Annotated in this window: 48 protein-coding genes and 1 riboswitch (2 of these 49 only partly in view); of the genes, 11 read left to right on the forward strand and 37 right to left on the reverse strand. The window is 44.4% G+C overall.

Translation table 11 applies throughout. From position 1 onward, the window contains the following. The 9 genes from BW716_RS02670 to BW716_RS02710 all read right to left on the reverse strand — a co-directional run. Positions 1 to 740 carry the 5' portion of a cytochrome-c peroxidase gene (locus BW716_RS02670; RefSeq protein ID WP_083720684.1) on the reverse strand. Its footprint begins 307 nt before the window's first position, so 740 of the gene's 1,047 nt are visible here — the first part of the coding sequence; the start codon lies at positions 738 to 740; the stop codon falls past the left edge of the window. Next, entirely contained in the window at positions 740 to 1,447 is a 708-nt protein-coding gene (locus tag BW716_RS02675) for an MbnP family protein (RefSeq protein WP_083720686.1), read from the reverse strand. Before BW716_RS02675 ends, BW716_RS02670 begins: the two co-directional genes overlap by 1 nt. A gap of 70 nt (positions 1,448 to 1,517) precedes the next feature. Continuing rightward, a complete protein-coding gene (gene fucP, locus BW716_RS02680) occupies positions 1,518 to 2,765 on the reverse strand; it encodes an L-fucose:H+ symporter permease (protein WP_083720689.1) in 1,248 nt (415 codons plus the stop codon). A 30-nt stretch (positions 2,766 to 2,795) separates the two neighbouring features. Continuing rightward, positions 2,796 to 3,578: an SDR family oxidoreductase gene (locus BW716_RS02685; protein ID WP_083720690.1), complete on the reverse strand. Its 783-nt coding sequence runs from the start codon at positions 3,576 to 3,578 to the stop codon at positions 2,796 to 2,798. A 121-nt stretch (positions 3,579 to 3,699) separates the two neighbouring features. Next, a complete protein-coding gene (locus BW716_RS02690) occupies positions 3,700 to 4,527 on the reverse strand; it encodes an amidohydrolase (protein WP_083720692.1) in 828 nt (275 codons plus the stop codon). A 53-nt stretch (positions 4,528 to 4,580) separates the two neighbouring features. Next, the gene (locus tag BW716_RS02695; RefSeq protein ID WP_083720694.1) at positions 4,581 to 4,910 is read right to left on the reverse strand and encodes an L-rhamnose mutarotase; all 330 of its coding nucleotides are present in this window, start codon (positions 4,908 to 4,910) and stop codon (positions 4,581 to 4,583) included. 114 nt (positions 4,911 to 5,024) lie between these two features. Then, complete coding sequence (locus BW716_RS02700) at positions 5,025 to 5,876, reverse strand: fumarylacetoacetate hydrolase family protein (protein ID WP_083720696.1); 852 nt, start codon at positions 5,874 to 5,876, stop codon at positions 5,025 to 5,027. A 33-nt stretch (positions 5,877 to 5,909) separates the two neighbouring features. Continuing rightward, positions 5,910 to 6,653: a hypothetical protein gene (locus tag BW716_RS02705; RefSeq protein ID WP_083720698.1), complete on the reverse strand. Its 744-nt coding sequence runs from the start codon at positions 6,651 to 6,653 to the stop codon at positions 5,910 to 5,912. Between the two features lie 89 nt (positions 6,654 to 6,742). Then, positions 6,743 to 7,525: an SDR family NAD(P)-dependent oxidoreductase gene (locus BW716_RS02710; RefSeq protein WP_220388705.1), complete on the reverse strand. Its 783-nt coding sequence runs from the start codon at positions 7,523 to 7,525 to the stop codon at positions 6,743 to 6,745. 115 nt (positions 7,526 to 7,640) lie between these two features. On the opposite strand from BW716_RS02710, the gene BW716_RS02715 reads away from it, so the two are divergent. Beyond that, on the forward strand, positions 7,641 to 8,267 hold the full coding sequence (locus tag BW716_RS02715) for a M15 family metallopeptidase (protein WP_083720699.1): 627 nt from the start codon (positions 7,641 to 7,643) through the stop codon (positions 8,265 to 8,267). Positions 8,268 to 8,364: 97 nt separating this feature from the next. Here BW716_RS02715 and BW716_RS02720 read toward each other — a convergent pair whose 3' ends face one another. The 5 genes from BW716_RS02720 to leuC are packed head-to-tail and all read right to left on the reverse strand — an operon-like array spanning position 8,365 to position 13,832. After that, positions 8,365 to 9,876, reverse strand: a complete 1,512-nt coding sequence (locus BW716_RS02720) for a 2-isopropylmalate synthase (protein ID WP_083720701.1) — start codon at positions 9,874 to 9,876, stop codon at positions 8,365 to 8,367. A 32-nt stretch (positions 9,877 to 9,908) separates the two neighbouring features. Beyond that, on the reverse strand, positions 9,909 to 10,988 hold the full coding sequence (gene leuB / locus BW716_RS02725; RefSeq protein WP_083720703.1) for a 3-isopropylmalate dehydrogenase: 1,080 nt from the start codon (positions 10,986 to 10,988) through the stop codon (positions 9,909 to 9,911). 29 nt (positions 10,989 to 11,017) lie between these two features. Further along, complete coding sequence (gene leuD / locus BW716_RS02730) at positions 11,018 to 11,617, reverse strand: 3-isopropylmalate dehydratase small subunit (protein WP_083720705.1); 600 nt, start codon at positions 11,615 to 11,617, stop codon at positions 11,018 to 11,020. Positions 11,618 to 11,665: 48 nt separating this feature from the next. After that, positions 11,666 to 12,424, reverse strand: coding sequence for a methyltransferase domain-containing protein (locus BW716_RS02735; RefSeq protein WP_083720707.1), 759 nt, complete (start codon positions 12,422 to 12,424; stop codon positions 11,666 to 11,668). A 10-nt stretch (positions 12,425 to 12,434) separates the two neighbouring features. Continuing rightward, positions 12,435 to 13,832 (reverse strand): 3-isopropylmalate dehydratase large subunit, encoded by a 1,398-nt coding sequence (gene leuC, locus BW716_RS02740; RefSeq protein ID WP_083720709.1) that lies wholly within the window; start codon positions 13,830 to 13,832, stop codon positions 12,435 to 12,437. 231 nt (positions 13,833 to 14,063) lie between these two features. Between leuC and BW716_RS02745 the strand changes: the two genes are divergently transcribed. After that, entirely contained in the window at positions 14,064 to 15,617 is a 1,554-nt protein-coding gene (locus tag BW716_RS02745) for a hypothetical protein (protein ID WP_083720711.1), read from the forward strand. Here BW716_RS02745 and BW716_RS02750 read toward each other — a convergent pair. From BW716_RS02750 to BW716_RS02800, 11 genes are all read right to left on the reverse strand, one after another. Further along, positions 15,614 to 16,237 carry a hypothetical protein gene (locus tag BW716_RS02750; RefSeq protein ID WP_083720713.1) on the reverse strand — a complete coding sequence of 208 codons (624 nt, stop codon included), beginning with the start codon at positions 16,235 to 16,237 and terminating at the stop codon, positions 15,614 to 15,616. The genes BW716_RS02745 and BW716_RS02750 overlap by 4 nt on opposite strands. After that, positions 16,234 to 16,920 carry a hypothetical protein gene (locus BW716_RS02755; protein WP_083720715.1) on the reverse strand — a complete coding sequence of 229 codons (687 nt, stop codon included), beginning with the start codon at positions 16,918 to 16,920 and terminating at the stop codon, positions 16,234 to 16,236. The genes BW716_RS02750 and BW716_RS02755 overlap by 4 nt, the downstream gene beginning before the upstream one ends. Before the next feature lie 24 nt (positions 16,921 to 16,944). Beyond that, complete coding sequence (locus tag BW716_RS02760; protein ID WP_083720717.1) at positions 16,945 to 18,189, reverse strand: hypothetical protein; 1,245 nt, start codon at positions 18,187 to 18,189, stop codon at positions 16,945 to 16,947. Positions 18,190 to 18,214: 25 nt separating this feature from the next. Beyond that, positions 18,215 to 18,967 carry an N-acetylmuramoyl-L-alanine amidase gene (locus BW716_RS02765; RefSeq protein WP_083720719.1) on the reverse strand — a complete coding sequence of 251 codons (753 nt, stop codon included), beginning with the start codon at positions 18,965 to 18,967 and terminating at the stop codon, positions 18,215 to 18,217. After that, complete coding sequence (locus BW716_RS02770; RefSeq protein WP_083720721.1) at positions 18,964 to 19,443, reverse strand: hypothetical protein; 480 nt, start codon at positions 19,441 to 19,443, stop codon at positions 18,964 to 18,966. The genes BW716_RS02765 and BW716_RS02770 overlap by 4 nt, the downstream gene beginning before the upstream one ends. Positions 19,444 to 19,578: 135 nt before the next feature. After that, the gene (locus BW716_RS02775; protein ID WP_083720723.1) at positions 19,579 to 22,197 is read right to left on the reverse strand and encodes a glycosyl hydrolase; all 2,619 of its coding nucleotides are present in this window, start codon (positions 22,195 to 22,197) and stop codon (positions 19,579 to 19,581) included. Positions 22,198 to 22,247: 50 nt separating this feature from the next. Then, on the reverse strand, positions 22,248 to 23,333 hold the full coding sequence (locus BW716_RS02780; protein WP_083720724.1) for a Gfo/Idh/MocA family protein: 1,086 nt from the start codon (positions 23,331 to 23,333) through the stop codon (positions 22,248 to 22,250). Positions 23,334 to 23,347: 14 nt separating this feature from the next. Further along, on the reverse strand, positions 23,348 to 24,220 hold the full coding sequence (locus BW716_RS02785; RefSeq protein ID WP_083720726.1) for a YegJ family protein: 873 nt from the start codon (positions 24,218 to 24,220) through the stop codon (positions 23,348 to 23,350). A gap of 149 nt (positions 24,221 to 24,369) precedes the next feature. Beyond that, positions 24,370 to 25,722 (reverse strand): outer membrane beta-barrel protein, encoded by a 1,353-nt coding sequence (locus tag BW716_RS02790; RefSeq protein WP_083720728.1) that lies wholly within the window; start codon positions 25,720 to 25,722, stop codon positions 24,370 to 24,372. A gap of 162 nt (positions 25,723 to 25,884) precedes the next feature. Beyond that, positions 25,885 to 26,991 carry a hypothetical protein gene (locus BW716_RS02795; RefSeq protein WP_083720730.1) on the reverse strand — a complete coding sequence of 369 codons (1,107 nt, stop codon included), beginning with the start codon at positions 26,989 to 26,991 and terminating at the stop codon, positions 25,885 to 25,887. Further along, positions 26,978 to 27,619, reverse strand: coding sequence for an ATP-binding cassette domain-containing protein (locus BW716_RS02800; protein WP_083720732.1), 642 nt, complete (start codon positions 27,617 to 27,619; stop codon positions 26,978 to 26,980). The genes BW716_RS02795 and BW716_RS02800 overlap by 14 nt, the downstream gene beginning before the upstream one ends. Positions 27,620 to 28,084: 465 nt before the next feature. Here BW716_RS02800 and BW716_RS02805 point away from each other — a divergent pair, with 465 nt between their 5' ends. Continuing rightward, complete coding sequence (locus BW716_RS02805; protein WP_083720733.1) at positions 28,085 to 29,056, forward strand: ribonucleoside-diphosphate reductase small subunit; 972 nt, start codon at positions 28,085 to 28,087, stop codon at positions 29,054 to 29,056. Between the two features lie 106 nt (positions 29,057 to 29,162). Next, positions 29,163 to 31,565 (forward strand): ribonucleoside-diphosphate reductase subunit alpha, encoded by a 2,403-nt coding sequence (locus BW716_RS02810; protein WP_083720735.1) that lies wholly within the window; start codon positions 29,163 to 29,165, stop codon positions 31,563 to 31,565. A gap of 56 nt (positions 31,566 to 31,621) precedes the next feature. Here BW716_RS02810 and BW716_RS02815 read toward each other — a convergent pair whose 3' ends face one another. After that, positions 31,622 to 32,209 carry an RNA methyltransferase gene (locus BW716_RS02815; protein ID WP_083720737.1) on the reverse strand — a complete coding sequence of 196 codons (588 nt, stop codon included), beginning with the start codon at positions 32,207 to 32,209 and terminating at the stop codon, positions 31,622 to 31,624. 102 nt (positions 32,210 to 32,311) lie between these two features. Between BW716_RS02815 and BW716_RS02820 the strand changes: the two genes are divergently transcribed. Both BW716_RS02820 and BW716_RS02825 read left to right on the forward strand, forming a co-directional pair. Continuing rightward, a complete protein-coding gene (locus BW716_RS02820; RefSeq protein WP_083720739.1) occupies positions 32,312 to 34,999 on the forward strand; it encodes an AsmA-like C-terminal region-containing protein in 2,688 nt (895 codons plus the stop codon). Positions 35,000 to 35,206: 207 nt separating this feature from the next. Next, positions 35,207 to 35,617, forward strand: a complete 411-nt coding sequence (locus BW716_RS02825; protein WP_143708699.1) for a hypothetical protein — start codon at positions 35,207 to 35,209, stop codon at positions 35,615 to 35,617. A gap of 57 nt (positions 35,618 to 35,674) precedes the next feature. Here the strand turns inward: BW716_RS02825 and BW716_RS02830 are convergent, their stop codons facing one another. From BW716_RS02830 to BW716_RS02855, 6 genes are all read right to left on the reverse strand, one after another. After that, positions 35,675 to 38,851 carry an efflux RND transporter permease subunit gene (locus BW716_RS02830; RefSeq protein WP_083720743.1) on the reverse strand — a complete coding sequence of 1,059 codons (3,177 nt, stop codon included), beginning with the start codon at positions 38,849 to 38,851 and terminating at the stop codon, positions 35,675 to 35,677. A 38-nt stretch (positions 38,852 to 38,889) separates the two neighbouring features. Then, on the reverse strand, positions 38,890 to 40,041 hold the full coding sequence (locus BW716_RS02835; protein ID WP_083720745.1) for an efflux RND transporter periplasmic adaptor subunit: 1,152 nt from the start codon (positions 40,039 to 40,041) through the stop codon (positions 38,890 to 38,892). 55 nt (positions 40,042 to 40,096) lie between these two features. Beyond that, positions 40,097 to 41,428, reverse strand: coding sequence for a TolC family protein (locus BW716_RS02840; RefSeq protein WP_083720815.1), 1,332 nt, complete (start codon positions 41,426 to 41,428; stop codon positions 40,097 to 40,099). Positions 41,429 to 41,907: 479 nt separating this feature from the next. Next, complete coding sequence (lipA, locus tag BW716_RS02845) at positions 41,908 to 42,831, reverse strand: lipoyl synthase (protein ID WP_235643428.1); 924 nt, start codon at positions 42,829 to 42,831, stop codon at positions 41,908 to 41,910. Positions 42,832 to 42,934: 103 nt separating this feature from the next. Continuing rightward, positions 42,935 to 43,789 (reverse strand): hypothetical protein, encoded by an 855-nt coding sequence (locus BW716_RS02850; protein WP_143708700.1) that lies wholly within the window; start codon positions 43,787 to 43,789, stop codon positions 42,935 to 42,937. Between the two features lie 241 nt (positions 43,790 to 44,030). Continuing rightward, the gene (locus BW716_RS02855; RefSeq protein ID WP_083720750.1) at positions 44,031 to 45,332 is read right to left on the reverse strand and encodes a DUF2851 family protein; all 1,302 of its coding nucleotides are present in this window, start codon (positions 45,330 to 45,332) and stop codon (positions 44,031 to 44,033) included. Positions 45,333 to 45,444: 112 nt separating this feature from the next. Beyond that, a riboswitch (SAM riboswitch) is annotated at positions 45,445 to 45,568 on the forward strand. Positions 45,569 to 45,696: 128 nt separating this feature from the next. Here BW716_RS02855 and BW716_RS02860 point away from each other — a divergent pair. Together BW716_RS02860 and BW716_RS02865 are read left to right on the forward strand one after the other, a co-directional pair. Then, positions 45,697 to 46,875: a PLP-dependent aspartate aminotransferase family protein gene (locus BW716_RS02860; RefSeq protein WP_083720752.1), complete on the forward strand. Its 1,179-nt coding sequence runs from the start codon at positions 45,697 to 45,699 to the stop codon at positions 46,873 to 46,875. 50 nt (positions 46,876 to 46,925) lie between these two features. Next, positions 46,926 to 48,107, forward strand: coding sequence for a homoserine dehydrogenase (locus BW716_RS02865; RefSeq protein WP_083720754.1), 1,182 nt, complete (start codon positions 46,926 to 46,928; stop codon positions 48,105 to 48,107). 85 nt (positions 48,108 to 48,192) lie between these two features. On the opposite strand, the gene BW716_RS02870 is transcribed toward BW716_RS02865, so the two are convergent. Genes BW716_RS02870 through BW716_RS02885 form a run of 4 tightly spaced genes read right to left on the reverse strand, consistent with a single transcriptional unit; the run spans position 48,193 to position 51,052 of the window. After that, a complete protein-coding gene (locus tag BW716_RS02870) occupies positions 48,193 to 48,753 on the reverse strand; it encodes a nucleoside triphosphate pyrophosphatase (protein WP_083720756.1) in 561 nt (186 codons plus the stop codon). Further along, positions 48,753 to 49,694 carry a geranylgeranylglycerol-phosphate geranylgeranyltransferase gene (locus tag BW716_RS02875; RefSeq protein ID WP_179090974.1) on the reverse strand — a complete coding sequence of 314 codons (942 nt, stop codon included), beginning with the start codon at positions 49,692 to 49,694 and terminating at the stop codon, positions 48,753 to 48,755. Before BW716_RS02875 ends, BW716_RS02870 begins: the two co-directional genes overlap by 1 nt. Positions 49,695 to 49,715: 21 nt before the next feature. Next, positions 49,716 to 50,237 carry an HAD family hydrolase gene (locus BW716_RS02880; RefSeq protein ID WP_083720760.1) on the reverse strand — a complete coding sequence of 174 codons (522 nt, stop codon included), beginning with the start codon at positions 50,235 to 50,237 and terminating at the stop codon, positions 49,716 to 49,718. A gap of 50 nt (positions 50,238 to 50,287) precedes the next feature. After that, a complete protein-coding gene (locus BW716_RS02885; RefSeq protein WP_083720762.1) occupies positions 50,288 to 51,052 on the reverse strand; it encodes a Rossmann-like and DUF2520 domain-containing protein in 765 nt (254 codons plus the stop codon). A gap of 383 nt (positions 51,053 to 51,435) precedes the next feature. On the opposite strand from BW716_RS02885, the gene topA reads away from it, so the two are divergent. Both topA and BW716_RS02895 read left to right on the forward strand, forming a co-directional pair. After that, the gene (topA, locus tag BW716_RS02890) at positions 51,436 to 53,790 is read left to right on the forward strand and encodes a type I DNA topoisomerase (RefSeq protein WP_083720764.1); all 2,355 of its coding nucleotides are present in this window, start codon (positions 51,436 to 51,438) and stop codon (positions 53,788 to 53,790) included. A gap of 125 nt (positions 53,791 to 53,915) precedes the next feature. Then, entirely contained in the window at positions 53,916 to 54,791 is an 876-nt protein-coding gene (locus BW716_RS02895; protein WP_083720766.1) for a transglutaminase-like domain-containing protein, read from the forward strand. Positions 54,792 to 54,864: 73 nt separating this feature from the next. Here BW716_RS02895 and BW716_RS02900 read toward each other — a convergent pair whose 3' ends face one another. Next, complete coding sequence (locus tag BW716_RS02900) at positions 54,865 to 56,991, reverse strand: carboxy terminal-processing peptidase (protein ID WP_083720768.1); 2,127 nt, start codon at positions 56,989 to 56,991, stop codon at positions 54,865 to 54,867. 303 nt (positions 56,992 to 57,294) lie between these two features. On the opposite strand from BW716_RS02900, the gene BW716_RS02905 reads away from it, so the two are divergent. Then, positions 57,295 to 57,671: the beginning of an MFS transporter gene (locus BW716_RS02905; protein ID WP_083720770.1), read on the forward strand. The gene runs 889 nt beyond the window's last position; only the first 377 of its 1,266 coding nucleotides appear in the window; the start codon lies at positions 57,295 to 57,297; its stop codon lies beyond the right edge, outside the window.

A 57,671-nucleotide genomic window follows, 5' to 3' on the forward strand; every position in this document is an offset into this window, starting at 1 on the left:
TTCGGACTGTAAGGCAACCCATTATTCCGTGCAGTGAAGTCTGTAAAAAAAGGTTCTTTATGGCACCCTGCACACTTCTGCTGAAACGTTTTATAGCCACCTCCTTCCTCTGCCGTAAAGGTCACACCGGGTTCTCCCCTTCTCACACTGTCATACTTACTGTCAAAGCTGATCATAGTCGCCATGAACTGCGCCAGTGCTTTGAACATCCGCTGACTCGTCACTTCTTCCGTACCATATGCCGCTTTGAACATTTGTTGGTATTTCTCATTGCATTTGAGCCGGTCTAACAGTTCATTCAGTGGCATGTCCATTTCATTTTCTGCAACGATGGGCGACATGGGTTGTATATCCAGGTGATTCACACCGCCATCCCACATGAAATCTTTTTGCCAGATCAGGTTGAACAAAGTAGGTACAGAACGCGTACCCATCCTACCATACACACCATGTGCCAGTGCATGGTCAAAATGACCGAATGCGGCAAACTGCTGATGACAAAATCCACAGGAAACCGAACTATCGCGGGATAACTTCGGATCATAAAATAAATATCTTCCTAAGGCAATACCTTCTTTTGTCAATGGGTTTTTAGAAAAGTCATATACAGGTTTAGGGAGACTATCAGGCAATTGGAGGGTTACATAGGTGACACCAGGGCCAGGGCCTTTCCCACGGAGACTGATCCCCATCAGGAAAAGGCAGAATGCCATGATCACATACGTCGCTTTGGAATTCATTATTTTGATTTAACGGAAAACATGTGACTGTAATTATCTGCAATCCGGTCTCCTATCGTACCTGGGGACATAAAGCCCGCCGTTTCACTAAAGCGGATCGGATTCGAACCATTGAACCAGGCCGCAGCATCTGCTACGAGGTCCACCACAGGCGTCTTGTCTGCCGAGACTACAAATGATGTATTTACATGTATCATCCGCTGAGACTGGTGTGTGCCCCTATATCCTCCAATATGAAATTGCAATACATGCCCCGGTAAATGAGAAGCAGGAGACGTGCCTTCCAGTTTCGCCATAATGTAACCACTGTTCCATGTCCAGAACATGCCGTAAAGAGGGTCTAAAGCCCCGCTCTGCACCCCCGTGCAGTTCATGATACTATCTACCCCGATCATGAAAGAAACAGCCTTATATCGCCCCAATGGCAGCCCTGTGAGGGAGATCTTTTTGCTGGCGGCACTATCATCACTGACCAGGAAATATTCAGGTGGTAATTTAATAGCTTCTCCTGATTCATTGGTGAAGGAGAAATTGCTGAGGTAGTATTTGAATTTCGTAATGGTAAAGGTATCTCCCTGTGCGGTATAATAAGCTTTATTGGTCCGCATAGGCTGGTGGTTCACCTCGTGAGTGATGGTGATTGATACGGATTGTGATGCAACCGTATGACCGATCAAAAGGCAAAGGAATAACAATAACCGGTTCATGATCCGAATGTAGTTAAAAAAAATAGCTTCTGCGGATGGCAGAAGCTATTTACATATTTCATGATGAGAATCATCGCTGTTTATAACCCCAGCCGCCAAAGTAGAATACCACGGAGAAACAAACCAGTGGTACTACATAAGCGATGGCTGTCGATTTCATATCCGCCAGGGTACCCATTACATAAGGTACGATCGCACCACCTACTATGGCCATGATCTGGAAGGAAGAAGCCCTTTTGGTATGTACACCCAGATCTTTCACACCCAGTGCGAAGATGGAAGGGAACATGATAGACATAAAGAAGAAAATAGCCATCAGTGCATACACAGAGATCTCTCCATGACCGGCTATCACCAGCATACAAAGCAGCACGTTGATAAATGCATAGATCATCAGCAGCTTGTTAGGTTTTATTTTCCGCATGATGGCGGTACCCACAAATCTGCCTGCCAGGAATAATCCAAGCCCGATCGCCAGCAGTGACGATGCCTGCTTACTGGTAGTACCCTGCCAATATTCTGTAACATAGTTGATGAATAATGCGGCCACACCTACCTGAGCAGCTACATAAAAGAACTGGGCGATGATACCCCATATAAAATGGGAATGGGAAAATAATGGCTTCGCTTTCGCAGCAGCATCAAGACCTTCCTCCTCATCTTCCCTGATCTCAGGCAATGGTGTACGGAAAAAGAACATGGCGATCAGTACGACAACAATACCAATAACAATGTAGGTAAGCTGAACGACCGTCAGGTCTTTGGCTGCGGAGACTGCTGCGGTTTTGTCTTCCAGGAACAGCTGCCCCCCGATGAAAGCGCCTAATGAAGACCCTGCGCCATTAAAACACTGTGACAGGTTCAGGCGAAATTCAGAAGTTTCACTTTTACCAAGCACGGTTACATAAGGATTCGCTGCCGTTTCAAGACAGGCCAGTCCACAGGCAAGGATAAACAATGCCGCCAGAAAGCCGTTGAAACTAAGCGCTCCTGCAGCGGGATAAAATAAAAACGCCCCTATTGCATACAGCACCAATCCCAGCAGGATACCTTTTTTGTAACCATATTTATTCATGAAGATGCCAGCCGGCAATGCCATCAGGAAGTATGCCCCGAAATAAGCAAACTGCAACAGAGTAGACTTTCTCTTCGTCACTTCCAGTACATCCTGAAAATGTTTGTTTAAAATATCGAGCAACCCATACGCAAATCCCCATAAAAAGAACAGGCTGGTCACCAGTATAAATGGAAACAGGTAACTCTTATTCGTATCGATGTTTGCCTTAACTGTGGAAGTGGACATTGTGGCTCCGGCCATTGTGGAAAATTTGAATGGTTTAAAAATAAGTTAGCTCAGAGACCTGTCCAGATGGGTATAACCACCATCGACATAGATGATCTGGCCGGTAGTATGAGACGACGCGTCAGACAGTAAGAACACTGTCATATTAGCAATTTCTTCGGAGGTGGTCATTCTCTTTTCTAAAGGAATTTTAGAAACGATAGCAGCCAGTTTTTCCTTTGGATCAGGCAGGGAGTTGATCCAGTTTTCGTACAGTGGCGTCCATACTTCAGCAGGGATCACGGTATTTACGCGGATGCTGTAAGGCAGCAATTCCACCGCCCATTCGCGGGTCAGTGCATTGATACCACCTTTGGAAGCAGCGTAACCACTGGTATTACCCTGGCCGGTTTCAGCCACTTTGGAACCGATATTTAAGATACTGCCTTTAGTCGTTTTCAGATAAGGCAGTGCATAGTGCGCGAGGTTATAATAGTGAGAGAGGTTCTTTTGCAGAGAAGCCATGAATTTCTCAGGGCTGCCGCTTTCCAGGCCTACACCGTCATTCACGCCGGCGTTGTTTACAAGACCATCGATGCGGCCAAATTCTGCTACTACCAGATCAATTACTTTTTTGCAATCTTCCACTTTACCCAACTCAGCTGCAACGCCAAAAGCCTTGCCACCGGCAGCTTTGATCGCTGCTACAGTTTTATCATTATCAGCTGCGTTTCTGCCTGCCACTACAGCAATGCCACCTTCAGCGGCAATCAGTTTGGAGATAGCTTCGCCTATTCCTTTTGCACCACCAGTAACAATAAACACTTTTTCCTTTAATCCCAGATCCATGTGAACGATTTAAATATTGTTTAGAAATATTATTCTTTTAATAGTTCTTCCTTTAGAAGACATGTAAGGCTTTTCAAGAGAATTGAATTCGTTCGAATTACTTTGCACTCCCTTTGATTGCCTAAAGCCCATAAAATGCGATCGCATTTCCACCCATTATCTTCGCCTGCTCAGTTGCTGATAAATGACTGATATAATCAGTCACAATACCTTTTACCTGTGTATAGCTACCCGCCAGCTGGCATACCGGCCAGTCGGAGCCAAACAGGAGTCTGTCTGCGCCAAAAGCTTCCAGGCAAACTTCCAGGAATGGCGTAAAATGCGCCGGCTCCCAATTGCTCCAGTCAGCTTCAGTGACCATACCACTGAGTTTGCAATATACATGCGGATACTGTGCAATGGCACGCATCTGTTGTGCCCAGCTTTCCACATCACCGGTTTTAATATACGGTTTAGCCAGATGATCGATCACCAGGCGGTGATCAGGAAATTTCTGTACAAACGTAGCTACTGCCGGTAGTTGTACCGGGTAGACCAGGATGTCGTAAGTAAAGTTATATTTCGACAGGAGGTGTATACCCCTGCAAAAGTCTTCCCTGATAATAAATGCAGGATCAGGCTCACCTTGTACGATATGCCTGAAACCTTTCAGCATGGGAAACTGGCTATAATGCGCCAGCCTGTTTTCCAGGTCTGCATCGCGCAGATCTATCCAACCCACAATGCCTTTAATAAAATCATGTCCGGCAGCAAGTCCCAGCAGGAAATCAGTTTCCACCTCTGACTGGTCCGCCTGTACAGCGACACAGCCATCCACATTATTTTGCGCCAAAACCGGTAGTAGGTGTTGTGGCAAAAAATCCTGCTGAATCACTTTCATATCATCAGTGATCCAGGCATCCTTTACAGGATGATATTGCCAAAAATGCTGGTGAGCGTCTATGACCATTTTTTCATAACGTTTGCTTCCTTATTAAAATGCCAGGCTTAGTAAGTCTCTTTTTACAATGCAAAGATCTTCTCCATAAATATCCATTTTTCTCCTGGCTTAGCCACTGGTAAGGCCTGCTGGTATTTCCACATCAGCGCTTCCCACTCCTGTACTTTGGGGTTAGCAGCATCTGCAGCATCTTTCTTTTCGAATGAAAAGGTTTCATCTACTTCCATGATCATAAACAGGCGGTCCATGATACGGTATATCTCCATGTTCACTATACCGCTGTCTAATATACTCTTCCTGATTTCCGGCCATATTTCCCGGTGGTACGCTTCGTACTCAGCTATCAAAACCGGGTCATTCTTCAGATCTAACGCAAGACAGTGCCTCTTCATATCGTAGCAAATTACAAGTTTAAAGGGAATAAATGTCAGAATTACAGCAAGTGGAAAATTTAGCGGTCAGACGGCAAAAGCAGTCTGACCGCATCATAATTTCTTACAGCATTCTTATTTGAAAGCAACAGCTGTTTGTTTGGATGTACCCAGACCGTCAATACCCAGCTCAATCACATCACCAGCTTTTACATATACATTTGGTTTCATTCCCAAACCTACGCCCGCAGGTGTACCTGTAGAGATCACATCGCCCGGCAGCAGGGTCATAAACTGGCTCAGGTAGGAAACGATGAAAGGGATTTTAAAGATCAGGTTGGCTGTAGTACCATCCTGCATGGTTTTACCATTCAGGGTTAACCACAGACGCAGGTTATCCACATCTTTAATTTCCTCTTTGGTTACCAGCCATGGACCCAGCGGTGCAAAGGTGTCATTACTCTTACCTTTTACCCACTGTCCGCCACGTTCCAGCTGGAACTCACGCTCGCTATAGTCGTTGTGCAAGGCATAACCTGCTATATATTCCAGCGCATCCTTTTCTTCAATATAGCTGGCTTTCCTTCCAATCACCACAGCCAGTTCCACTTCCCAGTCAGTTTTTACGCTGTTGCGGGGAATGACTAAGTCATCATTCGGGCCTACCAGCGCAGTAGTACTCTTGAAAAATACGATTGGTTCCTGTGGAATCGCTGCATTGGTTTCCTTTGCGTGGTCAGCGTAGTTCAGACCAATGCAAATAATCTTGGAAGGCCTGGTGATAGGGCTTCCGAGACGGGTACCTGCAGGCACAGAAGGGCAATTTTTTTCATTTTGCGCCCACCATGCAGCCAGACGGTTCAGTCCATCTGTCGCCAGAAATTGCTCTCCAAAATCTTCCCCGAATGCACTGACATCAAACATGCCTGCTTCGGTTACCACTCCCGGCTTCTCAGCTCCCGGTGCTCCAAATCGTATCAGTTTCATATGTTAATTGTACTTTGTTTTTTATTTTAACACTTATCGCAATGAATTGATCTTCAGGTGACCATTATCCACTTTGATTTCCACCAGGTTTGTGTACTTTTTGTTCAAGATCTGCACCAGGAACACCTGTTCCGGATGAGAAGGTGATTGTACGATACCTGTGGTTGCTTCTGCAGGCACCACCATTCCAATGGTCCTGTTAGCGCCACCGAATTCTGCATAAATTCTCACAGAATCAGGAGAAGAAACCGGCAGTTTTTTCACGATCAGGTCAGCGATGATAGTACCGGATTGAATTTGTTGTTCGTAAGAATCAACTGCTTTCATATCCAGGCTAATGGTGCCTAAACCGGCCTTTTCTTCAGCATAGTGCCATACTGCTGCAGGAGGCGTACCTACCTGATTGATTTTTGCACTACCGTTATCAACACTTGCATGATAATAGCGGGTGCTATGGTCACTTTTCAGCACACCAATGTATACGCTGTTTGGCTTGTCCCACACGGCACGATACAGATCCTGCTCGGCCACGTCTCTTGCCAGAGGCAGTTCAAACGTTTTGTCCGAAGACTGTCCGTCTGCTTCAAAATGGATGGAGATACGGGTCGTATCTGCATCTGCCGGGAAAGCGATTGCTACCTTACCCGAAGGCGTAGCTGGTTGAAACGCAGCTGTGCTATCTCCCGCCTGCTGGCCGTTGCCGGCGTTGGTACCTGTACCGCCACATGCGTACAATAAAGTTGTGGCAGGTATGATAACTGACCAAATAGATTTCATGAATAATGGAATTGTGGTTGATTAATTACAAATTAGAATTTACGAATATAAGATACCTTTTGCCTTATTTCATAATTCTTTACTTATAATTAATTATTAAGCTTTATAAAACCACCATCCAAAGGATAATCACAACCTGTGATGAAGCCTGCTTCCTCTGAGCACAGGTACAGTGCCAGGGTGCCTACTTCTACTGGTTTTGCCATACGTCCAATTGGTTGTGTCTGAGAGAGTTTCTCAAACATTTCCGCTTCTTTACCAGGGTAGTTTTTAGCGATAAATCCGTCTACAAATGGTGTATGCACACGTGCAGGAGACACACAGTTACAACGGATACCATCCCTGATAAAATCTTTTGCCACAGAGAGGGTCATCGTGAGCACAGCACCTTTACTCATAGAGTAAGCGAATCTGTCAGGAATACCTACGCTGGAAGCAATAGAAGCTACGTTCAGGATCACACCGCTCTTTTGCGCTTTCATCTGCCCGATTACGGCGAACATACAGTTGTACGTACCTTTCACATTCACATTATATACTCTGTCCAGATCTTCTTCTGAAGTGGTGTCTAACCGGCCTACGTGGGCAATACCGGCACAGTTTACGAGGATGTCGATGCGGCCTGCAGCAGCAGTGACCTTTTCCATCACAGCGATAACTTCCGACTGTTTGGCTACGTTACAGCCGTATACAGCAGCTTTGCCACCTTCGGCAGTGATGTCTGCAGCTGTCTGGCGACCACCGTCTTCATTCAGCTCTATGATGTGAACACTGGCGCCCTGTGCACCAAAAACCTTAGCAATAGCCTGACCAATTCCACTTCCGCCGCCCGTAATGACTGCCACTTTATTATCTAATCTAAACAGGTTCATAATTTCCTTAATTTAAGGGTTCTAAAATAGCCTTTTTAACAAGGGGAATTCCATCTTTTTTTAGCAGAAGTCTATACTTTATTACCATATTTTATATTTTTTAAATAGATAAAGGTTGAAATTCAATTACACTGTTGTTATTTTCTTCATTTTCTGGTATCATTTTGCTTTTGCGCAAAGTAACCAGTCTGATTTGGTGGATCTTACGAAGTACATTCCGCATATCAGATTGGATATCCGATATGCGACGGCTAATAACTTTACACATCAGGTGTTGTATCCGCGTGCAGCCGCTTATTTAAAATTGCCGGCGGCGAAGGCGCTGAAAGAAGTACAGGAGGAGTTGGAGGAACGGGGATTGGGGTTGTTGATCTATGATGGATACAGGCCTTTTAGTGTGACGCAGAAGATGTGGGAGATTGTGCCGGATGAAAGATATGCAGCGAATCCGGCAAAAGGGTCAGGGCATAATAGAGGGATAGCAGTGGACCTTACATTATGTGATTTAAAAACGGGTAAGCCTTTGGCAATGCCGACAGATTTTGATGATTTTACGGAGAAGGCGCATCAGTCGTATAACGTACAGGATACACTGGTGGCAAATAACCGGAAGTTATTGAGGGAGGTGATGGAGAAGCATGGGTTTATTAACTTAACTACGGAATGGTGGCATTTTTATTTGAAAGATGGACAGCAGTATCCATTGATGAATGTAGACTTCCAAAAACTACAAAATCATTGAGCTGCTTGCTCCGCAAGCAGCTCAATGATTTTGATTGTGGGTTGTTGAATTTCAGCGGAGCCGAAATTCAACAACCCATGAAGGAATTCAAAAAGTTTTAGAATATTTTATTCAGCGCATCCACATAAGCATGCATAGAAGCATTCACAATATCCGTCGAAGTCCCATATCCATAGTAACTCTGACCATTATGCTTCACCCTCATATTCACCTTACTCACATCCGCACTACCCCCTCTCATTGACTGAATATTAAACTCATCAATATCTATCTGATCTTTAATAATCACATGGATCGCATTGATCGCTGCATCCACCGGACCATTACCAGCAGAACTAGCTTCCTTCTCCTCACCATTGATCTTCAGTTTCACAGTCGCCATAGGACGCAGCGGATCGCCACATACTACCTGCAACAATGTAACCTTGATCGCCTTATCATCTGTATAATTCTGATCATTACCATTCCCCATCAGTTCTAACAGATCTGCATCAGAAATTTCTTTCTTGCTATCTGCCATCACCAGGAAACGCTGATACACCTCATCCAGATTCACCTTATCCAGTTTATAACCCAGTCGCTCCAGGTGATGCTTCAGGGCATGGCGGCCACTACGTGCAGTCAGGATAATCGCATTAGACTCAATACCCACATCCTCCGGATTCAGGATCTCATAGTTTTCACGATGCTTCAGCACACCATCCTGGTGAATACCGGAACTATGTGCAAATGCATTACGACCTATGATTGCCTTATTCGGCTGCACCGGCATACGCATCATGGTTTCTACCATGTTGCTCAGCTGATACAGTCTCTTTGACTGAATACCTGTATGATAACCCAATGAATGATGCGTTTTCAGGATCATCGCTACTTCTTCAAGAGAAGTATTACCTGCACGCTCACCAATACCATTGATGGTACATTCTACCTGACGTGCACCGTTGATCACACCAGCGATGGAGTTGGCAGTAGCCATACCGAGGTCATTGTGACAGTGTACCGAGATAATCGCCTTGTCAATGTTAGACACATGATCCATCAGGTACTTGATCTTCGCACCATACTGGTCAGGCAGACAGTAACCATTCGTATCAGGAATGTTCACCACAGTCGCACCTGCAGCAATCACTGCTTCGATCATCTGCGCGAGGTATGCATTGTCTGCACGGCCTGCATCTTCTGCATAAAATTCTACATCGTCAACGAATTTACGTGCATATTTTACCGCATCAGCAGCACGCTTCAGGATCTCTTCGCGGGTACTGTTGAATTTATATTTAATGTGCATATCGGAAGAACCGATACCTGTATGAATACGCTTACGTTTTGCAAAACGCAGGGCTTCGGCAGCAGCATCAATATCCATAGTGTTTGCACGGGTCAGTGCACAGATCACCGGCTCACTTACAGCTTTCGATATTTCTACTACACTCTGGAAATCGCCGGGGCTCGATATTGGGAAACCGGCTTCAATAACATCTACTCCCAGTGCTTCCAGCTCCTTGGCTATAGTGATCTTTTCAACTGTGGTCAGCTGACAGCCAGGTACCTGTTCACCATCACGGAGAGTAGTATCGAAGACGTACACACGATTTTTATCGCTCATCTTATGTTGATTTGTTATTGTTTTTTTAATTCTTAGTTTAAATTCTCCAGTACTTTGGCGCCCATTGCATCAGTACCCATCACCAGATGGTTGTCTGTATGCTTGTTCGCAATATCCATTGTACGGAAGCCTTGTTTCAAAGTAGCTTCTACAGCCTTGATCACACGCAGCGATTCATTTTTCAGTCCAAAAGAGATATCCAGCATCAGTGCTGCAGACAGGATAGAGGCCAGCGGATTGGCAATGCCTTTACCTGCAATGTCATGTGCAGAACCATGGATAGGCTCATAGAAGCCAACGCTGTCACCTACTGAAGCTGAAGCCAGCATACCCATAGAACCAGCGATCTGAGATGCTTCATCTGTCAGGATATCGCCAAACAGGTTGCCGGTTACCACCACGTCGAAACGTTTAGGATCCTTCACCAGTTGCATAGCAGCGTTATCGATGAACATATGTTCTACCTCTACGTCAGTATATTCTTTTGCCAGTGCCTGTACTACTTCGCGCCACAGACGGCTTGCTTCCAGTACGTTTGCTTTATCCACAGAGCACAGTTTATTACGACGTGTACGTGCAGCTTCAAATGCTTTGCGGGCAATACGCTCTACTTCATATTTGTGATAGATCATCAGGTCAGAAGCAGTATTGCGATCTTCAGAACGATTCTTTTCACCAAAGTAAACATCACCGGTCAGCTCGCGGAAGAACAGGATATCTGCTCCACGCAGGATTTCAGGCTTGATACTGGAAGCTTCCAGCAGCTCATCAAACAACTTAATAGGACGCAGGTTTGCATACAATCCCAGTTCCTTGCGGATCTTCAGCAATCCCTGTTCAGGGCGTACTTTCAGTGTAGGATCGTTGTCATATTTGGCATGTCCGATAGCGCCAAAAAGGATAGCGTCACTTTTGCGTGCTTTATCCAGTGTTTCATCTGGCAGGGGATTTCCCGTAGCTTCGATCGCTACGTGTCCCATGATGCCTTCTTCAAACGTAAAGTTGTGCTTGTAGTTTGTTGCTATTGTTTCCAGCACTTTCCTACCCCAGGTAGTCACTTCTTGTCCGATACCATCACCCGGAATAACCAGTATTTTTTTGTCTACGCCCATTTATTGTATTGTTGAGTTAAAGCGAAAAGTTAAAAATTAAACTCCCGGGTGGCTTCGTAAGTTTCAATTTCCTTACGCAGGCTTAACAGGTAGTCAATATCATCATAGCCATTGATCAGGCATGCTTTCTTGTATGGATTGATGTCGAAGGAAACTTCTTCACCTGTAGATACAATCTTCAGGGTCTGTTTTTCCAGATCTACAGCCAGTTTCGCATGAGCGTCTGCTTCGATTGCTGCAAAGATCTTGTCGAGAAATGCATCAGTCACCTGGATAGGCAGGATAAAATTGTTCAGTGCATTGTTCTTGAAGATATCTGCAAAGAAACTGCTGATCACTACCTTGAAACCATAGTCGGCAATGGCCCAGGCTGCGTGCTCACGGCTGGAACCACAACCAAAGTTCTTACCAGCTACAAGTACCTGGCCACTGTAAGTAGGATTGTTCAGTACGAAATCAGCTTTAGGTTGATTGTCGCCGTCATAACGCCAGTCGCGGAACAGATTTTCACCGAAACCATCGCGGGTAGTTGCTTTTAGAAAGCGCGCCGGAATGATCTGGTCAGTATCAATGTTTTCGATTGGAATAGGAACTGCGGTAGATTCCAACTGTTGAAAATTCTTACTCATTATATATCGCCTCCGTAAGGAGGACTTTAAATTTACGTGTTTTACAAATTATTGAGCGTCTGCTATTTTTTCAGCTTTCACGCGCAACCTTACATACTTAGTATACCATTTGCCATCGCGGAAGTTAGTAGCACGCAGGCTTTCCTGTGCCGCTTTGAGGATGGGCAGTCTGTCTGCTTCAGGTATTGCTTCGAGGTAGTATGCCCCGAACATCTGCAGCCATTCTACGATACCATTCTCCGGATCAGCCAGCTCGGTATCACGGTCAAAATAGCTCAGCTGATTTACCCGGAAACCATATTCTTCCAGCAGGGAAGTATATTCACCAGGAGATGGAAAATACCAAAATGGTTTAAATTCATATCCCTTTTCTTCCATCGCTTTGCTCAGGGCACCTGTGATGTCGTCTACATTGCCTTTTCCTCCCATTTCCAGTACCAGTCTGCCACCGGGTTTCAGGTGATGCCAGATACGATCCAGTACTTTCTCCTTCTGGCGGATCCAGTGCAGGGTTGCATTGGAAAACACCGCATCGAAGGTTTGGTTCAGTGAAAAAGAAGTACCGTCTGCCACTTCAAAATCGATGGAAGGGTAATGACTTTTTGCACTGGCAATCATGCTGGCGGAACTGTCTATCCCTTTTACCGTTGCCCCACTCTCTGCGATCTGAGCAGTGAGCTCGCCTGTACCACACCCCAGATCGAGGATGGTCTCCCCTGCTTTGGGCTGCAGCCATTCCACTACGCTGTTGCCGTAGTTGAATACAAAGGCATGCTTCTCTTTATATAAATCCGCGTTCCAGGCCATGATAATACTTTTATACGAGTTCTCTTACATCGGTTACTTTACCAGTGATCGCTGCAGCTGCTGCTGACAGTGGGCTGGCGAGGAAGGTACGGGCGTTAGGACCCTGACGACCTTCGAAGTTACGGTTGGAGGTAGAGATACAATACATGCCGGCAGGAACTTTATCTTCATTCATACCCAGACATGCAGAGCATCCTGGCTCGCGCAACTGGAAACCGGCCGCTTCAAATACCTTATCGATGCCTTCTCTCTTGGCCTGCGCTTCTACCTGCTTGGAACCTGGTACGATCCAAACTACTACATCGTCTGCCTTATGTTTGCCTTTTACAAATTCAGCCACCATACGCAGGTCTTCGATGCGGCTGTTGGTACAGCTACCGATGAATACATAATCCACCTTTTTGCCCAGCAGACCGCTGCCTGGCTCCAGCCCCATGTAATCAAGGGATTTCCTGAAGGAAGGTTTTTCCTTTTCATCCAGCTGTTCCAGAGATGGAATGTGCTGGGTCACACCAATACCCATACCTGGGTTGGTACCATAAGTGATCATTGGTTCAATATCTGCAGCATCGAAGGTGATCACAGCGTCGAACTCAGCATCAGCATCGGTGTACAAAGTCTCCCAGTAAGCGAGGGCTTTATCCCAGTCAGCACCTTTGGGTGCAAACTCGCGGCCCTTGATATAGTCGAAAGTAGTCTGGTCAGGAGCGATCAAACCTCCACGTGCACCCATCTCGATACTCATGTTACAGATGGTCATACGGGCTTCCATGCTCAGGCTGCGGATCGCCTCACCGGCAAATTCCACAAAGTAGCCGGTAGCACCGGATGCAGAGATCTTAGAGATGATGTAAAGGATGATATCCTTGGATACCACACCCTTCTTCAACTGACCATTTACCTCAATTTTCATACGTTTTGGACGGTATTGGAGCAGACACTGGGTAGCCAGTACCATTTCCACTTCGGATGTACCGATACCGAAAGCGATAGCACCAAATGCACCGTGAGTGCTGGTATGGCTATCACCACACACGATGGTCATACCTGGCAGGGTAATACCCAGCTCAGGGCCGATTACGTGCACAATACCCTGGTAAGGGTGGCCCAGACCATACAGTTCTACGCCAAACTCTGCTGTGTTGCTGGTCAGCATCTCTACCTGCTTGCGGCTCAGCGCTTCCTTGATAGGCAGGTGCTGGTCCATAGTAGGTACGTTGTGATCGGCTGTAGCACGGGTCTTGCCCGTACGGAATACAGGAATGCCCCTTTTGCGCAATCCGTCAAATGCCTGAGGACTGGTAACTTCGTGGATAAAATGCGTGTTGATGTACACTGCATCCGGAAATCCAGGTTTACTTACCACGATATGACTGTCCCAGATCTTGTCAACTAATGTTTTTCCCATTCCGTAATTACTTTTTATGAGCCCGTGTTACATTAAATTAAAAAACATACTTTACTTTCTGCAACACAGGCGAAATCATTAATTTTGTGCTTCCCTGTTTGTTTGTAACTTCAAATCTAATTAGCAAACCTTAATTACCATATAGCTAAATTTGCTTTAATTACGATATATAACATAGCCTGACAAGAACTATCCATTTGATTGTCAGTCAATTATAACATATTATAAACGATGTCCAACAATCAGCATGATGCGCTCTTTATACTGATAAAAACGCTCACCAAAGCAGAAAAACGGAATTTCCAGCTTGCTTTCAACAAAAATAACTCTAAGGAAGACGTTTTATTCATTCAGCTTTTTAATACTTTGGACAAACTGAAGGAGTATGATGAGGAACTGATACTGAAGAAAATACCCGCTATTAAGAAACAACAGTTGAGCAATGTAAAAGCTCACCTGTACAAGCAGTTGCTGACCACCCTCCGCCTGCTCTACAAACAAAAAGATCCCCTGATCGACCTCCGGGAACAATTGGACTACGCCCGGGTACTGTACAGCAAGGGGCTCTATAACCAGAGTCTGAAACTCCTCTCCAAAGCCAAGTCCATGGCCATAGAACAGGAAGAAGTGATGCTCAGTTACGAGATCATAGAATTCGAAAAACTCATCGAAAGCCGTCACATCACCCGCAGCCTGGAAAACCGGGCCGACGAACTGAGTGAGGAAAGCCGGGTGATAGAGCAGAAACTGAGCAACATCAGCAAGCTATCTACCCTCTCTCTGCGAATGTACGGCCTCTATCTCAAACTGGGTCATGCCCGGGATGAACGGGATGCCAATATGGTCAAACTGTTCTTCGAAAAGGAATTGCCGGCCAATAGCCACCAGGATATGAGCTTTTATGAAAAGATCAACCTGTACCAGGCCTATAGCTGGTATTACTATATCCTACAGGACTTTGTGATGTTTTACAGATACACCCGCAAATGGGTAGACCTGTTTACATTGTACCCCTCCCTGCAAAAGACGGACGTGGAGCTATACATCAAGGCGATGCACAACCTGCTCACCGCACAGTTTTATACCAGCAACCACGAGAAATTTATCCGTGACCTGGGCACCCTCGAAACATTCATTTCCGAAAACAATGAAACCTTCAATGAAAATACCAAGACCACCGCATTTGTGTATGTATACACCGCGCGGATAAACCGGTATTTCCTCGAAGGTACTTTCGGCGATGGATTGAGCATTATTCCACAACTGGAAGCAGAGATAGCAGAACATCAACTAAAGGTAGACCAGCACAGGGTATTGCTCTTTTACTATAAGATCGCCTGCCTGTACTTTGGTAGTGGAGATAATAACAAAGCGATCGTGTACCTGAACAAGATCATTCACCTGCGTATCGGTAGTCTTCGCGCAGATATCCAGTGTTTTGCACGCATACTACACCTCATTGCCCACTACGAACTGGAAAATTACAGTCTGGTTGAATACCTGATTAAGTCAGTCTACCACTTCATTGCCAAGAACAAAGACCTTGGGCAAATGATGGAAGAGATACTGAAGTTCCTCCGTAAGAATATTTACGCTAATCCAAAAGCATTGAAAAGTGCATTTGCCAGCCTGAAAGAAAAGCTGGTGCAGTTGTCACAAAATCCTTACGAAAGAAGATCATTCCTGTACCTGGACATCATCTCCTGGTTGGAAAGTAAGATTGAAGGTATCCCGGTACAGGACGTGATCAGAAGGAAATTTGTAAAGAGAGAAAAAAGGATTTAATAATCCCACTTCACATCTTTGTTCAGAATGTACAGGTTACGCAGGTCATTGAACTCCCGGTGTTCCCATTTGTCTTTGATATCCATTTTCAGGTTATTCAGACTATTTGTGGATAATACCCAGTTCAATGGCACCTGACTACCTGATTTACCAATAGAGAGCTGAATCACTTTCCCATGCAGCTCATCCTCTGTGTAATGTCTTAGTTCATCCATGGCCATGGCCGAGCGACCAGCACGTGTATCGTAAATGCCTGCCAGTATTTCACTCAACTCATTCCCAAAACTCAGGTTCTTGGTATCAGCCTCCCGGGAATCACTGAAGCTGAGCACAAATACAAAAGGCACGATCTCACGATCCCTGAATGCTTTGGATTTTAATTTCAATGTTTTTAATACTTCCAGCATCGTTCCGGTGCCTGTGTTTTCCACATACCCTCCATCTACGTAATGATATTTGGTTTCATCATCCTGTTTTAAATTTCCACCGGGGGAGAATAATGGGAAGCGTGTACTGAAATTAACGACAGTACTATACCGGATACCACCCCGGATCTTCTTATTAAATAAATCTCTTCGCTGATATAAAAGCATCGTACTATCAGGCCTAACATTTGTCATCCAGCATTGCAATCCGGTCTCCACTTCAGTAGTGTTAATAAACAAGGCTGGTAAGGTATTTTTAGGCGAATAAAGCTTCTGGAAATTATCAGAAAAATATTGCTGGCATCAGGGGTCACCACTTGTCTGTAACCACTCTCCCACCCTTTTTCCAATGCCGCGGCTCTGTCAAATGCAGGTATCTGAAACGGCAATAAAAGATTGAGCAGATCACCGTAGAACATCTTACCGATCACAGGCGATAAATAATCCTGCTGGAAAAATAAATCTGTCATGTTCGAGAGGGAATCCACTTTGTGCAGACTATCAGGAGTGAGGTACGCCATCGCATTGAAAAATGCAATTCCAAGGCTACCACCCGATACACCTGAATAAGCATAAATAGCTCTTTTGAAATTGAATGGATGGCTCACTACAGGTTGAATAATATTTGCACCCTTTGATGTATCCGGGTGTAATTTATTATATACAGAATCCTGTGCATTTGCCAGGCTCTCCTGCAAAAAACTCAGCATCAGAGAAGTGAAGGCGCCTGTTCTCAAAGCGCCACCTTCTGCACACACAAATACTACCGGGTATTTAGGTATGGGCTTACCAGCTGTATCTTTTACCCAACTGAAAAAATACCTGTGATCTCCTTCCGATTTATATTGCTCAAACCAGTTATCAAAATGGGTAGACATCAGGGGTCTGCGATCATAATTGCTTTAGCTGTCATACCGTACAGGATGATCATTATTCAGGAGTGAAGAGAGGACCAGCACGACCACCAAAGTGATGCGCAATGAAAAAGGTTTTGTTCTCAGCAATGCATAATCCACATATAATAAACCGATATAAATACCGATCCAGCAGGCAAATGCAAAGATAACAAGACCGGGTGCACCAATCTTTTCATAATACCGGATAGGCAGTATACCTACAATGAGGAATATACTGAGGCTGGTGATGGCAATGATCTTTAATTGCAGGTGCAGCTGTTTATAAAATTTCAATGGGATCCGGTAAATCCATCTGTACATCGAATCAGGCTTATCATCCTGTATCAATCCTGTAGGCGATGGTACAAATGAAGCAGGTACAATCGTCTCCGGTGGCATTTTGTCAGGGTCTTTCAGAAATTCGCTTTGCGCTGCGCGGGGCAGATTTAAAAACTGCTCCGTAAACTCTTCGTATCGGCTATTGATATTGTCAGAGAAATTAGATGGCTTGCGCAACTGAAATACATAGTCATTATAAATCCCGATCAGCTTATTGCACCACTCCATTTCCTGTTTAGGCAGGCGTAGGAAAGACATGACACCAGATGGCTTTTTTGACACCAGCTCACCTGACGTTGGATCTAAAATAACGTCGTCCGGACCCTCCTTTTTTTCATCCAGAAAATACGCCCTTGCTACAAGGTTCACTAACAGGAGCAAACATCCCATCGGGATGCCAAATCCCCAGTTACGTTGATTCGGGTTCAGTGTATTTTCACCGATATAATTGATCACAAAACCTAATAAAAGAATGAAGTAAGGCATCAACAATGAAGTTTGTGCAATGGTCTTCTGCACAGCTTTGCGCCATAGTACTCTTTCATCAGAGAGGCTCTTGCCAGAATGGTCAGTAACATAGATAGCATACCGGCTACCATATTCCGATACCACACTCCATATAAAAGCACCGCCCAGCAACCATAGTAGATTACCTACATGGTGCTGGACGGCAATTTCTTCAACAACTATCAGCAGTACATCTCTCCCTTGTGGCAATACGGTAAACACCAATAAGGCTATCGCATGCAGTGTAACGAACATACCACAGCTCCGGAGCACACTTACAAAGTCACTGATCATGTACCGTAGGGGCACGTGATCCCGGGCTTTGTTCAGTTCATTATACAATCCTTTGTAATGATAAAACAAAAAGCCTGCGAAAGACTTTAACAAGTCTAACAGTTTTTCCATAACTTATTATTTGGGGTTGTATAGGTTATCTCACTCCTCCGCTCCAGAACCAGCTCCCTTCTTCAGTAAAGTACCATTTGCTGTTATCATTGATCTTCTCACCGTTGTTCACATAGCCGTCGTAAGCCAGTTGGATACCTGGTTCCACTATATTGATGGGAGCCTTGTGTGTATCAGGGGTAGCGCGGATATTGAGCCGTGAGCGGGAAGTAACTTTACCTGTGGTTTTTACTTTTTGTGGGATGTCGCCATCATCGTCATCGTTCACAGGTGTAGGCTGATTACCACTGGCCAGTGTGATCAGTTTATTGAGATCGACCTTTGTACCAGGGCAGGTTTTAGCGCCATAGATTTCGTGATGACCGACTACATGTTGTCTGTCCAGCGGAATATGCCAGCGATCAGCGATGTCGCGTACCAGGGCCGCACTGGCGGCATACATGGCATCTGTCCATGGAGTATCGCCTTTCCCTTCGTGTTCGATACCGATGGTGTAATAGTTTGGATTGATGTACTGACCATTGGAAGTTTTGATCAGTGTCCATGAAGGCGTGTACACACGGCCTGCATGCCAGGCACTGTCTGTTTCCTGCACATATTGATGTACTTCGCCCTGCTGGCCTACGCCATAGTGGGCAGAAACTTTGGAAGCAGGATTACTGAACCAGCTGTCAGTGCCGGCCAGCGTACCATCCATGATGTGGATAACGATGGCAAATGGGGTGTAATTCTTTCTTCCTGGGGTGAAATTGGGGCTTAATTTTGGTATGATACTCATCCTAATGCATTGTTATGTTGTGGGGTATATTCATCTGCAACCAGCTCTGGTTCTTCGTTTACAGGGGTTGCTTGTTCAACTGATACAGTCACCGGGGGCGTGGCGGTGATCGTGACTGGTGCGGCAGGTACAACAGCTTTCACCTTATTCAGGTAAGTCTGGAAGAAGCCTTCAATAAAGTCTGCGCCTGCATAGCCGATGGCAATAATGGTCACGATGGCTTCTGTCTGGTAACCATCTGCAGTTTTGAGTGAGGTACCCTTGATAATCATACCAATGGCACCAGCTACAAAGCCGATGAAGATACTGACCCAGAGGCGTCCTGCATCCATTTTTTCAGGCGTACTGCCTGCTGCTACCTGCTGTGCGTTGGAATCACTTAATTTTTTAAGTCCTACTGCGATTCGGATTCCCTGGCCTATAGCGCCAAGAAGCCCACCGGCAATTACGGTGTAGATAATGTCTGTAATGGACATAACATTCAATTTTTGGGGTTGTGGTTTTACAATTTCGTTTGGTATCTCGAATTTTGGGGCTTGTGCTTTTATCTTAATCAACCAAATATAATAAATATGGTGGAGTGTTGTCCAAAAAAAAATTAATGAATCGCGCTATTGTTCAGTCAGGCGGCCAATTACCACTGGTCCCAGCAATCCTGCGGGGAGTAAATTCCACTCGGGTCGGATAAAGATATTAGTGTGAGTAATGCGTTGCGCTTCCGGCAATCCCCTGTCTCCGACAAGGCGGTTTCGCCAGCTGTTGATAACAATGATTTGCAGATCGTTTTTGCCTTTATCCAATTTTATGGGTAGTCTGAAAGGAGGCGTCCATACGATACCAAGGTCTTTGCCATTTAAATTCACCTGCGCAATACCAACATCCTGTATCTTGCCAAGATCAATATACATGGAATCAGTTGAGGTGCGATTCCAGTTAAATGACTGTTGATAAGTGGCAGCACCGGAATAATATTTCACAGCGGGATCTGTATGATTGGTCCAGCTTTCGAGTTTGGTGAATGTCTTTACAGGCATGTCTTTAAATTGGACCTGCCAGGGGCTTTTTAAGGTGTCTTTGGGGATAAATACATAATTGTTCGTACCTGCTTTTCCATCTCCATGTATAGGCTTTCTGAAAACAACAAAATAAGCCCCATATGGCGCGAAATTCAACGGTATGGTAGTCATATCCTCTTTTTGTCTGAACGCCGAAATTTGGCGTATTTCTCCCGTTACAGGATCCCAGTATTCTGGTTGCCTGCCAGTGATTCTAAAACTGGCTTGTACGTGCGTGGCAGTATCGGCGCTGTTACTTACAAAGTAATAATCCATGCTATCCTGCTGGTGATGGATCCAGTTAATATTTTCGCCAATAAAATCAGGGGTTAGTGGTACATTGGTTTGCAATGCATTTACTTTCTGCTGCACAGCAGGAGATAATTTATAATCTGCCGGCACTACGAGTTTTCTGTATCGCATACCACCCGGCAATTCCAGCCACCCATTCTTTAATTCCATTTTCATCAGCTGTTCTTCATTGATCACATCGTAATCATTGTAAGGCAATACATGCGCGGGATCGCTCTCTTTATTCTTTGCAATATTCGGTACGTGATCGCCATAGTAATACACGACATCTGCTACAAATCTTCCTTGCTGCATCATGTATTGTACCCTTGCCATGTAATTGAAAAACGCATCTGCATATGGCCACCAGGTAATATGTCTGTTTAAATGCGTACCTGCAAAATATTCCTGCCCCGGCTCTCCCATAGAGGCAGGAGATGAAGTAAATGTATGGAGAAATACCAGGTTCAAGCCTGCACACACTTCATGGTCAAAGGAGCTTTTCAGATCATGCCAGATCACATCATTCCAGTGTTTTCCGATGGTGGTAAATGCTTCTGCGCCTACAAGGGTTTTATTGTAAATATGTGCAGCACTCGCAGCCTGCTTTACAAAAAACCGGCTATCCGGATCCGGCCGGTGTGCAGAAGGCGCCCAGAATTCACTCATCATGATGTCGCTATGTCCATAGTTTTTCAAACCATCAAAAAATCCAACATGCGGACCGGAACATTCCGGACCAATGCCCATGACGTATTTGGCTGCATGCGCTTTGAATACTTTGTAATGATAATCAGACACCAGGTCACCGATCGTCTTTCTAAAATCATTCAGAAACTGATTACTGGAATCAGGGCTATCGATAATTTTCCCTGCTACTACAGGCAGGTAGGGCAACAGATCATAACCTCTGCGGATCTGAAATTCCTTGCGGAAATTTTCAGTCCAGTTAATGCCACCAAGTTCCCAGCTATCCGTTTGTAGATAACGCAATGTAGTACCAGCATCTGCACCAATCCCATCCAGCAGTGGTTTTACATGGGTATTCCAATATCTGTCAAAATGGTCTGCATTCATGTAGTCAATTACAAGGCCCTGCCATTTGCCACTGGCAGTAGAAATGTGTGCGCCATTATTGGTATAGCCAAAGCGCATGATCACCCATTTTCCTGCCGGCGCTTTCCATTTCAAACGTCCTGTATGATCTAAAAATTCAGAGATGTCAATTACTTCGGAATGATATGCATTGGCTTTACTTACAACGTCATTCTTTAACAAATACCGGGTATCGGCAGCAGAAAAGCCAGCTTCTTCAAAAGCAGCTTTCTTATGCAGGTCTTTCAGTGGGTGAATACCAATTGTATCTCTCCATGGAAATGCCAGTACGGCAATATCCCTGTAAAAACCTTGTCTGGCAGGAGGCGTAGCCAACTGTACCTGTATAGTTTTATTGCCTGTTAAGGTGGTATCAGACCAGGTAATATGCTTCGTCGATTCCTGCGGAGTTACATCTGGCGCGCCCAGGTTCCAGCCGCTTTGAATATTCATACTTAGCTCCAATCCTAATCTGTGTGCTTCTTTTACAGCATGCTGAAACAAGGCCACCCATTCCGGAGAACCAAACATAGGACCTTCAGGTACATTGCCATTATCCCGTTGATCCTGTCCACCTGCATCTACAATACAGGCGCCACTGAAGCCTTTGGCTTTCATGGCTTCCAGATCGAGGGTAATGCTTTCTTTGGTCACATTGCCATTGAGCCACCACCACCAGCAACGGATACCGGCACTGGCAGGAGGATGGGCAAATAAAGTGGGGGTTATTTGTTGTGCATAGCTAAGCTGGCAAAGCAGCACCAGCAGCGGCATGAAGTAGCGTTTCATAGCGTAGAGTGGTTTAAACCGGCTTGTAGATGCAGCTGGTCCGGACCTGTTTATAGCTTGTTGATTTCCTGTCTCTTCCCCTCCTTCGCCGACTTTCTCGCAGCCTCCAATATCTTTACTACAATCAGGTTATTATTCAGGGAAGAAAGATCATGACCCGGTTGTATCGTACCATTTAACACAGCTGCCAGGTAAGTGAGGTTATCGGTATATGCGGGTACAGGTACTGTCAGCGACTGTGTACTATCTTTTTGTCTTTGCTGCAGCTGATTGGCATTCAGGGCATGTAAATAGCCGCTCTTACCAAATACTTCCCAGTCTTTGATACTAAATGGCCAGTTCCAGCTGGCTTCAATAATACCGGTAGCATCAGGGTACTCCAGCAGAATTGTGGCATCATCATCCACCTTAGGATACACCGATGGTTTGATATGACGCGCCACCGCTGTTACAGCAATAGGTGCTTTGCCATCCATGAGCCATGTCATCAGGTTAGCGCCATAGCAACCAAAATCTACGATTGCTCCTCCCCCGTTTTTCACAGGATCCGTCAACCAGTTAGTAAAATCCTTGCTACATCCGATTTCTATCGGGCCTTCATGCCCATCATGCACGATCATTTTCCTTACCGGACCGATGGCATTTTTCTTCACCAGCTCATACACTTGCTGATTGGTGCTGTACCAGGTAGTTTCGTAATTGGTAAGCACAGGAATGTGGTATTTCTCCGCCAGCGCAGCTATACGGGTAGCCTGTGCCACTGTGGTGGCGAGTGGCTTTTCTACCATCACAGGAATACCTTTTGGTGCACAGGCTTCTACGACCAATACATGCTCCGCCACTGGGTTGTAACCCAGTACAGCATCGGGATGCACTTTGGCCAGCATGGCATCCAGACTTGGATAAAAAATGGAATCAGGCAGGTGGTAACTCCTTTTGTACCTTGCTACCAGTGCAGTATCTGCCTCTGCAATACCGGCTATGCGTACCTTACCTTCTTTGAACTGATGCATGAGCAAATGCACATGATCATGATTGAGACCTGCTACGCCCACATTGAGCAGCTGCTGGGCGGTAGACATACACGTGGATAACAGTCCCATACATAACAGACTGTAACGGATTAACTGCTTCATAAATTATTTGTTTATTACTCTGCAACATTCAACACTTTCCAGCCATCTTCATCCCTGAAGGTATACAATTGTTGGCGACTTTTTCCTCCATCAGGGAAAATACAAAATTCTGTAATGAGATATAGGTTATCAGTGATTTTCGTTCTGGCAGGGAAAGCCCGGAGTAAGTTGTGGAATACAGGAAACCCTTTTTCTTCAAGGTTTTTGATAAAAGAAAGCCGGAGTACTTCGGCAGTAGCCTCGACGATTTCAGGACTGTTGAACCTGTCATTCATTTTCCTGAGCAGCAACCTGGCTTCTTCATAGAAATTTTTGCAGGATACAGCTTTTTCAATATCCTGTTCATCATAAGCATCTTCCAGGCACAGGATCGCCCCTTCCGGTGTGGAAAAGTCATGGGCAAAATAGTCAACGCCCTCATCGATATACAAGCCTACCTGTCTGTCAAAATCCGCCACCTCATGATCCGGCAAACCTTCACGAATAGCGCGGATAGTATAACCACCTATCAGACGGCCATTTTCAATGATCATCCAGTCGGTGATGAATTGCGGATCGATACCGATACGTTGATTGATGGATACAGAACTCACATAAACAGGTTTGTTGCCAACCTCGCCATACAGGTTGCCTTCGTCGTCAAAGCTGGGGGTAGTCAGCCATATATGCTCACGGCTGGTGCCATCATCGATCAGTACTTTTACTGAAAAGTATTGTTGTGCAGGTGTTGGCTCAGACAGGCTATCCTGAAAGTGATGCATGGTAGCCCTTGCTTTTTCTATTGCCCAGTTCATTCGCTCATCCGAATCTGGAACATGTACTACAGGTAGTTGCTCATTGGAAGCGAGTTCGCTACGCTTACCAAATATTCTGGAAAATAAACCCATTTATAATTTCAATTAACGACATTGGTTGATCAGTCCCCCAAGTTTACGCACTCGAATTACGAATATAGTCAATTTGAAATTATAAATATCAATGAGGGTTGCCGGGTGGCAACCCTCATCCGGGTTCTCTTAGGAATATAATTGATTATTTACAGCCTGAATAATATCGCACAAATAATCCGGTCTTCTGATTTCACCAGGTCAGGACGCCAGTCCGCCGGCAATGGAGTGGTGGTATACCCTGTAGGAGAAGTCACGCCGCCCTTTCCTGCGAAGTAAGGTACGCTTGCATGTCTGTGCACATACTCGATTCTGAAAGTCAGGTTTTGATTAGGCATCCAGTCAAGGTTTGTACTACAATCCCATGCGGCAAACTGATCGCCGGGGTTTGCAGAGAAAGGATAAGCGCCTTCTGTTTTAGTAGGATCTGCCGGATCAGGCAGTGGGCTTGCCTGACCTGTAGGATACAGTACCAGGTACCGTCCAGGGTTTTTCATCACACCACCACCTATTGTCCATGCAAAATGATCATGGGCAAACCAGGTACGGTTATAGAACATAGCGCTTAAGAAATATTGCGCTGGCCCTTTAGTACTATCGCCATTGGAAAAACCATTCACACCACCACCTTTTTCAAAACCAATGTCACCGGTCATGGAAAAAGCCATTTTTGTTATACCGTTTGAATTTGGCTTGTTATAATATCTGTACAGGAAACTATTGTCTGAGTGGAAACGCTTACGGTCAGCAATCATGGCAGCATCGGAACCATAGTAGTTGTTGGTGATCAGTTTCACATTGTCATTTGGTGCATAGGTAATGTTAAAACCCAGTCCAGGCATGGCATTGAATTTACCATAACTCTGCCAGCCATTGATGAGCCATGGTTCTATTTTCAGGTGTTTGGTAGGAAAGATCTGTACACGTACACCATTGAAAAACCAGGGGGTATTATCAGATGTAAAGCTAGCCTGATATTCCCAGTTTTCAACCTGATAATAGGAGTTCAGACCGATATAAGACATGAACATACCGGCATCCACATTGATACCATACCACTTGTTGAAGTGATACCCTGCATAAGCCTCACTGATATATCGGTATGCATCAGCCAATTGATATTGTCCTCTGTACACACTGTAATCATTGCGTGGTACGACGATAGAACGGGTACCAAATTGAGTGATGATACGACCTCTGGCGCCATTGTAATTAAACTCACCGCCCAATGCAGCACTGGAAACCTGTACCTCATTGTTACGTGCCAGTGCAGTAGAACCTACTACGGTGTTGTCATTTGGATTGTTGAAAGAATGTGTGTAGTTCACATCCAGCATCACGATGCCGGTCACATACTTTGATTGCAGGTTGGGTTGATCCCTTCTGTCATTACCATTTTGCCAGGTCATATCCATGCCGCTAAAAGGAACTTTGGTCGTATCAGGCGTCTGGGCGAATGTTTGGACAGATGCAAATAAAAGTACGCTTAAAAGGTTGTTCATTTTGTATAAGTTTATTCGATGCCGGATAATAGCCGAAAATTGTTCCGGTTCTGGCATAGAATAACCAAATGCTTTATTGACAAGCCTTTCAACAAAATGCTCATTTTTACGCACAAAAAAAAGCCTCTCAAAATGAGAGACTTTCTAAGAAAATGAGAAGGGTTACTGTACTTCTGCCAGCGGCGGTTCGTACTTATAATACCTTATACTGAATATAGTAAAGGCCAGCACCTGCAATGCAATGACAAGGTACCAGTACCAATAACCTAATATCATAAACAAAGCGACTACTACTGAAATCAATACCCAGCGAAAATATTTATCCTGGTCCAGTTTTGAAAAATATAACAACTTTCTCCACATCACCAACATCGATACACTCACGCAGATAAACAACAACTGATCTAATGGACCAGCAACCTGATAAGTTCTCACTGCCAGGAAAATAAATTCAGGCAACAACAACACGAAATATGCTAACGATGTATGTCCATACCTTTTCCACAAGGGCAAAGGGAATTGTACAGTCATGGATAACTTCAGATCATCAAATTGCCTGTGATTAAACACCAGCACCGTATGTGCCAGTAATACCAGTAACAGTCCTACCAGCATAAACCGCAATTCATACGGCTGTTCCATCAGTGAATAAGTAACAATGATGATGAGCCCAGTCACCCCTTTGGTTATAAACAGTGAACGGCTACCATTATTCAACAACTCATACACATAATATGCCCACAATGGTTTAGTAAATAAGCGATTCAGTTTTTGCTGCCACCTGATAAAGATAGAAGTAGTACCCGGCCGTTTTATTCTATAATCATAAAAATACAATGGTATTACTGTCATCAGTAACTGGAATAATACAATAACAGCAGCAGCACCTATATGCTTATCTTTCCATGCTACGCATACGGCAACTGCACTATATGCAAGTGCGGGTAAATACAATGAGAAATGTATACGGTACCAGGTGGTCCATTTACTTGTACCATCCAGCACCCCCAATGTTCCATACAGGTACAACGATTCTCTGGCACTTAATGTTTTCAAAACAAAAAACGCGCACTTCACATTGTAAATAGCCCAACCTGATAATACAAGGAATAGAAAGTCTGTATTGCTGGTAAAACCCCTGATCAGTGTGAGGTGATACGAAAGCAACATATTGCCTGGTACTATTCCAAAAAAGAAATAAAATACCAGGAAAAAGATGGCCGCATTACTTGCATAAAAGCGGGCAGTAAATATTTTAGATAACGCCATGAGCTGCTACAATATTTTTATCCTGTACCTGTAAGCGGATAGAACTGCCCGAAACTGGCTGATGTGAACTAATAATAAAAGTAACTCCAAACTTCGTATGGAATTCCTCCACAAGATGATTGATCAAAGGAACGGTTTGAACATCCAAAGTGATCAGCGGCTCATCGAGCAAAATAACCTTTGGCATACCAGCAAAAGCCAGTACCAGTGACAGCTTTTTCAACATACCACTGGAGTACCCGCTCACCGGCCTGTGAATAAACTCGTGGATACCTAATGAGTATATGATCTCATCCAGTTCTTTATATCCTTTGCCCTTGGTTTTCAGGTACAAACTGACCAGGTCTTTTCCTGTGAGGAAACCAGGATAAACAGGCTCAGCTTCTGCATAGTTCACCATACGTCTAAATTGTACAGGTTGCTGCTTTGCCCGCACGTTTTCCACACTGATTTCGCCCTCACAGGGTATCAGTGCAGCCATTACTTTCATGCTGGTAGTCTTGCCGGCTCCATTTCCCCCTAATAACCAATAGGTTCCATATTCTAATTGGAGATCAGGGATATTCAGAACTACATGATCTTCATAGGCTTTAATCACATTTTTTAAATGGAGTACGGGTGCCGACATAATGAATGATTATACTTTATGCTAATATTGCACAAATATCTTTTTTTATTCTACTGGTAGTAAATGAATTAACAAAAAATTGGTGAAATTTTAGCCTGTTTTCCGGAAAAAAAACTAAATAATATCTAAATTATTTTCTATGTGCAAAACGATTGCGGATAGAATTAACATTCGCGAATACCCCTATCCTGCTTCATTCTATAATTACACACATGTGTTTTCCACAGGTCGTTAATAACTTAAAATATAGCCAGCGAAGATCATCATTACATTTGTATAAGTTCATGGCGAAGTTGTGCCCCGAGAAAACATTACCAGCGCAATCCACCTGTCCTGAACAAACCAGCGTATAATAAGGGTATTTCAGAAAAAGGGTTCATAGCAAATAAATTGGCGGGAACGTCTCCTTTCCGTAATGTCCTGGCATGTCTATATACGTTAACCATAATTAAATTAATTGAGTTGATGAACTACGAGAATGAACTCCTGTTGAAGGAAAATAAGGATCGCTTTGTATTGCTGCCTATCAATTATCCGGCTGTATGGGAAAAATACAAAAAGCACGAAGCCAGTTTCTGGACAGCTGAAGAAATAGATCTGAGTGGGGACCTGAAAGACTGGGCTAATCTGAATGATGGTGAACGTCACTTTATTACACACGTACTCGCATTTTTTGCTGCCAGTGATGGCATTGTAAATGAAAATCTGGCTGTTAACTTCATGAGTGAAGTACAATTACCAGAAGCTCGTTGTTTTTATGGTTTTCAGATCATGATGGAAAACATCCACTCTGAAACATACGCATTACTGATCGATACTTACGTAAAAGATCCGGTTGAAAAAGACCGCCTGTTCCATGCCATCGATACAGTACCCGCTGTAAAGAAAAAAGCAGAATGGGCACTGCGCTGGATTGAGAATGGCAACTTTGCAGAACGCCTGGTAGCATTTGCTGCGGTAGAAGGTATCTTTTTCTCCGGTAGCTTCTGTTCTATCTTCTGGCTCAAGAAAAGAGGATTAATGCCAGGGTTGACATTCTCCAATGAATTGATTAGCCGTGATGAAGGATTGCATTGTGAATTTGCTTGTTTGCTCTATAGCATGCTGGAACAAAAATTATCGGAAGAACAGGTTCACCATATTATATCCAACGCAGTAGAAATAGAAAAAGAATTTATTATCGATGCGCTGCCTGTAGCACTGATTGGCATGAACAGTAAGCTGATGGCCGAATACATTGAATTCGTGGCAGACCGCTGGTTATCAGAATTAGGTTATAGTAAAATATTTAATACTGCAAATCCGTTTGATTTCATGGAGATGATTTCTCTGCAGGGTAAAACCAACTTCTTCGAAAAACGCGTGGGTGACTATCAGAAAGCAGGTGTAATGTCTGGAAAAGATACTCAGACTTTCAGACTCGATGAAGATTTCTAATTAATTACAGGATTCATGTATAAAGGCATAATAATTGCAAGCTATAAGCTGACATTTTTTTTGCCAACACATATTCGATTATACTAACCTTTAAATTCATTTAACCATGTTTGTAATTAAGCGCGACGGTCGCAAAGAAGCGGTAAAGTTTGACAAGATCACTGCCCGCGTTGAAAAGCTTTGTTATGGATTAAATGCGGATTATGTAGATGCCATCGACGTTGCCAAGAAAGTGATTCAAGGTTTATATGATGGAGTGAATACTACTGAGCTGGATAATCTGGCTGCAGAAACAGCCGCCTCGCTTACTACCAAACATCCTGATTACGCACTGCTGGCTTCACGCATTGCAGTAAGTAACCTCCATAAAAATACAGTGAAATCATTCTCCCAGACAATGAAGAACCTGTATGATTATATCGATCCTAAAGTCGGCAAACCAGCACCACTGATCTCTGATGATGTGATGGAAATCATCAGTAATAATGCAGAGATTCTCGACTCCAATATAATTTACGACCGTGATTTCGCATTCGATTATTTCGGTTTCAAAACACTGGAACGTTCTTACTTATTAAAGATAGATGGGAAAGTGGCGGAACGTCCACAACATATGTTGATGCGTGTGGCAGTTGGTATACACAAAGAGGATATCGACGCTGCTATCAAAACATATAACCTGATGAGCGAACGCTGGTTCACACATGCTACGCCTACCCTGTTCAATGCAGGTACGCCTAAGCCACAGATGTCCAGCTGCTTCCTGCTCACCATGCAGGACGATAGCATTGAAGGTATCTATGATACCCTCAAGCAAACTGCAAAGATCTCACAGAGTGCCGGCGGTATTGGTCTGAGCATTCACAACATCCGCGCTACAGGTTCATACATCAGTGGTACCAATGGTACTTCTAATGGTATCATTCCTATGCTGCGTGTGTTCAACGACACTGCACGTTATGTAGACCAGGGTGGTGGTAAGCGTAAAGGCGCTTTCGCAATCTACCTCGAACCATGGCATGCAGACATCTTCGAATTCCTGGATCTGCGCAAGAACCATGGTAAAGAAGAAATGCGTGCAAGAGACCTGTTCTATGCACTATGGGTACCAGACCTGTTCATGAAGCGTGTGGAAGAAAATGGCGACTGGAGCCTGTTCTGTCCTCACGAAGCACCAGGACTGCACGAGTGCTGGGGTGAAGCTTTCGAGAAATTATACACACAATATGAAAGCGAAAACCGCGCACGCAAAACTGTGAAAGCACAGGACCTATGGTTCGCTATTCTCGATGCACAAATTGAAACCGGTAACCCTTACCTGCTGTATAAAGATGCTGCCAATAGCAAATCGAACCAGCAGAACCTGGGTACTATCAAGAGTTCGAACCTGTGTACAGAAATCATCGAATATACTGATGCAAACGAAGTAGCTGTATGTAACCTCGCATCTCTGGCACTGCCTCGCTTTGTGATCGATGGTAAATTTGATCACCAGCGTTTATTTGATGTGACTTATCAGGTAGCGATCAACCTGAACCGCATCATTGATAATAACTTTTATCCGGTTGAACAGGCGCGTAACTCCAACCTGCGTCACCGTCCTATCGGACTGGGTGTACAGGGTCTGGCAGATGCCTTTATCCTGATGCGTTATCCATTTGAAAGTGAAGAAGCTAAACAGCTGAACAAAGATATCTTTGAAACTATCTACTTTGCAGGCCTCACTGCTTCCAAAGATCTGGCTGTAAAAGAAGGCGCTTACGAAACCTTCCCAGGCTCACCTGCCTCAAAAGGTATTCTGCAGTTTGATATGTGGGGTGTAACACCTTCTGCACGCTGGGATTGGACTTCGCTGAAAGCAGCCATCAAAAAGCATGGTATCCGCAACTCCCTGTTGCTGGCACCAATGCCTACAGCATCTACTTCTCAGATTCTTGGTAACAACGAATGTTTTGAACCATATACTTCCAACATCTACACCCGTCGTGTACTGAGTGGTGAATTTGTGGTAGTGAACAAACACCTGCTGAAAGATCTGGTAGAACTCGGCCTGTGGGATAATGATATGAAGAACAAGATCATTGCGGCAAACGGGTCTATCCAGAACATCCAGGAAATTCCAACTAACATCAAAACGCTGTATAAAACTGTTTGGGAAATCAAACAACGTACGATCATCGATATGGCTGCAGATCGTGGTGCATTTATATGCCAGTCTCAGTCACTGAACCTGTTCGTAGATACACCTTCTGCTGCTAAGCTGACATCTATGCACTTCCACGCATGGAAGAGAGGTTTGAAAACCGGTATGTATTATCTGCGTACACAGGCTGCTACACAGGCTGTACAGTTTACAGTAGAGAAACAGGGTGGTCAGAATATGGAGCCAGTGATTGCTGCTACAGCATCTGTTGGTGAAAAGAAAGTAGACCCGAAGTTAGATGAGGTGGAGATAATTGAAGGTGCAGTGTGCACCATGGAAGAGGGTTGTGTGACATGTAGTGCTTAATTCAAACGTCTTTAAAATAAAAAAGCTGTTGCAGATCGCAACAGCTTTTTTTATTTTTATTCTTCTTCATATCCCCATTCATCTAACAGGGTATTAAATTGTTCATCAGGTAAATTTCTTTTATCATAATGCCCTGCCAGCGTCTTTTGCCTCATGGCTTCATAGATACTCACCGCACACGCTACCGATACGTTTAATGATCGAATAATTCCCATTTGTGGAATAATAAAATTACCATCCGCAGCAGCCCTTAATTCCTCAGACACCCCTGTCTGCTCATTCCCAAATACCAATGCTACAGAACCTGTAAAATCAATATCATACAGACTCACCGCACCATGTGCCAGATGAGTCGTCATCAATTTATCATATCGCTGCTTTAATACTTTAATACATTCCCGTACATCGGTAAACTGATGAATCGTCAGCCATTTAACAGCACTGGACGAACTTTTAATCCCCCATTTCTTCACCCTTGGTGCCTTGGTAGTCACCACATAAATTTCCTGGATACCTACCGCATCGCAGGTACGCATTATTGCAGAAACATTGTGTGGATCTTCTATATTATCCAGTACTACCGTAAGGCCAGCCTGGCGTCTATTCAGTACGAATAATAATCTTTCTCTACGTTCAGGCGTCATAATCAATTAGATATAAAATTTCAACAGCAAAATTAAGGTAATTTGAAGAATACGGTATTACTTGTTATCTTCAATCGGAATATATAAACCTATATCTGCCACATGTTAAAGAAGATCCTGAAAATAACGGGTATATTGCTGATCGTATTAGTAGCTGCAGCAATTGCCATTCCTTTCCTGTTCAAGGGAAAGATTATGTCCATCGTAAAAACTGAATTGAATAAACAGTTGGAGGCGGACGTTGACTTCAAAGATGTAGATATTAGTCTGATCAGACACTTCCCCCGCCTTGCCGTGGCACTGGAAGACCTGCAGGTTGTAAATCGCGCACCTTTTGTTGGAGATACCCTGATCTCCGTGAAAAAAATCGATGTGGCATTAAATCTGATGAGCGTAATCAAAGGCGAAACCTACGATATCTATAACATCAATATCGAAGCGCCACGCATTCACGCCATCATCAACAAAGATGGTAAAGCCAACTGGGACATTACCAAACCAGATACTGCACAGGCCAATCCAGCTGATACTGCTTCTACTAAGTTTGCTATGAGCCTGCAACAGTACAAAATCGAAGATGCGTATATCGAGTATACTGACCGCCAGGGAGATATGGGACTCATCATTGAAAACCTGGATCACTCAGGCAAAGGAGATTTCACACAGGATCTCTTTATCCTCAGTACCAGCACCGAAGCAGAAGCCATCACTTTCCGTTATGGCCTCATCCCCTACCTGCTGCGTACCCATACCAAAATGGATGCAGACATCAAGATAGATAACAAAACCAGCACATATACCATCCAACAGGCTAAAGCTAGTCTGAATAACCTGCAGCTCACTGCACAGGGTTCTTTCACACTGGTAAACGATAGCACTTATGGCATGGACCTGAGTATGAAAGCGCCGTCCACCCAGTTCAAAGACATCCTTTCACTGGTACCGGCCATCTTCATGACAGACTTTGATAAGATTAAAACTTCGGGTACTGCATCATTTGACGGCTTTGTAAAAGGAACTTACAGTGCTACACAGATGCCGGCATTTGGCCTCAACCTGAATGTAAAAGATGGTTTCTTCCAATATCCTGATCTGCCAAAACCAGTAAAGAATATACAGATCGCCCTGAAGGTCAGCAATCCTGACGGTGTGCCTGATCATACGATTGTAGACATGCCATCTGCTCACCTGGATATGGATAATACCCCGCTGGACCTGCGCCTGCTGGTAAAAACGCCGGTATCAGACATGTATGTGGATGGTGCTGCCAAAGGTAGCCTGGACCTGTCTAAAGTAACCCAGTTTGTAAAACTGGAAGAAGGAACTGCACTCAGTGGTATCGTCGATGCAGACGTAAGTGCCAAAGGCAATATGAGCGCAATCGAAAAGCAACAATACGATCGTTTCTATGCAGCGGGCAGCATCCTGGTGACCAACCTCCTGTACCGCAGCAAAGACTATCCGGATGGCGTGAAGGTGAATAACCTCTCCATGAAATTCAATCCTAAAAATGTAACAATTGAATCATTCGATGGTCAGTACATGGGTACGAATTTCAAAGCCAACGGTGCGGTGAATAACATGCTGGCTTATGCTTTCAAAAACGAACCACTGGATGGTAACCTGACTGTGAAAGCCGATCAGATCTACCTGGATAAATGGATGGGCACAGAAACAACCACTACCACTGCTACGGATACACCCAGCGCACCATTTGCCGTACCTGCTAACCTGGACCTGAGCCTGAATGCTACAGCAGACAAAGTACATTATGACAAACTGGACCTGACTAATGTAACCGGGGCACTGCTGGTAAAAGATCAGACCGTTACCATGCAGCAGGTAAAAGCCAATGCCATGCAGGGTACCATGGAGGTAAATGGTACATACAGCACCAAAACAAATCCCAATACACCTGATATCAGCATGGCTTACAATGTACAACAGATAGATATTCAGGAGGCATTTAAATCCTTCAATACAGTACAGAAATTAATGCCGATCGCCCAATTTATTGGCGGTAAAGTAAATTCTCAATTGACCCTGAAAGGGCAGCTGGGCAAAGATATGATGCCGGTAATGAGCAGCCTGAACGGGGATGGTAACCTGCTGGTACTGGAAGGTGCATTGCAGAAATTTGGTGTAGTAGATCAGCTGGCAAATACACTGAATGTAACTGCACTAAAAAACCTTTCACTGAAAGACCTGAAAACATACTTCTCTTTTGAAAACGGAAGAGTGAAAATCAATCCTTTCACTGTGAATTTCAATGGTATGCACATGCAAGTTGGTGGTTCACATGGCTTTGACCAATCACTGGATTATACGATGTTGATGACCCTGCCAAGAAGTGTGATTGGCAAACAGGGTGATGCCCTGATCACCAGCCTTGCCACACAGGCCAGTAATAAAGGGATACCCGTAAACGTAAGTGATAGTATTCATTTGAATGTTTTATTGGGAGGAAATATTTTAAAACCAACATATAAAACTAACTTGCAGGAAACTGCGGGTAATACGGTAAATAACCTGAAAGATCAGGCTGCTACTTTAGTAAAAAATAAGGTAGATACAGTAAAAACAGCGATCAAAGATACCTTGCATTCAGTAAAGAACCAGGCTGTGACCACCGTAAAAGAAGCAGCTAAAGAAGAGCTTTCCAAACAGCTATTGGGAGGGAAGAAGGATACAACAAGTGCTACTACTTCTAACAAAACAGAAGATTTGAAGAATGCTGGAAAAGAGGCGGTAAAGGGAATAGGTAACATTTTCAAGAAGAAAAATAACTAGGGGAACACATTATAATCATTTATATATACCTATAACAGGGATAATGAGCCCTTAATCCAAAATTTTTTTGAGGTTTTTCTTATTTCACTAATTTGGACAACTTTTTGTCTGACATTTTTATCACCTTAGCAAAGCCGTGGAAAATTGCTTATTCTCCATCCTTTGAGTGGATGACATGTTAACTTGAGAGAAAACCTTAATAAGTATATGGAATACGAGCGTTACATATCAGATGGCCTAATCGAAAAACACTTCCTTGGATTTACCACCATGGAAGAGGAGGAAGACTTGCACATTCATTTGAACATTTTTCCTGAATTACATACTGAAATGGAAGAAGTAGAACGTCGTATGGAGCGGGCAGCATTTAAAGATGCACCAATGCCTCCAGCACATATCAAAACTGCTCTCATGCAGAGGATTGCCTTGGAAGAAGCGACCAGGCAAGCAAATGTGTCATCCCGTGCGCAAAGTAAGGTGTATACAGATGTTGCGCCACCAGCAAATAAAATAACTGTTCATATAGGATGGAAAATATTCCTGATATTCTTTCTATCCTCGATTGCCCTGTCCCTGTTAGCCATTTTGCTATACTACAGACAAGTGGTTGGTAAGTAAAATGTTAAAGCCCGCTCAATTGAGCGGGCTTTTTATTTAGCTATACGGCTATTTTCCTTACACATCCATATGGTCCTGCATCACCTTGTAGCTATCTTGCATCTCCTTCAGCTTTTCCTTACCATAAGCCAGTCTTGTAATCGTTACAAACAACACTGGTACAATAAAGATCGCCAGGAAGGTAGCGGTGAACATACCACCCAATACAGTCCAACCCATCGTCTTACGGGATTCGGCACCCGCACCAGTAGCCAGCACCAGCGGCAGAATACCCAACAGGAACGCAAGAGAGGTCATGATGATCGGACGCAGACGCAGCTTCGCAGCTTCTACCGTTGCCGTTACCAGTTCCATCCCCCTATCCACACGCTCTTTCGCAAACTCCACAATCAGGATCGCATTCTTCGCCGACAACCCAATTAATGTGATCAAACCAATCTGTGCATATACGTTATTACTGATCTTTGGCAGGAAGGTAAGCGTGAGGATCGCACCAAACGCACCTATCGGCACCGCCAACAGTACGGAGAACGGTACAGACCAGCTCTCATACAATGCTGCCAGGAAGAGGAATACGAATACAATAGACAGTGCGAAGATGTACACCGTCTTACTACCAGACAATAACTCCTCACGGCTCAGACCAGAGAACTCATATCCATAACCTTCAGGCAATACCTGTGCAGCTACTTCTTTCAGTGCATTGATCGCATCACCACTACTATACCCAGGATTAGGAGCACCATTGATTTCCGCAGAACGGAACAGGTTATAGTGAGAAATTACCGGCGCAGTTTCTGTCACTTTATAATTAGTAACAGCGCTCAATGGTACCATATCTCCGTTTGTATTCTTCACAAACATCTGGCTCAGATCCTTAATATCACCACGATAGCTTGAATCTGCCTGTGTGAGTACACGGAAGTTACGGCCATAGATAGTGAAGTCATTCACATAAGAGCTACCCATATAAGTGGAAAGCGCCGTAGCAATAGAAGAAATAGATACACCCATCTTCTTCGCTCTTTCACGGTCTATATCCAACTGATAACCCGGTGTACGTGCGGTAAAGAAGGAGAAACCCCTTGCTATTTCCGGACGTTGGTTAATCGCAGCAGTAAACTTCTGCAATACCCCTTCAAATGCCTTGATATCAGGATCACCACTGCGCTGCTCCAGGATGAATGAGAAACCTGCGGTACTACCCAGCCCCGGAATAGCCGGCGGTTGAATTACTAAAACAGATGCCTGTTTCCAGCGGGATAATTTCGCCTGGATGTTAGCTGCAATTGCCTGGATCTGTGTTTCCTTAGACTTTCTGTCATCCCATGGTTTCAGCTGTACAAAGATGGTCGCACTGTTTGACTTGGTCGCAAAGCTAATTACGTTCAAACCACCCAATGCGGCATAGTGACCAATACCCGGTATACTATCCAAAGCATGCATCATACCATGCAACGCTTCTACTGTACGCTCTGTAGAAGAAGATTCCGGCAGGTCAAATGTAATATACAGACGACCATCATCTTCTGTAGGAATGAACCCTGTAGACTTAGATCTGAACAGCATGAACACACCCACACAGATACAAAGGAGGAGGATCATCACATATCTTGCCCAACGGATACTTTTCTTTACCCCCAGTGAATAACGGCTGGTTACGTGACCAAACCAGGTATTGAAGCGATAGAATAATTTGTTCAGGCCTTTTGAATCCTTATCCAGGTGCATAGGACGCAGAATCAGCGTACACAATGCAGGGGTCAGAGACAACGCGATGAAAGCGGAGATCAGTACAGAGATCGCGATTGTGATCGCAAACTGCTGGTACAAACGACCTACGATACCAGGGATAAACCCTACTGGTACAAATACCGCTGCCAGGATCAACGCAATCGCGATAACCGGACCGGATATTTCTTTCATAGCCTGTAAGGTGGCATCTTTCGCGGACATCTGCTCATGGTCCATATTATGCTGGACCGCCTCCACCACCACGATGGCATCATCCACCACGATACCGATCGCCAGAACGAAACCGAACAGGGTCAGGGTATTGATGGTAAAGCCCAGTGGTATAAAGAAGATAAACGTCGCAATAATAGACACCGGAATCGCCAACACCGGAATGATGGTCGCCCTCCAGCTCTGCAGAAACAGGAACACCACGATCACCACCAGTGCAAGGGCCTCAAGCAGTGTTTCCACCACTTCGTGGATTGACACTTTTACCACAGATACTGATTCGAATGGTACTACATAATCCACATCCGCAGGGAAAGCTTTCTTCAGCTCTTCCATAGCGGCAGTCACATTCTCGGCAGTTTCGATCGCGTTACTACCTGGTGCCTGGTAAACCAGCAGGTAAGAAGCTCTTTTACCATCTACAAAGGAGTTACCAGTGTAGTTGAATTTACCCAGTTCTACGCGGGCTACATCTTTCAGGTACACAATACCACCGTTATTAGGTTGGGTCTTTATCACGATATTGCCAAACTCCTCGGTATTTGCCAGACGACCTTTTACGAAGATGTTGTACTCGTAAGTCTGACCAGCCTTTTGCGGTGGTGCACCTACTGAACCAGCTGCGATCTGCGCGTTCTGCTCTGTGATGGCAGCTTTCACTTCATCGGCAGATACGTTCATTTCAGCCAGCTTATCAGGCTTCAGCCACACACGCATACTAAAGTCATCCGCACGGGTAAAGATATCACCCACACCTTTTGCACGCAGCAAGGCATCTTTAATAAAGATGTTCGTATAGTTATCCAGGAAGGTTACATCGTGTGAACCTTTTGGAGAATATAATGCCACCAGCATCAGGATACTGGGGTTACGTTTTCTTACTGTAAGACCTAAGCGTTGTACTTCCTGAGGCAGGGTTGGCTGAGCGATACCCACGCGGTTCTGTACATCCAGTGCCGCAATGTTGATATCGGTACCTACTTCAAAGTTTACAGTAAGGCTCATAGAACCACTGTTCGTACTGTTACTGGTCATGTAGGTCATACCAGGCGTACCATTCACCTGTACTTCTACAGGAGTCGCTACGGTCTGTTCAATGGTCTGGGCATCTGCACCAGTATATGTACCTGTTACCTGCACTGTAGGAGGTGAGATCTCAGGATACTGACCAATAGGCAGGTTGAGCATCGCCAATATCCCTACCAACACCAGTACGATAGAAATTACTATCGCGGTGACCGGTCTGCGTATAAAAGTATTTGCAATCATGATCTTCTTCTATTGATTCAAACTCAAACTGTTTATGATTATTTTTTAGGAGCCTGGCCCGAAGCCTGCGGTGTTTGTTTCGGTACACCTGAAGTGTCGATTGTACCACCATCACGTAGACGCTGGAAACCATCCGTCACTACCACTTCGCCGGATTTAAGACCATCAGTAACAACAATGAGGTCCCTCATTTTTGGACCCAGATGGATCTTACGCTGCTCAGCGATCGTATCTTTTGCTACAAATACAAAGAACTCTCCCATCTGTTCTACTACAGCTCTGTAAGGAATGATCACATTTTCACCACTCTGCGCATTCAATACCTGCAGTACCGCGCTCATACCATCTTTCAGCTCATCTTTTGGATTCGCGAATTCGATACGTACCTTGATAGTAGCTGTCTGGTTATCTACCCCACGGTCAACGGCAAGGATCTTACCCTTTTCAGAATATGCAGTACCACCTGGCAGTGTAAGGCGGAAAGTAGAGTCACCAGGAGTGATGGTCTTACCCTGCATCGATGAAAAGCGTGGAATATCAGTTTCGCTCACCACGAAATCAACCGCAATCGGGTTTTCGCTGGACATGGTGTTCAGCAATGTGGTTCCCTGGCTAATCTGTGCACCCAGCTTTACCTGGGAGATACCAATACGACCAGTGAAAGGGGCTTTAATAATGGAGAAATCAAGGTCTGTGCGGGCAGAGGCCAATGCTGCTTCGGCAGCGGCTACGCTTGCACGGCTGGTTTCGAGTGTTGCATCAGCATTGTCCAGCGTCTGGCGGGCGATCGCATCCTGCTTAGCCAGTTCGTGGTAGCGGTCCGCATCTTTCTGTGCACGTACCAGTGTCGCTTTTGCGCTAGCCAGGTTCGCTTCTGCCTGACGAGCGGCAGCTTCATATTTACGACGGTCTATTTCATACAGGGCTTTTCCTTTCTGCACGACCTCCCCTTCTCTAAAAAAGATACCGGTGATATAACCACTTACCTGCGCACGCAGTTCCACCTGGTTGAGCGCCACCACTGTAGCCGGGTATTTATCATAATAAATAGCCTGTCCCATAGTAGCAGCCGTAACATTTACCTTGGTTGGAGGCATTACCATACCACCTTTTTGTGCCGGACCTTTACAGGAAGCCAGAAAAAACATACCTGTAGCGCCAATGAGGAGAATGTGTTGCTTTGTTTTCATCTGAAAATATTTGTCCTTTCAATGACTGATTGTTGCAATCAGCCAGTTTTATCATTTATTGAATTGATGGTGTTAAAGTACCCAATGCCACTTCCAGGTCTATCTTGCTGGATAATACGGTGTACATAGCATTATAGTAGTTCAGCTCTGCGGAGCGGAGGTCTGTCTGGGCGGTGATCACTTCCAGGTAGGTCTTAATCCCCTCCCTGTATTGCAGATCGATCAGGTTGTATACCTCTTTGGCCAGATCCATGTTTTCCCTGAGCACGAAATATTCGTTCAGGTTACTCTTGTAAGAGGCCATTGCCTGGGTATATTGTGTATTGATCTGTTGTTTCAGTGATTCTACATCCCAGTCGGTACGTTTGATGTTCAGCTCAGCTATCTTGATATTATGGGTGCGTTTGAAACCCTGGAAGATAGGCATCGATACAGTCAGACCTACCAGGGAGTTAGGATAGTTGTTATTATACAACTTCCCGAAATCCTTGTTGAAGTAGGCGAAAGTATAACTACCGGATGCTGATACTGTAGGAAGGTAAGCCCATTTATTATAGCGTAGTTCTGCTTCCAACAGTGAACGTTGGGTTTGCAGTAACTGGTACTCGATCCTGTTCTGGTAAGTAACAGTTGTGTTGGTATCCAGCTGTATGCTCTGCGCTATTTGGATGGTATCGTATTTCACATCCAGTACAGAGTCTGCCGGGAAACCCATATACTGTTTCAGCAAAGCGTTCTTGGCTTTCAGGGATTCTTCCCCTGTTTTCTTTTGCGCTTTGGCATTGTTCAGGGAAATGGTGGCTCTCTTGTAGTCGGTTTTGTCTACAATACCGCTTTGGTACTGATTGTAGGCATCTTTGAGGCTACGCTCCAGACGCACGATATCTTCATCCAGCACGGCTACCTGCGCTTTGGTAAGCAGCATGTCGTAGTAAGCTTTGGATACATTGGATACCACATCGATCTGATTGCTGGTAGTATTTTGCACAGCCTGTTGACGTACTACCTTAGCAGTTCTGCTGGCCAGCAATACATCCCTGTTAAACAGGTTTTGTGTTAAAGTAAAGGCGGCAGAAGAGGTGTTCGTCACACCAGTGGTGATGGCTGCACCGTTAAAATAAGACGTCTGCAACTTCAGATAATGGTTCAGGCCTGCGGCCAGATTCAACTGGGGATACCAGTCTGCCAGTTTGCTCTTAATGGTATGTTCCGCAATCTCCTGGTCCAGCAGTGTTTGTTTCATCACTGGCTGATGGATAAGCGCATACTGGATACAATCCTGTAGAGACGCTTTTGGCATGACGGAATCAGATACCTGCTGTGCAGAGGATGAGGTGCTAACAAGCCCCGCTCCCAACATGGCGGTCAGATAAATTACTCTTTTCATAAAAGGTTTTGACAATCAGTTTCTTCTTTAGACCAATCGTAGAACAAAGCAATAATGCTATATGTTCTTTGCTTGCGCAGTAATTAATTAAGATTTAAATAAGACACACTATACCCAGCTAAGCACAGATCAATATGTACTAACAATCAAACAGGTAGGTTGCAGGTAATGTAGGTGTAAGCTGCGGTTCTGGTCGTATATATGGGCATATACCGGGAAATATCCGCATATTTCCCTGAAACAATTTGAAAAATGTGTTGCGAAGATAACTATTCAATTAAATTTTCTATCTCTATAAATCAACAGATTGTCAATTAATTTGACAACTGATGAATCAGTTGGGATAGTAACTCAAGGTCTACTGGTTATAAAATACACGCCTATTTTTACAAATATATTCTAATCGCAATTGAGATGCGAAGATATGATGGAAATAAAAAAATCCATCACCGCTGATGGATTTTAATAAACTTGATTAATTATTTATTTGGCCGCCCACTATGGATATGCTTCTCTGCGTGGTAGGAGGATCTTACCAATGGTCCTGATTCAACATAATCAAGTCCCATTGCATAACCGATCTCTCTGTACTCTGCAAACTCATCCGGGTGTACAAACCGTATTACAGGCAGATGCTTTGGTGTAGGCTGCAAGTATTGACCAAGGGTCACTACATCACAACCATTATCATACAGATCCTGAATAGCCTGGATCACTTCTTCTTTGGTTTCACCCAGACCCAGCATAATACCGCTCTTGGTACGCATACCTCCGTCTTTCAAACGGCGGATCACCTCGAGGCTTCTATGGTATTTAGCCTGTATACGCACCTGTTTGGTCAGGCGCTCAACAGTTTCCAGGTTATGAGAAACTATCTCTGGTGCTACATCGATAATACGCTGCAGGTTTTCCCACTGGCCTCTGAAGTCAGGGATCAGGGTTTCCATAGTAGTTTCAGGGTTCAACGCCCTTACAGCTTTGATGGTGTTGGCCCAAATGATAGAACCACCATCTTTCAGCTCATCCCTGTCTACGGAAGTGATCACAGCGTGTTTCACCTTCATCAGGAAGATAGCTTCTGCTACGCGCTGAGGCTCATCCCAGTCAACTGCTTCTGGTCTGCCGGTGGCTACGGCACAGAATCCGCAGCTACGTGTGCATACATTTCCTAATATCATGAAGGTAGAAGTACCGGCTCCCCAGCACTCACCCATGTTAGGGCAGTTTCCGCTTTCGCAGATAGTATGTAATTTATGGGTATCTACCAGGCTACGAACCTGTTTGTAGTTTTCTCCTATTGGTAATTTGACACGCAGCCAATCAGGTTTTTTAGTCCTGGGGGCAGGCGCAGCATCAGGTGCTGTACTGCAAGGTGTTGCGGTCGTGAGTATTGGTTCTTGCATCTCTGATCCTTTCTTTAAGATTACAAAAATAGTACTTCTTGAGGGAATCCAATAAAAAACGCTTTTGCCCCGGCAAAAGCGCTTTTTATATTATTTCTCATTTTTACTTCTTCTTATTCCAGCGCTTACCAAACTGTAAAGCTACATAAGCATTGAAAAAGAACTTCTTAGGATCGTTTCCAACCATTATAGGTATATCCTTGGTATAATATTCAGCATTTACACCAACCTCCAGCGCGCTCACTACTTCATTGAATCTGGCCCAGTCAAAACGAAGACCTGTCTTAGCATGTACACCCGGCGCTATTGTCACCTCTCCCCAGCCTTTTCCAAATCCACCGCCACCAATGATAGAGTTTCTATCCAGAAATGCCTGGTTATCTGCTACGCTTTCACCATATTTGATAGACTTTACGGTTACACCATCATCCGGATCAACTACATTCAGGTAATAAGGTTTCAGCAACCCAATTGAAAGACCTCCATAGTAAAAGGCATTTACCAACACCCCGTTCTTATTCGCCTTACCGCCTAACAGTTTTTGCTGCCCGATACCAATCTTCACCTGGTAAAAGTTATTCTGCTTACCATAGATATAAGGTTTTTCAGAATATACAAATCCATATTGGTCTACTCCCTTGATCGCACCAGACTTCTTATCTTCTTTTGGATCTTTCTTCTCTGCAAATTCAAACTGGAAAAAAGTCACTTTCGTTCTGCTGCTACGATATCCTTTTTCAAGGAAACCGCTCCAACCGTCGGTGTTAAGACGTGCACCTACTGAAAACTCACGCTGATAAACATTTTCCAGTTCTTCCTGCTGTTTAAATGAGGAAACGGGCTTAGACTTCTTCTGCTCCCTGTGCTGTACTCCTGACTTCACCGACGAGCTACTGTCCTGTGCCTTCAATCCACCTGCCGCTACCAATAAAAGCAAGAATAAGTGTAATTTTTTCACCTGTATAGATTTGTTTTTGTTAAGGGAGTAATATTAAATTATGATTGATCAGCCTCATCACGAATTACAAACAAAAGTATCCTGAGTCTAACTGTATCGCCCACCATTACTAATAAACGTAAGGGGCGTAATATTGGTATACTTATCGTTACAAACCTACACGTTTTTTCTTTCATGTGTAAATTTGTTTTATCCCCCGGCCTCGTCTTCCCTTAGATATAACGCACTCGGAGTAAAATGGTTACAGGGCAATGCCAGTCTTCAGTAATTTGCATCCTACTGCGCATTCCAAACATCGCTTTTCCTCACAGTAGTGCTGCTTCAGGTGAAGCAATGCCTGGGAATCTGCAGCATCTCCTGCCAGTATCCCCACTTTTTTCCAACCTTCCATCACACTGTTTTCCTCTGCTGGCAGCGTTTCCATCATGCCCAATGCCTTTTCCTGGTATTCCGGCAATCCTTTCTCCCTGCCATATAAGTACAACAATGGTAAAATACTATTGATGATCACATTCCTCGTTACCATTATGCCTGGTCTGCGCATAACCACCGCCGGGGTATCGAACCTGTAATGATCCTTCCAATAGCCCTCCGGCTGCGCAAACAGCACCTGCTGAAAATGTTGCAGATCTTTCATTTCCAGCAGCCGGGCAAAGAGGTCCCTCCCCTGTTGCAACAATACCGCCAGACTAGCCAGCCTCACCGAAGGAAACGAAGAAGGCCGCATCCGCAACCATCTCCACTGATGAGGCAACAATGACAGCAGTTGATATTTCCGCTTCAGAAACACATATTCTGCCTGCAGTTCTAATGGATAATCATCTGCAAACTGCCCCTCCAGCATTCCTGCCTGCCCGAATAAAAGCGCTTCTAACTGTACAAGATTATGCTTATTCCGCACCAGCAGCGTATATGGCAGGGATTGGGCCAGCTTCAGAAATGCATCTCCATTTACCGGCATCCCATAGCTGTGTGCAATCGCCCAGTAGCAACACTCCTCCCAATTATTCCTGCTCTTGTCCAGCCACTCTTTCATCATATTTGCTCTGCTTTCTAACCGCTCCACCAGCATGCGGTCTTTCCAGCTTCTCCAGATCAATCGCTCTACTGTAGCCACATTCCCTCCACAAGGCACAAAATGACCGGAATGCTTCAGCTGCGCATACCTGTTCAGCAACATTTTGGGAATAGCCGACTGCAATTCCAGACAAGGAATTCCCTGCGTCGTCGTCTCTTCCAGATCATGCTCAAACACCACATGCAGAATCACATTCTTATACCGTAAATCCCGCTGATGATTGTGCCTGTACCAATCAGAAGTCTTTAAATGCAATTCTACATTTCCAGCCCAGATAGTATCGCCTATCCGCAACCGGGCACTGCTAAAATCCGGACCATCATTCGTATTCAGTACTCCCGGTTGAAGTACCTGCACAGGCTCACCTTCTAACGTATGCAAATGGGAAAGGGTAAACAAACGATGTTGCCAAATATATTGGAACAGCTCCTCTGTAAGGAGCGGGGCAATCTGAACAATGGTCATAAATTCATCTTTACTAATAAATTTAGCATTCTCTACACCAGATTTCCAAATTTTTCTTTTTTTGGAAATCTGATAGAGTTACCATTAACTTTGCACCCAGTTCTTTATAGATGACTTATCCAGAAAGGCGGAGGGACTTGGCCCTGCGATGCCTTAGCAACCAACCTTGTTTAACAAACGAGGGAAAGGTGCTAATTCCGGCTTCGGTTATACATATAACCAGAGATAGATAAGTTGGCAGAGATTGACATTTTCATCGTACTTAATAATACTGAAAAGGCTCTTCCAACTACGGGAGAGCCTTTTTTATTTTGGGTAGTTATCGTTCTGAACCACCTGTTCATAACCGTATAATTACTTTGCGTTGAAAATAGCTACACAGTTATTACATAGTATCCCGATAGATGAATTGACAGGCGCCATTTCCGTCCCCATCTATCAGACCTCTACCTTCGTGCAGGAATCACCCGGTATCAACAAAGGGTTTGAATTCTCCCGTGCCAACAATCCTACCCGCAAGGTGCTGGAAAACATTATCTGCAGCCTCGAAGAAGGCCACGCAGGTTTTGCCTTTGCCAGTGGCATGGCCGCGATCGATGCGGTAATGAAACTATTAAAATCAGGAGATGAGATCATGGCTGTCGAAGATACATATGGCGGTATCTTCCAGATGTTCCAGCATATGTTTGAACGCTTTGGCATCAAAGCAAACTTTGTAGACACCAGCAATACCGACAAAGTACTGGCTGCCATCACGCCAAATACAAAAATGATCTGGCTGGAATCGCCCACCAATCCTACATTACGCGTATCCGATATCAAATCCATCAGCAAGATAGCCAAGCAGCACAATGTACTGCTGGTAGTAGACAATACCCTCTGTACACCACTGCTGCAGCAACCTATTCCAATGGGTGCAGACATCGTGATACATAGTGCTACCAAATATCTCGCAGGGCATACCGATGTAATCGCAGGACTGGTAGTAGTCAACACCAAAACACTGGCCGATCAGCTACGCTTCAATCAAAATATTTCAGGAAGTATACTCAGTCCCTTCGAAGCATGGCTTACGATCAGAGGTATTGAAACCCTCTGCCTGCGCCTCGATAAGCAATGTAGCAATGCTATGGCCATCGCCACCTGGCTCTCTGCACATCCCGCTGTGGATAAGGTCTTCTATCCCGGACTGGCATCGCACAAAAACCACCACATCGCCCGTAAGCAACAAAAGCAATACGGTGCACTCGTGAGCTTTTCTCTCAAAAGTGACAACATCAAAAATGCAATCAGAGTAGTGAACACCACCCGGCTGTTCAAACTCGCAGAAAGCTTTGGTGGTGTAAAGAGTATGCTGGATCATCCAGCTACTATGACACACCGGAATATTCCGGAAGAACACCGCAAGAAAACAGGTCTGGTCGATTCCTGCATCCGCCTCTCTGTAGGTATTGAAGATGCAGAAGATCTCATCAACGACCTCAAACAGGCACTGGATAAACTGAACCTGCCTGCAGGTAAACAAATTACAGTTTTACAATAAACGCAAAACCGTTTTGCAACGGACACTGAATGCAGCACTAAGTATTGAACATGGAAAACAAAATTATCAATCTGGGTATTTTCGGATTTGGTTGTGTGGGACAAGGACTTTACGAAGTATTGAACAGAACTAAAGGTATCAATGCGCGTATTAAGAAAATATGTATCAAGGACCCCAATAAGCCTCGTCCAATCGACGCCAGCTATTTCACTACAGACAAGAATGATATCTTACAAGACCCTACTATCGATGTAGTAGTGGAACTGATCAATGAAACAGAAGCGGCTTTCGAAATCGTAAGCACCGCACTGCGTAATGGAAAAGCAGTAGTAAGCGCCAGCAAACGCATGATCGCCGAAAACTTGCCAGCACTCTACCAGTTACAGGTAGAAAACAAGGTGCCTTTCCTCTATGAGGCATCCAGCTGTGCAAGTATTCCAATTGTACGTAACCTGGAAGAATACTACGACAATGATCTGCTCAATGCAGTTGAAGGTATCTGTAACGGGTCTACGAATTACATCCTCACGAAAATATTCGAAGAAAATCAAAGCTTTGACGAAGCTCTTCAAAAGGCGCAGGAGCTGGGTTTTGCAGAAACTGATCCTACATTGGATATCGAAGGGTACGATCCAAAATTCAAGATCGTGATCTTACTGTTACACGCCTTTGGCACATTCGTAAAACCAGAAGAAGTATTCAATTTTGGTATACATCGCCTGAATGATTTCGATATTCAGTTCGCAAAACAAAGGAACTCTACAGTGAAGCTCATAGCTGGTTGTAGAAGGCAAAACGGTAGTGTGAATGCTTCTGTATTACCACATCTTGTGAAGGAACATAACCTGCTGTATGATGTATACAATGAGTACAATGGTATTCTGCTCGAAAGCGCATTTACCGACAAGCAGTTCTTTGTAGGTAAAGGTGCTGGTGGTACCGCTACTGGTAGCGCAGTACTTTCCGACATCTCTGCACTGACATACAATTACAGATACGAGTATAAAAAGATTAAGCAGGCTAACTCTCCGGCGTTTACCAACGATGTGCAGTTAAAAATTTATCTGCGTTATCGTACAGCCGATCAGGTACATCTGCCAGACTTCTACAATATCTCTGAAAAATATGAATCCTCTACCTGGCGTTATATAGTTGGGGTGATCAATCTGGAAAAGCTGAAGGAAGCTAAATGGCTCAATAATCCAGATGTAAACCTGCTGGTATTGGAATAGAAATTGTGTTAATAGGAAGTATTAAAGTATTTAACCAACCAAAAATAAACGGCGTCCCTGCTCTGATCAGGACGCCGTTTATTTTTTATAATCTTTCTACGACATTGCTTACAGGCAATCCCATCACGTTGTAAAAACAGCCATCAATTCTGTCAATACCTACCGCACCAATCCATTCCTGTATCGCATAAGCACCGGCCTTGTCATAGGGTTTAAAGTGATCTACATAATACGTGATCTGCTCAGTCGTCAATGGCTTGAAGTGTACCGCTGTTTCTTTTGAAAAAGCGTCTTCCTCCCCGTTGCGAAGTATAATCACCCCTGTTATTACACGGTGCTCCCTGCCACTGAGTGCACTCAGTATACGGATCGCATCCTCCCTGTCCTTTGGCTTTCCGATAATAGTTTCGTCCAGAACTACGACTGTATCAGCAGTAATAATGATATCGTCTGCCTGGCACAAAGGTGCTACGGCTACAGCCTTCTGACGCGCAATGTAAACGGGAATATCCGGGATGTGCATATCGGCAGGAAAAGTCTCTGCCGTCTCTACCACTTTCACTTCAAAGGGAATACCTGCCTGCTCCAGCAGCTGTTTGCGCCGGGGTGACTGAGAACCCAGTATGACACGTTTGCCTGTATACATCAGAGGAATAATTTAAAGAAGACCATCGACAGAATACCTGACAGCATCACTAGTTTTACCAGGGAACTCACTTTGTGATAATGCTCCGGCAGATGTGCTTTTTTCAGTAAAGAATAAATATAATAACAAGGCGCCTGTACGAAAATCACCAGGTAGGCAATCGCAATATACCAGCCTATCAGCGCTACTCTTATTTCAACTACTACAATCAGCACCTGCAATCCCAGCAGTAATCCATAGCATATTTTCTTAGCTGGTTCCACACCCCATACAATGGGAATCGTGCGACAACCATCTTTGCTGTCGCCGATTACATCTTCCAGGTCTTTTACAATTTCCCTTACCAGCGAAATCACAAAAGCGAACACTGCATAAATACCGATTATCTGTATCAGCTTTCTTCCTTCGGGAGACATGATGGCTTCAAAGCTTTCATAGATCTGTTTCTCATAAAAGCCTACCACTACCACAGCCAACGCTGTGAGCAGGGAGATAACGACATTGCCGATCAGTGCCTGACGCTTGAAGGAAGTAGAATAAAACCACAGCAGCAGGGAACACAGTACCTGTGTAAAGCCCAGGTAGATCTGACCAATCTTCCATGCAGCAATAAAACCAATACTCACTCCAGCCAGGTTAAAAATGGTGTGCCAGGCCATGGCCCAGCGACGGTTGATCACCTTGTCCAGCACCATTTTGTCAGGCTTATTGATGATATCAATATTAATATCGAAATAGTCATTAATAATATAACCGGCAGCAGCGATCAGCACTGTCGATAAACTCAGCAGGCAGAAAGATGCCACGGACAAAGAAGGTTCCACGCCATTATAATGAAGTATAGGCGCTACTACACAGTATTGTAGTAAATATTGCGTGAGTGCTATATAAATAAGGTTCGGATACCGTACCAGTTTAAAAAAAGCTGTCAGTAACTTCATAATCATTTAATTGGAAATAAATCAGCGGCTGGCTATTTCTTCGTCTATCGTCCAGTGCCCGTTAAGTTTCAGCACCTTCTCGATTACTTCCCTCACACAGCCATTACCACCATTTACTGGTGAGATATAACGGGATATACTTTTGATTTCGGGGACAGCGTCGGCCGGACATACCGGCAACCCTACCAATTGCATAGCACGGTAATCCGGGATATCGTCTCCCATAAAAATGACCTGCTCCCATTGCAGGTCATTCTCGAATACATAATCCTGCAGCTTTTCCTGCTTATCGGTAATGCCGGTATAAATATCTTTTATTCCTAATCCCTGAAGCCGGCTTACCACACTTTCAGATCGTCCACCAGATATGATGGCGATACGGTAACCTTTCTTTACGGCCAGCTGCAAAGCATACCCATCTTTAATGTTCATTCTACGCGATTGCTCCCCATTTGGTAATAATTGAACAGTACCATCTGTGAGCACGCCATCTACATCAAACACAAAAGTGGTGATGGGCTTAAAAAGAGATAAAACGTTCATTGCGTTTATTAAAATATCGTATTGCGCAAAAGTAGTATAGATTTTTGATGTCAGGCATTATAGAAATCATAAATGCTGTCTGACATCACCTTATAAATTTCTTGCAGGTGTGGCTGATCCTGCATCAAAGCTCTGTGTTTAGACATCGTCTCCTCATCCTTTCTCATGGCAGGGCCTGTCTGCACCGTTTCAGGAGCGAACTTTTCAAACCTGTCAAAAGTTTCCCTGATGATGGGCTGAAGCAAACTGAAGTCCAATCCCTTTTGTTCACAAAACTGTTTTGCCCTCACGATCAGGTGATTAGTAAAATTATTAGCAAGTACCGCGCCCAGATGTAATTGAAGCCGCTGTTCGGAGCTAACTACCTCAGTCTGAGACGAAATGCTCTGAGCGATGGATTGCAGTCTGCGCATCACCTCGTCGTTACTGGCTTCCAGCAAAAGAGGGATCACAGGATAATTTTTTACCTCCTTACGAATAGATTGTAAAGGATACATCACCCCGGTATGGGTAGAGATGCGCCTGATGGCATCCAGAGGTACGGCCCCTGCCGTATGCAATACGATTCTTTTGCCCAGACGGAGCTCGTCATTGAGTTCCGGAATGGCTGAATCACTCACTGCCAATAAATAAATGTCTCCCTCCATATTGATATCCAGGAGGTCATCACTAGCCGATGCATGCAAATTCTCTGCTAATATCTGAGCATTTTCTTTCTTACGGCTAATAACCTGTAAAATCTGGTGTCCGTGTATTTTTAATTGTGTACCGAAACAATGCGCAATATTTCCCGCGCCAATAATTACTATGTTCATCGGGTAAGTGGTTATTAATATATTATGGTGTACCGGTCAGATAAAAGCAAAATTTGGGTGGCCGGGCTCATACAATTATATGATACAGCACGTTTCCCTTCCGTTCAGCGTTGTTATCCAGCAATTTAACCATTAAACTGTTAATCATTCATTTTTAATGGATTTCCCAAAAATATTACATTTATATTCAATGTTTTAAAAGAGACTGATTTTTTATTCTACCACTTCTTTTATATACTTGCAAAAATCGGATGGCCCTTTTTTGATCAGTTGGCCATCCTCCCGCCAGAGAGAGCACTTAAAATTTGAGGAACTTACTTAAAGCGGTTTATACAATTTAATACGGAATTTTACGTATCTAGTAGCACATAAAGACGGCATTCATGGCAAAAAATCTAGTAATTGTTGAGTCTCCGGCCAAAGCCAAGACGATTGAAAAAATACTGGGCAGCGACTTCGAGGTCATATCCTGCTTTGGTCACATCCGTGACCTGGAGAAGGATGATATGGGCATTGATATCAACAATAACTTCAAACCTAAGTATATAATCCCCGATGACAAGGAAAAGGTAGTGAAGGACCTGAAGAAGCTGGCCAAAACAACCGAAGAGGTTTGGTTAGCAACGGATGAGGACCGTGAGGGGGAGGCCATCAGCTGGCATTTATGTGAAGTACTGGGGTTAGACCCGGAAGTTACAAAACGTATTGTTTTCCACGAGATTACGAAGCCCGCCATTGAAAAAGCCGTGCAACAGCCCCGCCTACTCAACATGAACCTGGTAAATGCGCAACAAGCCAGACGTATCCTGGATAGGATCGTAGGTTTTGAGCTGTCACCGGTGCTCTGGCGTAAAATGAGTATGCGTAACCACCTCTCTGCAGGTCGCGTGCAATCCGTAGCGGTAAGACTGATCGTGGAAAGGGAAAGAGAGATCAACGGCTTTACTGCTGTAAGCAGCTTTAAAGTAGAAGCTTTCTTCATTTCTAAAGACCTGAATGGTAAGAACATTACCTTCAAGGCCGAAGGACCTACCCGGTTCAAAACCGCAGAAGATGCGGAGAAATTCCTACAGCAATGTGTCGGTGCTGCTTACACCGTAAAAGATATCCAGGTAAAACCCGGCAAGAAATCTCCTGCCGCTCCCTTTACCACTTCTACCCTTCAGCAGGAAGCCAGCCGTAAACTCGGCTACAGCGTGTCTAAAACCATGCTGCTGGCACAAAAACTGTATGAAAGTGGTAAGATCACCTACATGCGTACTGACTCAGTCAACCTGTCAGATACCGCGTTAGGGGATATCCAGAAAGCAATTACAACTAACTACGGGGAGCGCTACCACCAGCACCGCAAGTTCAAAAATAAGAACGAGTCTGCCCAGGAAGCGCACGAAGCCATCCGCCCGACCTACATGGAGAATGCTTCTGTAGACGACAGCGATACCCGTAAACTGTATGAGCTGATATGGAAACGTACTATCGCCAGCCAGATGAGCGATGCAGAACTCGAAAAAACAATCGCCAAGATCGATATCTCTACCAACCACGATGAGCTGACTGCCAGCGGTGAAGTACTTAAATTCGATGGCTTCCTGAAAGTATATATGGAAGGCCGCGATGATGAAGATGTAAGTGAAGATGACGAACAGGATGGTTCCCTGCCACCACTCGCTCTGAAACAAGTACTGGACCTGAAGGAAATGAAAGCGACAGAACGCTTTACCCGCCCTGCCCCCCGCTATACGGAAGCAAGCCTGGTAAAGAAACTGGAAGAACTGGGCATAGGCCGACCTTCGACCTACGCGCCAACCATTACCACCATTCAGAAGCGTAACTATGTGGAAAAACGTGATAAAGAAGGTGTGAAAAGAGACTTCCGCATTCTGACGCTGAAAGATGACACACTCACTAAAGTAACAGACGCTGAAAATACCGGTGCCGAAAAATCCAAACTGTTCCCGACAGATCTGGGTATGATCGTTACCGACTTCCTGAGCCAATACTTCGGAAATGTAATGGACTACGGCTTCACCGCCAAAATCGAAGAAGAGTTTGACGAGGTGGCACATGGTAAGAAGATCTGGAACAAGATGCTGAATGAGTTCTATACTCCTTTCCACAAGGATGTGGAAAACACCCTGGAAAATGCTGAAAGGGTGAAAGGAGAAAGACAACTGGGTACCGAAGAATCTACCGGCAAACCTATCGTAGCACGTATGGGACGTTATGGTCCAATGGTGCAGATCGGCAAGGCAGAAGATGAGGAGAAACCACGCTTTGCAAAATTAAAGGCAACACAAAGCATCGAAACCATTTCTTTAGATGAAGCAATGGAGCTGTTCAAACTTCCCCGCAATTTGGGTAAATTTGAAGAAGAAGATGTAACGGTGAATATAGGCCGGTTCGGTCCATATGCAGCACACGATAAGAAGTTCTATTCCCTGAAAAAGGAAATGGACCCTTACACAGTGGAACTCGACGAAATAGCCCCGCTGATCGTAGAAAAACGTACTGCAAAAGATGAACGTACCATCAAAGTATTTGAAAAAGAAAAAATCCAGATACTCAAAGGTCCCTATGGTCCGTATATTAAACAAGGCTTAAGGAATTTCAAAATACCAAAGGAGAAGATCGATACCGCTGCGGATATTACGGTGGAGGAAGCAAAAGCTATCATTGAAGATGTGAAAGCTAACCCTCCTAAGAAAAAAGCACCTCCTAGAAAGAAAAAAGCCGAATAATGTGCTATTACAGGAATGTGCCGGTGTGTATATAAGGCCGTCTTTTTTTCAGAAAAAGATCCGTCCTATACCATTTGGATGATTCAGGGATTAGCATATTTGCACATCGGCACATTTGATTTGTTATGCACGAGACCAAAGAAATAAATGCTTTGTTCCATCTTCTGGACGATCCGGACCAGGAGGTATATGACACCGTCGCCAGCAAGATATTGTTGTTTGGAAAAGAGATCATTCCAAATCTGGAGAACTTGTGGGAGAATACTGTAGATGAATCTATTCAGGAAAGGATAGAACAACTGATTCACAGAGTTCACTACATGGACCTGCAGATGGCCTTGCAGCAGTGGAATAAGGCCGAAATCCCCGATCTTCTACAGGGAGCCATCCTTGTTGCCCGCTATCAGTTTCCTGATATGCAGACAAATTCCGTCCTCAACGAAATCGAAAAGATCAAGCGTAATATATGGCTGGAGCTCAATAACTACCTCACCCCCCTGGAGCAGATCAATGTGCTGAACAGTATGATCTACAACTACTTCGGGCTGAAAGGAGAAGAGGTAGCCTATGTGCGGAAGAACCAGTTCTTTATCAACCAGGTGCTGGAATCCAAGAAAGGAAATCCGCTTACCAATGGTATCGTTTACCAGAGCCTTTGTGCTATGCTGGACCTGCCTGTGTATGCGGTGAACATCCCAAGACAGTTTATCCTCGCCTATTTTGATAGCTTCTACGATTTTTCAGAGCCGGCCAACCCGGACGATTACAGGATCCTGTTCTTTATTGATCCTATTCAGGGACAGATCTATTCCCACCAGGATGTGGAAAACTACCTGAAAAGAATGTCCCTCCCTCCTACACCTTCTTATTACATGCCTCAGTCGAATACGAGGGTTATCCAGTTCTTATTGGAAGAACTGGCTAAATGCTTCCAGGATGACAAGGACATGTACAAGCAGGAGGAATTAAAGAATTTGATACGATTATTGAGCGGCGAATAACTTCTTTTTAAAAAGCCGTCCGTAAGATAAATAAAAAAGCATNNATGCTTTTTTATTTATCTTAATAACATTATTACTTATTCGCCAATCTACCCTGTACTTTAGAAGCACTCATTCCAATCAGATCATTCATCACATTCACCGCTTCATCCAGGTAAATATCCTTCTGTCTGAACTTCAACCAATCCTTATTACGGGCCAGTTTAGAAGTATCATTACCGATCTTGTCCAGGTCTACTTTCAGACTGGAAATCTCCAGTTCTTTCACTTTCTCATTTACTGAATCATAGCGTTTCAGCGCATTCGCATTATTCTTCTGCTCGGTTTTGTAAGTCGTATAGTTCAGAGAATAATTGTCCTGTGCATCCATCTTCTTCAGGGTAGCGATATTGTCATTCATCATCCTGAACGCTTCGCTGTTCGCCAGGCGCTTGTCGCTATTTGCTTTCAACGCAGCTACCGGAACCGGGTCTACCCAAGGTGTGTAATTTGCCTTGGGAATTTCATCCCAGTTCAGTGCATCTTTATCCTTACGCTCTGCTACTTCATAATATGGATCTGGCAATACGATGTCGGATGAAACTCCCTTCAGCTGGGTAGAACCTCCATTTGCACGGTAGAACTTCTGCTGTGTCAGTTTGATCGCACCCAGCGGACCTAACTCCTTGTTGGAGTAAAACTCATCCAGGCTAAACATACGCTGCACGGTTCCTTTACCATAAGTAGAAGAGCTACCAATGATCACCGCACGTTTGTAATCCTGCATAGCAGCTGCCATGATTTCGGAAGCAGAAGCACTGTACTCATTCACCATGATCGCCAGCGGACCACCATACTGTACACTCTTATCACGGTCACGCAGTACCATTGGATCGCCGGTACGGGATTTCACCTGTACGATCGGACCATCCGGAATAAACAGACCAGCCATCTGCACTACATCCTGCAGGGAACCACCACCATTAAAGCGGAGGTCAAGGATTATACCTTCTACATTTTCAGCTTTCAGTTTCGTAATTTCCTTCGCTACATCTTCAGCACAACGGGCACCGTTTCTGTCCTGGAAATCTGCATAGAACTCAGGCAGGTAGATGTAACCAATTTTATGTTGACCACCGATAATCGCTGATTTTGCAAATGTTTCGTCCAGTACGATCTCGTCACGCACGATTGAAACATCTTTTACAGTACCGTCTACGCTCTTTACAGTCAACTTCACCACAGTACCTTTTTCACCTCTGATCACTTTTACGGCATCTTCTACAGCATAACCTGTAATATCAAGTGGCTCTTTGTCACCCTGTGCCACTTTCAGGATCACATCGTTTGCTTTCAGGTTCCCTTCTTTCCAGCTTGGACTACCTGTTACGATGCTTACGATCCTGATTTTACCATCTTCTTCACGCAGCTGTGCACCAATACCGAAGAACTTACCCGCCATCTGCTCTTCAAACGCTCTCTTTTCATCAGGAGGGAAGAAGTCAGTATGCGGATCCATTGTAGCGGTAATACTATTTACATAAGTGCTGAAGCGCTCGTTGTCGTCCTGTCTGTTTTTCAAACGGTCAAAGTAGCGATCGTATACCTGCTTCACCTTCGCACGGGCGTCGGCTTCCAGCTGTACATCGGTTTTCGCCTTTGCGGTATCTTTCTTGTCCTGCTTGTCGCGGGCTTCTACCAGTTCGGAGTATTTTTCCAGGGTACGATATTTCAGCACCTTGCGCCATGCTTCTTTGCGGGCTGCCTCATCTGCAGGGTAATCTACCTTATCAGGATCCAGGGTTACCTTTTCTTCTTTGGTGAAGTCGAAAGGCTTAGCCAGGATTTCCGGATACAGCGCTGCTGCTTCTGCAACACGTTTCTTAATCAGATCATTGATTGCATTGAAACAATCCAGGGGTTCACCCATCAGTTCATTATCAATGTGAGTTGATAATGGTTTGAGGTTCTCGATATCACTCTTCAGAAAGAATTTCTTTTCACTGTCAAGGTTCTTGAGGAACTTGTCAAAGACTTCCTTTGAAAATTTATCGTCTATAGCCTTCGGCTGATAGTGCCCATCTTTTAATATTTGCCCTACCAGACCAATGATCACTTCATTTTTGCCAGGGGGGTCTTCTTTACGCAGTTTGCTGAAAGCCAATACTCCCATCGAGATGGTGATCAGCACTACTGGTATAATCACTTTCATTCTTCTCATAGAAAATCCTAATTGAACGTCATCAAATATAGCATAAAATTGCCCATTGTGCTAGAATGGCAGTTTTCTTTTAACAAAAGATTGAGAAACCGGGAGTGTAGCATAGGCGCTATTAATACGTTACTGGCGGCCACATTCACTACAATTATTTGCTACTAAAACCAGACCAATGTCTTATAAAATTACGGTTCCTGATCGAATTTAACGATACCGCTTATCAGTTTAAATGCAACCGGTTGTAAAATCGTCAGGAAGGTATTTATTCAAATTATATATTTTCGCAGTGGTTTAAAAACTGATTACGTGGATACTTCGGCTAACACAAACAGTAAGAACGACCCTTACGCTTCACTTCGTCTTCCTGAATTTAACTACTACTTAATTATTCGGTTCGCACTCGTCTTTGCTCTTACAATGCAGTTTATTATCATAGAGTGGAAGGTGAATCTCCTCTCTAATCATGATCCTTTTGCCCTTGGTCTCATAGGCCTTGCCGAGGTCATCCCGGCAGTACTATTAGCACCTTTTGCCGGGCACATTGTGGATAAGAGAGAGAAAAGGAGCATCCTGCTCAAATGCGTGATTGCTTACGTCATTATTGGTACAGGACTATTCTTCCTCACATGGGATAAGATCGTGGAAGGGTTTGATACCCACCAGGTACTGATGTGTATTTATGG

The sequence above is a fragment of the [Flexibacter] sp. ATCC 35208 genome (assembly GCF_001975825.1).
GTDB lineage: Bacteria > Bacteroidota > Bacteroidia > Chitinophagales > Chitinophagaceae > Chitinophaga.

What these genes read in the sequence shown, in the direction of transcription:
- BW716_RS02675 (WP_083720686.1), bottom strand. Translation starts at nt 1,447, where the DNA reads ATGAACCGGTTATTGTTATTCCTTTGCCTTTTGATCGGTCATACGGTT.
- fucP (WP_083720689.1), bottom strand. Translation starts at nt 2,765, where the DNA reads ATGGCCGGAGCCACAATGTCCACTTCCACAGTTAAGGCAAACATCGAT.
- BW716_RS02685 (WP_083720690.1), bottom strand. Translation starts at nt 3,578, where the DNA reads ATGGATCTGGGATTAAAGGAAAAAGTGTTTATTGTTACTGGTGGTGCA.
- BW716_RS02690 (WP_083720692.1), bottom strand. Translation starts at nt 4,527, where the DNA reads ATGGTCATAGACGCTCACCAGCATTTTTGGCAATATCATCCTGTAAAG.
- BW716_RS02695 (WP_083720694.1), bottom strand. Translation starts at nt 4,910, where the DNA reads ATGAAGAGGCACTGTCTTGCGTTAGATCTGAAGAATGACCCGGTTTTG.
- BW716_RS02700 (WP_083720696.1), bottom strand. Translation starts at nt 5,876, where the DNA reads ATGAAACTGATACGATTTGGAGCACCGGGAGCTGAGAAGCCGGGAGTG.
- BW716_RS02705 (WP_083720698.1), bottom strand. Translation starts at nt 6,653, where the DNA reads ATGAAATCTATTTGGTCAGTTATCATACCTGCCACAACTTTATTGTAC.
- BW716_RS02710 (WP_220388705.1), bottom strand. Translation starts at nt 7,525, where the DNA reads ATGAACCTGTTTAGATTAGATAATAAAGTGGCAGTCATTACGGGCGGC.
- BW716_RS02720 (WP_083720701.1), bottom strand. Translation starts at nt 9,876, where the DNA reads ATGAGCGATAAAAATCGTGTGTACGTCTTCGATACTACTCTCCGTGAT.
- leuB (WP_083720703.1), bottom strand. Translation starts at nt 10,988, where the DNA reads ATGGGCGTAGACAAAAAAATACTGGTTATTCCGGGTGATGGTATCGGA.
- leuD (WP_083720705.1), bottom strand. Translation starts at nt 11,617, where the DNA reads ATGAGTAAGAATTTTCAACAGTTGGAATCTACCGCAGTTCCTATTCCA.
- BW716_RS02735 (WP_083720707.1), bottom strand. Translation starts at nt 12,424, where the DNA reads ATGGCCTGGAACGCGGATTTATATAAAGAGAAGCATGCCTTTGTATTC.
- leuC (WP_083720709.1), bottom strand. Translation starts at nt 13,832, where the DNA reads ATGGGAAAAACATTAGTTGACAAGATCTGGGACAGTCATATCGTGGTA.
- BW716_RS02745 (WP_083720711.1), top strand. Translation starts at nt 14,064, where the DNA reads ATGTCCAACAATCAGCATGATGCGCTCTTTATACTGATAAAAACGCTC.
- BW716_RS02750 (WP_083720713.1), bottom strand. Translation starts at nt 16,237, where the DNA reads ATGACAAATGTTAGGCCTGATAGTACGATGCTTTTATATCAGCGAAGA.
- BW716_RS02755 (WP_083720715.1), bottom strand. Translation starts at nt 16,920, where the DNA reads ATGTCTACCCATTTTGATAACTGGTTTGAGCAATATAAATCGGAAGGA.
- BW716_RS02760 (WP_083720717.1), bottom strand. Translation starts at nt 18,189, where the DNA reads ATGGAAAAACTGTTAGACTTGTTAAAGTCTTTCGCAGGCTTTTTGTTT.
- BW716_RS02765 (WP_083720719.1), bottom strand. Translation starts at nt 18,967, where the DNA reads ATGAGTATCATACCAAAATTAAGCCCCAATTTCACCCCAGGAAGAAAG.
- BW716_RS02770 (WP_083720721.1), bottom strand. Translation starts at nt 19,443, where the DNA reads ATGTCCATTACAGACATTATCTACACCGTAATTGCCGGTGGGCTTCTT.
- BW716_RS02775 (WP_083720723.1), bottom strand. Translation starts at nt 22,197, where the DNA reads ATGAAACGCTACTTCATGCCGCTGCTGGTGCTGCTTTGCCAGCTTAGC.
- BW716_RS02780 (WP_083720724.1), bottom strand. Translation starts at nt 23,333, where the DNA reads ATGAAGCAGTTAATCCGTTACAGTCTGTTATGTATGGGACTGTTATCC.
- BW716_RS02785 (WP_083720726.1), bottom strand. Translation starts at nt 24,220, where the DNA reads ATGGGTTTATTTTCCAGAATATTTGGTAAGCGTAGCGAACTCGCTTCC.
- BW716_RS02790 (WP_083720728.1), bottom strand. Translation starts at nt 25,722, where the DNA reads ATGAACAACCTTTTAAGCGTACTTTTATTTGCATCTGTCCAAACATTC.
- BW716_RS02795 (WP_083720730.1), bottom strand. Translation starts at nt 26,991, where the DNA reads ATGGCGTTATCTAAAATATTTACTGCCCGCTTTTATGCAAGTAATGCG.
- BW716_RS02800 (WP_083720732.1), bottom strand. Translation starts at nt 27,619, where the DNA reads ATGTCGGCACCCGTACTCCATTTAAAAAATGTGATTAAAGCCTATGAA.
- BW716_RS02805 (WP_083720733.1), top strand. Translation starts at nt 28,085, where the DNA reads ATGAACTACGAGAATGAACTCCTGTTGAAGGAAAATAAGGATCGCTTT.
- BW716_RS02810 (WP_083720735.1), top strand. Translation starts at nt 29,163, where the DNA reads ATGTTTGTAATTAAGCGCGACGGTCGCAAAGAAGCGGTAAAGTTTGAC.
- BW716_RS02815 (WP_083720737.1), bottom strand. Translation starts at nt 32,209, where the DNA reads ATGACGCCTGAACGTAGAGAAAGATTATTATTCGTACTGAATAGACGC.
- BW716_RS02820 (WP_083720739.1), top strand. Translation starts at nt 32,312, where the DNA reads ATGTTAAAGAAGATCCTGAAAATAACGGGTATATTGCTGATCGTATTA.
- BW716_RS02825 (WP_143708699.1), top strand. Translation starts at nt 35,207, where the DNA reads ATGGAATACGAGCGTTACATATCAGATGGCCTAATCGAAAAACACTTC.
- BW716_RS02830 (WP_083720743.1), bottom strand. Translation starts at nt 38,851, where the DNA reads ATGATTGCAAATACTTTTATACGCAGACCGGTCACCGCGATAGTAATT.
- BW716_RS02835 (WP_083720745.1), bottom strand. Translation starts at nt 40,041, where the DNA reads ATGAAAACAAAGCAACACATTCTCCTCATTGGCGCTACAGGTATGTTT.
- BW716_RS02840 (WP_083720815.1), bottom strand. Translation starts at nt 41,428, where the DNA reads ATGAAAAGAGTAATTTATCTGACCGCCATGTTGGGAGCGGGGCTTGTT.
- lipA (WP_235643428.1), bottom strand. Translation starts at nt 42,831, where the DNA reads ATGCAAGAACCAATACTCACGACCGCAACACCTTGCAGTACAGCACCT.
- BW716_RS02855 (WP_083720750.1), bottom strand. Translation starts at nt 45,332, where the DNA reads ATGACCATTGTTCAGATTGCCCCGCTCCTTACAGAGGAGCTGTTCCAA.
- BW716_RS02865 (WP_083720754.1), top strand. Translation starts at nt 46,926, where the DNA reads ATGGAAAACAAAATTATCAATCTGGGTATTTTCGGATTTGGTTGTGTG.
- BW716_RS02870 (WP_083720756.1), bottom strand. Translation starts at nt 48,753, where the DNA reads ATGTATACAGGCAAACGTGTCATACTGGGTTCTCAGTCACCCCGGCGC.
- BW716_RS02875 (WP_179090974.1), bottom strand. Translation starts at nt 49,694, where the DNA reads ATGAAGTTACTGACAGCTTTTTTTAAACTGGTACGGTATCCGAACCTT.
- BW716_RS02880 (WP_083720760.1), bottom strand. Translation starts at nt 50,237, where the DNA reads ATGAACGTTTTATCTCTTTTTAAGCCCATCACCACTTTTGTGTTTGAT.
- BW716_RS02885 (WP_083720762.1), bottom strand. Translation starts at nt 51,052, where the DNA reads ATGAACATAGTAATTATTGGCGCGGGAAATATTGCGCATTGTTTCGGT.
- topA (WP_083720764.1), top strand. Translation starts at nt 51,436, where the DNA reads ATGGCAAAAAATCTAGTAATTGTTGAGTCTCCGGCCAAAGCCAAGACG.
- BW716_RS02895 (WP_083720766.1), top strand. Translation starts at nt 53,916, where the DNA reads ATGCACGAGACCAAAGAAATAAATGCTTTGTTCCATCTTCTGGACGAT.
- BW716_RS02900 (WP_083720768.1), bottom strand. Translation starts at nt 56,991, where the DNA reads ATGAGAAGAATGAAAGTGATTATACCAGTAGTGCTGATCACCATCTCG.